This window comes from Harryflintia acetispora (assembly GCA_004340125.1).
GTDB lineage: Bacteria > Bacillota > Clostridia > Oscillospirales > Ruminococcaceae > Harryflintia > Harryflintia acetispora.
Genome location: SLUK01000006.1, coordinates 1 through 56,133, shown reverse-complemented (window position 1 = coordinate 56,133; position 56,133 = coordinate 1). Strand labels below are relative to the sequence as shown.

The 56,133-nt window shown below is 61.6% G+C and carries 51 protein-coding genes, 2 riboswitches and 1 other annotated feature (1 of these 54 only partly in view); of the genes, 17 read left to right on the top strand and 34 right to left on the bottom strand.

Annotated elements, in window-relative coordinates; translation table 11 throughout:
• Together EDD78_RS07870 and EDD78_RS07865 are read left to right on the top strand one after the other, a co-directional pair.
• Positions 1-211 carry the 3' portion of a helix-turn-helix domain-containing protein gene (locus EDD78_RS07870; RefSeq protein ID WP_132084568.1) on the top strand. The gene continues 188 nt to the left of window position 1, outside the view, so only the last 211 of its 399 coding nucleotides appear in the window; its start codon lies beyond the left edge, outside the window; its stop codon occupies positions 209-211.
• Positions 212-1,094: 883 nt separating this feature from the next.
• Positions 1,095-1,871: an SGNH/GDSL hydrolase family protein gene (locus EDD78_RS07865; protein ID WP_079698768.1), complete on the top strand. Its 777-nt coding sequence runs from the start codon at positions 1,095-1,097 to the stop codon at positions 1,869-1,871.
• A gap of 55 nt (positions 1,872-1,926) precedes the next feature.
• Here the strand turns inward: EDD78_RS07865 and EDD78_RS07860 are convergent, their stop codons facing one another.
• Together EDD78_RS07860 and EDD78_RS07855 are read right to left on the bottom strand one after the other, a co-directional pair.
• Complete coding sequence (locus EDD78_RS07860; protein ID WP_242942128.1) at positions 1,927-2,160, bottom strand: hypothetical protein; 234 nt, start codon at positions 2,158-2,160, stop codon at positions 1,927-1,929.
• Positions 2,161-2,162: 2 nt separating this feature from the next.
• Positions 2,163-3,527 carry a citrate/2-methylcitrate synthase gene (locus EDD78_RS07855; protein WP_079698767.1) on the bottom strand — a complete coding sequence of 455 codons (1,365 nt, stop codon included), beginning with the start codon at positions 3,525-3,527 and terminating at the stop codon, positions 2,163-2,165.
• Positions 3,528-3,646: 119 nt separating this feature from the next.
• On the opposite strand from EDD78_RS07855, the gene EDD78_RS07850 reads away from it, so the two are divergent.
• Positions 3,647-4,222, top strand: coding sequence for a thymidine kinase (locus tag EDD78_RS07850; RefSeq protein WP_159448945.1), 576 nt, complete (start codon positions 3,647-3,649; stop codon positions 4,220-4,222).
• A gap of 112 nt (positions 4,223-4,334) precedes the next feature.
• On the opposite strand, the gene EDD78_RS07845 is transcribed toward EDD78_RS07850, so the two are convergent.
• The gene (locus tag EDD78_RS07845) at positions 4,335-4,694 is read right to left on the bottom strand and encodes a helix-turn-helix domain-containing protein (protein ID WP_079698765.1); all 360 of its coding nucleotides are present in this window, start codon (positions 4,692-4,694) and stop codon (positions 4,335-4,337) included.
• 193 nt (positions 4,695-4,887) lie between these two features.
• Here EDD78_RS07845 and EDD78_RS07840 point away from each other — a divergent pair, with 193 nt between their 5' ends.
• Together EDD78_RS07840 and EDD78_RS07830 are read left to right on the top strand one after the other, a co-directional pair.
• The gene (locus EDD78_RS07840; protein WP_079698764.1) at positions 4,888-6,069 is read left to right on the top strand and encodes a MalY/PatB family protein; all 1,182 of its coding nucleotides are present in this window, start codon (positions 4,888-4,890) and stop codon (positions 6,067-6,069) included.
• Between the two features lie 443 nt (positions 6,070-6,512).
• A complete protein-coding gene (locus EDD78_RS07830; RefSeq protein WP_132084566.1) occupies positions 6,513-7,586 on the top strand; it encodes a tetratricopeptide repeat-containing glycosyltransferase family 2 protein in 1,074 nt (357 codons plus the stop codon).
• Between the two features lie 15 nt (positions 7,587-7,601).
• Here the strand turns inward: EDD78_RS07830 and EDD78_RS07825 are convergent, their stop codons facing one another.
• The 4 genes from EDD78_RS07825 to EDD78_RS07810 all read right to left on the bottom strand — a co-directional run bounded on the left by EDD78_RS07825 (position 7,602) and on the right by EDD78_RS07810 (position 10,761).
• The gene (locus EDD78_RS07825) at positions 7,602-7,877 is read right to left on the bottom strand and encodes a DUF3795 domain-containing protein (protein ID WP_079698762.1); all 276 of its coding nucleotides are present in this window, start codon (positions 7,875-7,877) and stop codon (positions 7,602-7,604) included.
• Positions 7,878-7,918: 41 nt separating this feature from the next.
• Complete coding sequence (locus EDD78_RS07820; RefSeq protein ID WP_132084565.1) at positions 7,919-8,764, bottom strand: helix-turn-helix domain-containing protein; 846 nt, start codon at positions 8,762-8,764, stop codon at positions 7,919-7,921.
• Between the two features lie 79 nt (positions 8,765-8,843).
• Positions 8,844-9,746 (bottom strand): PfkB family carbohydrate kinase, encoded by a 903-nt coding sequence (locus tag EDD78_RS07815; RefSeq protein ID WP_165873156.1) that lies wholly within the window; start codon positions 9,744-9,746, stop codon positions 8,844-8,846.
• Between the two features lie 13 nt (positions 9,747-9,759).
• The gene (locus EDD78_RS07810) at positions 9,760-10,761 is read right to left on the bottom strand and encodes an SIS domain-containing protein (protein ID WP_079698759.1); all 1,002 of its coding nucleotides are present in this window, start codon (positions 10,759-10,761) and stop codon (positions 9,760-9,762) included.
• A 159-nt stretch (positions 10,762-10,920) separates the two neighbouring features.
• On the opposite strand from EDD78_RS07810, the gene EDD78_RS07805 reads away from it, so the two are divergent.
• Positions 10,921-11,658, top strand: a complete 738-nt coding sequence (locus EDD78_RS07805) for a GntR family transcriptional regulator (RefSeq protein ID WP_165873155.1) — start codon at positions 10,921-10,923, stop codon at positions 11,656-11,658.
• Between the two features lie 66 nt (positions 11,659-11,724).
• Here EDD78_RS07805 and EDD78_RS07800 read toward each other — a convergent pair whose 3' ends face one another.
• Entirely contained in the window at positions 11,725-13,317 is a 1,593-nt protein-coding gene (locus EDD78_RS07800) for an MBL fold metallo-hydrolase RNA specificity domain-containing protein (RefSeq protein ID WP_132084562.1), read from the bottom strand.
• A gap of 165 nt (positions 13,318-13,482) precedes the next feature.
• Positions 13,483-13,749: a binding site (T-box leader), on the top strand.
• A gap of 68 nt (positions 13,750-13,817) precedes the next feature.
• Here EDD78_RS07800 and EDD78_RS07795 point away from each other — a divergent pair.
• The 3 genes from EDD78_RS07795 to EDD78_RS07785 all read left to right on the top strand — a co-directional run bounded on the left by EDD78_RS07795 (position 13,818) and on the right by EDD78_RS07785 (position 17,486).
• On the top strand, positions 13,818-15,335 hold the full coding sequence (locus tag EDD78_RS07795; protein ID WP_132084561.1) for a sodium:solute symporter family transporter: 1,518 nt from the start codon (positions 13,818-13,820) through the stop codon (positions 15,333-15,335).
• A 310-nt stretch (positions 15,336-15,645) separates the two neighbouring features.
• Positions 15,646-15,984, top strand: coding sequence for a hypothetical protein (locus EDD78_RS07790; RefSeq protein WP_132084560.1), 339 nt, complete (start codon positions 15,646-15,648; stop codon positions 15,982-15,984).
• Positions 15,981-17,486: an Ig-like domain-containing protein gene (locus tag EDD78_RS07785; RefSeq protein WP_132084559.1), complete on the top strand. Its 1,506-nt coding sequence runs from the start codon at positions 15,981-15,983 to the stop codon at positions 17,484-17,486. Before EDD78_RS07790 ends, EDD78_RS07785 begins: the two co-directional genes overlap by 4 nt.
• 66 nt (positions 17,487-17,552) lie before the next feature.
• Here the strand turns inward: EDD78_RS07785 and EDD78_RS07780 are convergent, their stop codons facing one another.
• The 4 genes from EDD78_RS07780 to EDD78_RS07765 all read right to left on the bottom strand — a co-directional run bounded on the left by EDD78_RS07780 (position 17,553) and on the right by EDD78_RS07765 (position 22,815).
• Positions 17,553-18,779 (bottom strand): GNAT family N-acetyltransferase, encoded by a 1,227-nt coding sequence (locus tag EDD78_RS07780; RefSeq protein WP_079698753.1) that lies wholly within the window; start codon positions 18,777-18,779, stop codon positions 17,553-17,555.
• A gap of 216 nt (positions 18,780-18,995) precedes the next feature.
• Entirely contained in the window at positions 18,996-19,868 is an 873-nt protein-coding gene (locus EDD78_RS07775) for a YitT family protein (RefSeq protein ID WP_117507827.1), read from the bottom strand.
• Between the two features lie 86 nt (positions 19,869-19,954).
• A complete protein-coding gene (locus EDD78_RS07770) occupies positions 19,955-21,175 on the bottom strand; it encodes a hypothetical protein (RefSeq protein WP_132084558.1) in 1,221 nt (406 codons plus the stop codon).
• 224 nt (positions 21,176-21,399) lie between these two features.
• Positions 21,400-22,815 carry an MATE family efflux transporter gene (locus EDD78_RS07765; protein WP_079698751.1) on the bottom strand — a complete coding sequence of 472 codons (1,416 nt, stop codon included), beginning with the start codon at positions 22,813-22,815 and terminating at the stop codon, positions 21,400-21,402.
• A 138-nt stretch (positions 22,816-22,953) separates the two neighbouring features.
• Here EDD78_RS07765 and EDD78_RS07760 point away from each other — a divergent pair, with 138 nt between their 5' ends.
• The gene (locus EDD78_RS07760) at positions 22,954-23,781 is read left to right on the top strand and encodes a MerR family transcriptional regulator (protein ID WP_165873154.1); all 828 of its coding nucleotides are present in this window, start codon (positions 22,954-22,956) and stop codon (positions 23,779-23,781) included.
• A gap of 38 nt (positions 23,782-23,819) precedes the next feature.
• On the opposite strand, the gene lpdA is transcribed toward EDD78_RS07760, so the two are convergent.
• The 8 genes from lpdA to EDD78_RS07720 form a co-directional block, all read right to left on the bottom strand.
• Positions 23,820-25,217, bottom strand: a complete 1,398-nt coding sequence (lpdA, locus tag EDD78_RS07755; protein ID WP_132084557.1) for a dihydrolipoyl dehydrogenase — start codon at positions 25,215-25,217, stop codon at positions 23,820-23,822.
• A 40-nt stretch (positions 25,218-25,257) separates the two neighbouring features.
• Positions 25,258-26,253, bottom strand: coding sequence for a lipoate--protein ligase (gene lplA / locus EDD78_RS07750; protein WP_132084556.1), 996 nt, complete (start codon positions 26,251-26,253; stop codon positions 25,258-25,260).
• The gene (gcvPB, locus tag EDD78_RS07745; protein ID WP_132084555.1) at positions 26,254-27,699 is read right to left on the bottom strand and encodes an aminomethyl-transferring glycine dehydrogenase subunit GcvPB; all 1,446 of its coding nucleotides are present in this window, start codon (positions 27,697-27,699) and stop codon (positions 26,254-26,256) included.
• Positions 27,696-29,033, bottom strand: coding sequence for an aminomethyl-transferring glycine dehydrogenase subunit GcvPA (gene gcvPA, locus EDD78_RS07740; RefSeq protein ID WP_132084554.1), 1,338 nt, complete (start codon positions 29,031-29,033; stop codon positions 27,696-27,698). Before gcvPA (EDD78_RS07740) ends, gcvPB (EDD78_RS07745) begins: the two co-directional genes overlap by 4 nt.
• A gap of 16 nt (positions 29,034-29,049) precedes the next feature.
• Positions 29,050-29,433 carry a glycine cleavage system protein GcvH gene (gene gcvH, locus EDD78_RS07735; RefSeq protein ID WP_079698745.1) on the bottom strand — a complete coding sequence of 128 codons (384 nt, stop codon included), beginning with the start codon at positions 29,431-29,433 and terminating at the stop codon, positions 29,050-29,052.
• A gap of 18 nt (positions 29,434-29,451) precedes the next feature.
• The gene (gene gcvT, locus EDD78_RS07730; protein ID WP_132084553.1) at positions 29,452-30,537 is read right to left on the bottom strand and encodes a glycine cleavage system aminomethyltransferase GcvT; all 1,086 of its coding nucleotides are present in this window, start codon (positions 30,535-30,537) and stop codon (positions 29,452-29,454) included.
• Positions 30,538-30,607: 70 nt separating this feature from the next.
• Positions 30,608-30,700: riboswitch (glycine riboswitch) on the bottom strand.
• Positions 30,701-30,703: 3 nt separating this feature from the next.
• Positions 30,704-30,788, bottom strand: a riboswitch (glycine riboswitch).
• An 85-nt stretch (positions 30,789-30,873) separates the two neighbouring features.
• Positions 30,874-31,857 (bottom strand): AmmeMemoRadiSam system protein B, encoded by a 984-nt coding sequence (gene amrB / locus EDD78_RS07725; RefSeq protein WP_165873153.1) that lies wholly within the window; start codon positions 31,855-31,857, stop codon positions 30,874-30,876.
• On the bottom strand, positions 31,850-36,928 hold the full coding sequence (locus EDD78_RS07720; protein WP_165873152.1) for an Ig-like domain-containing protein: 5,079 nt from the start codon (positions 36,926-36,928) through the stop codon (positions 31,850-31,852). Before EDD78_RS07720 ends, amrB begins: the two co-directional genes overlap by 8 nt.
• 260 nt (positions 36,929-37,188) lie before the next feature.
• Here EDD78_RS07720 and EDD78_RS07715 point away from each other — a divergent pair, with 260 nt between their 5' ends.
• Entirely contained in the window at positions 37,189-37,749 is a 561-nt protein-coding gene (locus EDD78_RS07715; protein WP_132084550.1) for a YdeI/OmpD-associated family protein, read from the top strand.
• Between the two features lie 159 nt (positions 37,750-37,908).
• On the opposite strand, the gene gcvPB (EDD78_RS07710) is transcribed toward EDD78_RS07715, so the two are convergent.
• The 5 genes from gcvPB (EDD78_RS07710) to EDD78_RS07690 all read right to left on the bottom strand — a co-directional run bounded on the left by gcvPB (EDD78_RS07710) (position 37,909) and on the right by EDD78_RS07690 (position 43,068).
• Positions 37,909-39,468 (bottom strand): aminomethyl-transferring glycine dehydrogenase subunit GcvPB, encoded by a 1,560-nt coding sequence (gene gcvPB, locus EDD78_RS07710; protein WP_079698740.1) that lies wholly within the window; start codon positions 39,466-39,468, stop codon positions 37,909-37,911.
• 1 nt (position 39,469) lies between these two features.
• Complete coding sequence (gene gcvPA / locus EDD78_RS07705; RefSeq protein WP_132084549.1) at positions 39,470-40,876, bottom strand: aminomethyl-transferring glycine dehydrogenase subunit GcvPA; 1,407 nt, start codon at positions 40,874-40,876, stop codon at positions 39,470-39,472.
• A 32-nt stretch (positions 40,877-40,908) separates the two neighbouring features.
• Positions 40,909-41,682: an SDR family NAD(P)-dependent oxidoreductase gene (locus EDD78_RS07700; protein WP_079698738.1), complete on the bottom strand. Its 774-nt coding sequence runs from the start codon at positions 41,680-41,682 to the stop codon at positions 40,909-40,911.
• A gap of 276 nt (positions 41,683-41,958) precedes the next feature.
• Positions 41,959-42,321: a hypothetical protein gene (locus EDD78_RS07695; RefSeq protein ID WP_132084548.1), complete on the bottom strand. Its 363-nt coding sequence runs from the start codon at positions 42,319-42,321 to the stop codon at positions 41,959-41,961.
• A 60-nt stretch (positions 42,322-42,381) separates the two neighbouring features.
• Positions 42,382-43,068 (bottom strand): Crp/Fnr family transcriptional regulator, encoded by a 687-nt coding sequence (locus EDD78_RS07690; RefSeq protein ID WP_286170795.1) that lies wholly within the window; start codon positions 43,066-43,068, stop codon positions 42,382-42,384.
• A gap of 120 nt (positions 43,069-43,188) precedes the next feature.
• On the opposite strand from EDD78_RS07690, the gene EDD78_RS07685 reads away from it, so the two are divergent.
• Together EDD78_RS07685 and EDD78_RS07680 are read left to right on the top strand one after the other, a co-directional pair.
• Positions 43,189-43,740, top strand: a complete 552-nt coding sequence (locus EDD78_RS07685) for a ferritin-like domain-containing protein (RefSeq protein ID WP_159448940.1) — start codon at positions 43,189-43,191, stop codon at positions 43,738-43,740.
• 63 nt (positions 43,741-43,803) lie between these two features.
• Complete coding sequence (locus EDD78_RS07680) at positions 43,804-45,231, top strand: spore germination protein (RefSeq protein ID WP_079698734.1); 1,428 nt, start codon at positions 43,804-43,806, stop codon at positions 45,229-45,231.
• Between the two features lie 43 nt (positions 45,232-45,274).
• Here the strand turns inward: EDD78_RS07680 and EDD78_RS07675 are convergent, their stop codons facing one another.
• The 3 genes from EDD78_RS07675 to EDD78_RS07665 form a co-directional block, all read right to left on the bottom strand.
• Positions 45,275-45,442 (bottom strand): LLM class flavin-dependent oxidoreductase, encoded by a 168-nt coding sequence (locus EDD78_RS07675; protein ID WP_341455979.1) that lies wholly within the window; start codon positions 45,440-45,442, stop codon positions 45,275-45,277.
• A 402-nt stretch (positions 45,443-45,844) separates the two neighbouring features.
• Positions 45,845-46,423, bottom strand: coding sequence for a tRNA 5-(aminomethyl)-2-thiouridylate-methyltransferase MnmM (gene mnmM, locus EDD78_RS07670; RefSeq protein ID WP_079698732.1), 579 nt, complete (start codon positions 46,421-46,423; stop codon positions 45,845-45,847).
• The gene (locus EDD78_RS07665) at positions 46,420-46,863 is read right to left on the bottom strand and encodes a GatB/YqeY domain-containing protein (RefSeq protein ID WP_079698731.1); all 444 of its coding nucleotides are present in this window, start codon (positions 46,861-46,863) and stop codon (positions 46,420-46,422) included. Before EDD78_RS07665 ends, mnmM begins: the two co-directional genes overlap by 4 nt.
• Positions 46,864-47,021: 158 nt before the next feature.
• Here EDD78_RS07665 and EDD78_RS07660 point away from each other — a divergent pair, with 158 nt between their 5' ends.
• Both EDD78_RS07660 and EDD78_RS07655 read left to right on the top strand, forming a co-directional pair.
• Complete coding sequence (locus EDD78_RS07660; RefSeq protein WP_079698730.1) at positions 47,022-47,252, top strand: hypothetical protein; 231 nt, start codon at positions 47,022-47,024, stop codon at positions 47,250-47,252.
• Positions 47,253-47,355: 103 nt separating this feature from the next.
• Complete coding sequence (locus EDD78_RS07655; protein ID WP_132084545.1) at positions 47,356-47,880, top strand: GNAT family N-acetyltransferase; 525 nt, start codon at positions 47,356-47,358, stop codon at positions 47,878-47,880.
• Positions 47,881-47,936: 56 nt separating this feature from the next.
• Here the strand turns inward: EDD78_RS07655 and rpoN are convergent, their stop codons facing one another.
• The 5 genes from rpoN to EDD78_RS07630 all read right to left on the bottom strand — a co-directional run bounded on the left by rpoN (position 47,937) and on the right by EDD78_RS07630 (position 53,136).
• Positions 47,937-49,295 carry an RNA polymerase factor sigma-54 gene (gene rpoN, locus EDD78_RS07650; protein ID WP_165873151.1) on the bottom strand — a complete coding sequence of 453 codons (1,359 nt, stop codon included), beginning with the start codon at positions 49,293-49,295 and terminating at the stop codon, positions 47,937-47,939.
• A gap of 61 nt (positions 49,296-49,356) precedes the next feature.
• Entirely contained in the window at positions 49,357-49,827 is a 471-nt protein-coding gene (locus EDD78_RS07645) for a GNAT family N-acetyltransferase (RefSeq protein ID WP_132084543.1), read from the bottom strand.
• A gap of 28 nt (positions 49,828-49,855) precedes the next feature.
• Complete coding sequence (locus EDD78_RS07640; RefSeq protein ID WP_079698726.1) at positions 49,856-51,340, bottom strand: DUF1846 domain-containing protein; 1,485 nt, start codon at positions 51,338-51,340, stop codon at positions 49,856-49,858.
• 225 nt (positions 51,341-51,565) lie between these two features.
• Complete coding sequence (locus EDD78_RS07635) at positions 51,566-52,315, bottom strand: peptidylprolyl isomerase (RefSeq protein WP_079698725.1); 750 nt, start codon at positions 52,313-52,315, stop codon at positions 51,566-51,568.
• A gap of 104 nt (positions 52,316-52,419) precedes the next feature.
• Positions 52,420-53,136: a peptidylprolyl isomerase gene (locus EDD78_RS07630; RefSeq protein ID WP_159448938.1), complete on the bottom strand. Its 717-nt coding sequence runs from the start codon at positions 53,134-53,136 to the stop codon at positions 52,420-52,422.
• A 227-nt stretch (positions 53,137-53,363) separates the two neighbouring features.
• Here EDD78_RS07630 and EDD78_RS07625 point away from each other — a divergent pair, with 227 nt between their 5' ends.
• Entirely contained in the window at positions 53,364-53,852 is a 489-nt protein-coding gene (locus tag EDD78_RS07625) for a methylglyoxal synthase (RefSeq protein ID WP_079698723.1), read from the top strand.
• 96 nt (positions 53,853-53,948) lie between these two features.
• Entirely contained in the window at positions 53,949-54,350 is a 402-nt protein-coding gene (locus EDD78_RS07620) for a putative ABC transporter permease (protein ID WP_242942126.1), read from the top strand.
• A 107-nt stretch (positions 54,351-54,457) separates the two neighbouring features.
• Here the strand turns inward: EDD78_RS07620 and EDD78_RS07615 are convergent.
• Positions 54,458-56,133 (bottom strand): Ig-like domain-containing protein (locus EDD78_RS07615; protein ID WP_132084542.1); only part of this gene is annotated, 1,676 nt, incomplete at its 5' end.

The window sequence follows — 56,133 nt, the reverse complement described above, 5'->3', positions numbered from 1 at the left end:
AGAGAATATAATCTCTACCCCCTCTCTTTCTGATGGAGATCAAGAAGTACTCAAACTTATCGAGAATCTTTCTGAAAAGGATAAATATAAAATAGCTGGCGCTCTCCAGGTCATGATCAGGCAAATGCCGTCGGCAGGCATTGCGCCACTATTTGTCCGCGACATGCGGACACAGGAGGCTTTCAGCGATGTTACGACGAAGAAAGAATAGCAGGCTGCAAGGCTAAATACATACTCTGCATACAAGACTACAATAGTGGCAATGACACGATATTGTACTTCTTTTCCTCTGACATCTAGGGGCCTTGTAGCGTAGACATGGGCGCGCAGAAATCAGCCAAGATAGGGCTGTTTTATTTAGGGTATTTTCGATTGCTTTTGACATCAAAAAACAGCTGCACTTTGTCACTTTGCTATGATAAACTATACAAATATAGTATAAGCCTCAAACCCGCATAATCATGCCAATGTGACATTAATTGTTTCCAAAGTGTGAACAACCCTTGTTTTTTCCAGTATTTCGACCTATTTTCACCCCGAAAATAGCGGTTTTGCACGGGGTCGTGCGCACGCGTGCAAAGTCTTAATCATGCGGTTTGTAGCCTCTTAAAATTTCGTTTTGCACGCCTTGCACGGGGTCGTGCGCACGCGTGCAGGATTTCCAGACCTAAAACTTTCCATTTCTGGATATTTTTATTATATTAAATCTACATCAAACCCGCATGAATACTATGTTTCATTAAATTTTTATATGGAAAAACGGCGTCGGAAAAACGCCGTTTTTTGCAGTCAGCATATTTGTCAATTCAAAATTTTCCCATCCCGTTCAAACCCGCATAAATACTAGCTTTTCCCGACTTCTCCCATCGTTTCCCGGCCTATCCCGTTTTGACAAATATCCTGCCTCCTTACAATTTTTATCAATCCAACCCGGCAATTGGGCTTGCGCTTAGACAGGCAGTGTGTTCCCATCCTCCTCACAGCCGTGCCGAACCATCCGTACGGGGGGCCATGTAAAGAAAAAAACTTTGCAACAAGCGCTTAAAATGGTATAGTAGTCTGTACCGGAATTTTAGACAAAGGATGGACCCAACGTGGCAAAATCAAAATCGCGCTTTCCGATTAAACTTTTTTTGATTCTTGGGCTGCTGGCCGTGCTCCTGGCAGGCACATGGGCCTTCCTCAACCAGGAACAGCTTGCCGGGAATCTGTTTTTGTGGCTCTCGCCGCAGAAGAGCGAGAGTACCGGGGAGGACGTTCTCCTAAGGGAGACCCCGCCGGCGGGCGAGGATTACCTGCGCGCCACCGTCTTCATCGGGGACAGCCGTACCGAGGGCCTGGTGCGCTACGGGCTGCTCGAGCAGTCCCAGGTCTTCGCGGAGGATGGGATGAACCATAAAAACGCCCGCGTAAAGCCGGTTGTGGAGTACGAAGGCGGGCTGCTGACCATCGCGCAGGCGGTGGAGCGGGCACAGCCCGAGCGGATGATCGTGGACTTTGGGATCAACGGCTTCTCCTTCATGAGCGAAGAGGAATTCATGGAGGAATACGAGGGGCTGATTGACGAGCTGCACGCCGCCTCACCCGACAGCGCGATCATCATCCAGTCCATCTTCCCGGTCTCATCGCTCAAGGAGCAGCTCGACCCGAGCTTTGCAAACAAGAAGCTCGAACGGCTCAATTCCCTGCTCTATCAGCTCGCCGAGGAGAAGGGCTGCTACTTCCTGGATACCGCCGAGGCGCTCACCGGCAGCGACGGAGGGCTATTGGACGAATATAACGCCGGGGACGGGATCCACCTCAACGCCGACGCCTATGAGGTTATTTTAGACTATACCCTCACCCATGCGCTGGACAAGCAGGAAGAATAAAAGCAGGGCTTCCCGCGGCATATGCCGCGGGAAGCCCTGCTTTTAAGATGCAGCATTATTTTTTCTTTGCCCAAAACAGGCCGCAGAGGGCGCAGACGCAAACCCCGAGGAGCAGCGCGAGCCGCGCCCAGTCGAGCAGCAGCCATCCCTCCCCGCCGCAGACCTGTGCAGGCGTGAGGCCGAATTCGTCCACGAAGACGCCCATGTTATAGAAAAGCCCCAGCGAAATGAGCAGCGCCATGCCGCCCATCAGCAGGATAAGCGCCCAGACGGGCTTTTGTCCCCGCACGCTCAGCGCTCCCCGATGGGGGTATAGTCCCGGCGCTCGCTCACGCTCTTATAGGCAGGGCGGATGATCTTGCCGGCGTTGATCAGCTCCTCGATCCGGTGGGCGCTCCAGCCTGCGATCCGCGAAATCGCAAAGATCGGGGTGTACAGCTCGATGGGAAGGTCGAGCATGCTGTAAACAAAGCCGCTGTAAAAGTCCACGTTGGCGCTGACGCCCTTGTAGATCTTGCGCTCGGCCGAGATGACCTGCGGGGCGAGGCGTTCGATGAGGGAATAGAGCTTAAATTCCTCGCCCCTCCCCTTCTCCTCGGACAGGCTGCTCACAAAGGCCTTGAAAATATTGGCGCGCGGGTCGGACAGCGAATAGACCGCGTGGCCCATGCCGTAGATCAGCCCCGCATGGTCGAACGCCTCCTTGTGCAGCAGCTTCTTGAGGTAGCAGGCGACCTCGTCCTCATCCTCCCAATCCCTGACGTTCTGCTTGAGGTCGTCGATCATGCGCACCACCTTGATGTTGGCGCCGCCGTGCTTTGGGCCCTTGAGCGAGCCGAGCGAGGCCGCCACCGCCGAATAGGTGTCGGTCCCCGAGGAGGTGACCACATGGGTGGTGAAGGTGGAGTTGTTGCCGCCGCCGTGCTCGGCGTGCAGCACCAGCGCCACGTCCAGCACCCGCGCCTCGAGTGCGGTATAGCCGCTGTCCGGGCGCAGGATGCGCAGGATGTTTTCCGCCGTCGAGAGCTCGGGCAAGGGGGAATGGATATAGAGGCTCTGCCCCTCGTGGTAGTGGTTGTAGGCCTGGTAGCCGTAGACCGACAGCAGCGGGAAGAGCGCGATCAGCTGCAGGCACTGGCGCAGGACGTTGGGCACCGAAACGTCGTCGGCGCGCTCGTCGTAGGAATAGAGGGTGAGCACGCTGCGCGCGAGGGTGTTCATCATGTCCTTGCTCGGCGCCTTCATGATGATGTCCCGCACAAAGCTGGTGGGCAGGGTCCTATACTGCGCGAGCAGCGCGGTAAACTTGTCGAGCGTTTTGCGGTCGGGCAGCTCGCCGAACAGCAGCAGATATGCGGTCTCCTCAAACCCGAAGCGGTTCTCGCGGATGAAGCCGCCCACGATCTTTTCCACGTCCACGCCGCGGTAATAGAGCTTTCCTTCGCAGGGGACGCTCTCGCCGTCCACCAGCTTGGTGGAGCAGACCTCGGAAATTTCGGTCAATCCGGTTAGCACGCCCTTGCCGTTCAGGTCGCGCAGCCCGCGCTTGACGTCGAATTTGCCGTAGAGCTCCGGGGCGATCGACCCGTTTTTCACGCAGAGCTCACTGAGGTTTAAGATATCGGGCGTGATTTCGCTGAATTTGTTTGCCATCATGCTCTCCTCCTTCTTTTCAAACGTTCTTTTCATTTATGTATTTCTATTTATTATATCATATCCCGGAGGTGTATTTGTGTATTTTCCGTTACAAAATAAGGGAGGAAAGGGGCGAAACCATGCCGAAACTGACCTTCTTCTACGGCGTTATGAACAGCTCGAAGAGCGCACGCGCGCTGATCCAGAAGTTTTCCTTCGAGGAGAAGGGGTTTTCGGTCGGGCTTTTAAAGCCCGCCGTCGACACCCGCGACGGCGGGGAATGGGTGCGCTCGCGGATCGGGCTCTGCTCGCCGGCCCACCCGGTCGCGCCGGACGAGGACCTTAACCGCTGGTATCTTCACCATCCCTTCGACGTACTGGTGGTGGACGAAGCCCAGTTTTTAAGCGGGCGGCAGGTCGAGGCGCTCTATGAGGTCGCCTGCGCGAGCGCGCCGGTCTTCTGCTACGGGCTCGCCAGCGACTTTCGCACCCGGCTCTTCCCCGGCAGCCGGCGGCTCTTCGAGCTGGCCGACGAGCTGGTCCGGATCGAGGCCCTCTGCGCCTGCGGGCGGGTGGCGCAGGTGAACGCAAGGATCGAAAACGGCAAAATCCTGCGCGAAGGCAGTCGGGTGGAAATCGGCGGGAACGAACGCTACCAGAGCATGTGCTACCGCTGTTACCGGCGGGGGCTTTCGGGGCAGACACACGGCGGCTGAATAGAACCCTTCCTTTACGCCTCTTCGCCCTAATGCGGTAAGCGGGCGGCAGATGTAATCTGTCGCCCGCTTACCGCCCTTATCCATGACTCCCGAAAAAGGGATTTTTCATCTATTCCTCGGTCCAGCCGACCCCGATGTCGAGCAGCATTTTAAGCAGCCCCACAAACTCCCGTTGCCGTTCGGGCGTGAGCTGGTCGAATTGAGACTGATACATACTGAGCTGTATTCCAGGCGCCCCCCTGCCGGTGCGCCGGTCGAACTGCAGCAGCCGCGCGGGCTCGATCGACAGCCCGTCCGCGATCTTTTGAAGGGTAACTAGGGTCGTATTGTTTACCCCGCGTTCGATCTGCCCCAGGTAGGAGGTCGTGATTCCCGCCAGATGCGCCAGCTCCTCCTGGCTCATATTGCGCGTGGTGCGGTATTTCCTGATGTTCTGTCCAACTTCCTTAACGATGTCACATACCAGCATGAAGCAATTCTCACCTCCCGTCCATCATACGCCAAACCAATTCATCACGCAAAGCGATATACCAATGTTACTATATCGACTTTTCGAGACGGCTCGAAATTTAGCGTTGACGCAGCGGCGGCCAAGTGTTATGCTGAAATCCAAGGCCCCGGACGGGCCGAAAAAGACATTGAACACGGGAGGAAAACTGATCATGACCTACGATTTTGAAACCCTGGTTTCCCGTAAGAATATGGGCTCAAGCAAGTGGATGCGCATGCTGGAGGCCAACCCCAACGTGGCGGACGACGTGGTGCCGCTGACCATGGCCGACATGGAGCTTAAAAACCCGCCCGAGCTCATCGAAGGGCTCAAGGCATACCTGGACGAGGCGATCCTCGGCTATTCCCGCCCCACCGCAGGGTATCTCGACGCGGTGCAAAGCTGGATGAAGCGCCGCCACGGCTGGGAGATCAAAAAGGAGTGGATCGCCCCCTCCCCCGGCGTGGTCCCGGCGGTCTACCAGGCAATTTTAGCCTACACCGAGCCCGGCGAAGGGATCATCACCATGACCCCGGCCTACCACTGCTTCTTCGACGCCATCCGTATGAACGGGCGCAAGCTGGCGGCCAGCCCCCTGAAGCTGGAGGGCACGCGCTACGAGATGGACTACGAGGGTCTCGAGCGGCTGGCCGCCGACCCCAACAACAAGGTTATGCTGCTGTGCAGCCCCTACAATCCCTGTTCCCGGGTCTGGAGCCGGGAGGAACTGCTGCGGCTCTGCGACATCTGCCTGCGCCACGACCTGCTCATCATCTCGGATGAAATCCATCACGACCTGATCATGCCGGGTTACCGGCATATTCCCACCGCCTCCCTCTCGCATGAGATTTCCCTGCGCACCGTCACCTGCACCGCGCCCAGCAAGACCTTTAACCTGGCGGGCATGCAGGTCTCGAACATCATCATCGAGGACCCGGCGCTGCGCAAAAAATTTGAAGATACCCTGCTGAGCACCGGAATCGACTCGCTGACCATTCTGGGCTACAAGTCCTGCGAGCTGGCTTATGAGCGCTGTGAGGAATGGCTCGAGCAGCTGCTGGCGCATGTGCACCGCAACAGCGAGCTGCTGATCGAATACCTCTCGCGCGAGCTGCCGCAGGTGAAGATCATCCCGCTGGAGGGCACCTATCTGCAGTGGCTGGATTGCCGGGCGCTGGGGCTGTCCTACAAGGAGCTCGAGCGCACCCTGCGCCAGGAGGGCCAGGTCTTCTTCGACGAGGGTTACATAGACGGCGAGGACGGCCAGGGCTTTGAGCGGGTCAACCTCGCCTGTCCCCAAAGAGTACTGATGGAGACGCTCGAGAGGTTTGTGGGCTGCTTCAAAAAGCAGTAAATATCCGGCGGCGAGAAGATTTTTTCCATATGAAAACATTTCAGAATATCCCACACGAACAAAAGCGATGGATGCAATATCCAAATACTGTATACTCCCACATCACAACAAAAACAGGAGGCCCGGGACCAAGGTCCCGGGCCGTATTATTCCCGCTCCCCCGGTAATGCCGAGGGAGTTTTTCTCTTTTTGCTTTGATTTCTTTGGCAGGCGGGCGGATACTTCCCCTCCCGCTCATGCCGCTCCCTGCAGAGCGCGCAGTTCCCATGCCGGGGGCAGCTGCGGCGGCAGGGGCAATCGGTGCGAATTTCCATCCTGATGGGTTTCCTTTCCTGGGATTTTACTTTTTTCATCCTTTTCTCTTTTAGAACGTATTCCCCCTAAAAACCATATACTGTACCATGACATTTTCTGATCACACCCCAAAACAGGGAGGATACCGGATGAAAACCATCAGCCTGTGTATGATCGTCAAAAATGAGGAGGACGTCCTCGCGCGCTGCCTGCAAAGCGTGCAGGGTCTGGTCGACGAGATCGTCATCGTGGATACCGGGTCAAACGACCGCACCAAGGAGATCGCCGCCCAGTTTACCGACAAAATCTTTGACTTTACGTGGATCGACGACTTCGCCGCCGCGCGCAACTTCTCCTTTTCCAAGGCAAGCGGCGACTACCTGCTCTGGCTGGACGCCGACGACGTGATCCTAAAGGAGGACAGCGAACGCTTCCTCGCGCTTAAGGCCGAGCTCGACGGCTCGCAGCACATGATCATGATGAAGTACAACATCGCCTTTGACGAAGGGGGAAACCCCACCTTCTCCTACTACCGCGAACGGCTCATGCTGCGCGCGGACCAGCCGCGCTGGATGGGCGCGATCCACGAGGTGATCCCGCCCATCGGGAACGCCATCCACAGCGAGATCGCCATCACCCATAAAAAGCTCCATCCCGGCGACCCGCACCGCAACCTGCGCATCTTTGAAAAGCTGATCGCGAAGGGCGAGCGCCTCGACCCGAGACAGCAGTTTTACTATGCGCGCGAGCTCTATTACCACGAACGCTACGGCGACGCCATCGAGCGCTTCCTCGAATTCCTCGACGGGGGCCAGGGGTGGGTGGAAAACTGTATAGACGCCTGCCACCTGCTCGCGCTGTGCTATGAGCGCACTGGCCGGCCGCGCGAGGCGCTCGCCTCCCTGCTGCGCAGTCTGGAGTACGGCGAGCCGCGCGGGGAGATCTGCTGCGAGCTCGGGCGCTCCTTCCTCGAGCGCCAGCGTTACAAGACGGCGATCTTCTGGTATTCCCTCGCGCTTGCGCTCACCCCCGACGAGCGCTCCGGCGCCTTCATCCAGCCCGACTGCTACGGCTACCTGCCCTGTCTCCAGCTCTGCGTCTGCTACGACCGGCTGGGGGACCATAAAAAGGCGAGGGAGTACAACGAGCAGGCCGCCGCCTACAAGCCGGACTCCCCCGCCGTCCTTTACAACCGCAGATATTTCGGAAGCCTTCCCGAATAAAGGCGGCCGCTTCGATCAGTGCGCCGGGGCGGGCTCCTTCGCCCAGCACTGGCACTGCCAGAGGCGCTTCCCGCCGTCGCCCTGCTCCTTGTCATAGGAGAAGTCGAGCAGCAGCGCGCAGGGAAACCCTGGGCACTCCCCACAGTGCAGCAGCTCCCTGCCCTCGCAGCAGGACTTGACGGGGCAGCTCTCCCCCCAAAACGGCTTTTCAATCTGCAGGCAGCCCCTGCAGTTCATGGACTCGCGGTATTCGCACTCCTGGCAGCGCAGGCCGCAGCGTGACTGAACCATGATCCTTCCTCCTTTTGGAATTGGTGTAAAACCAGTATCCCTCAAAACTTGTAGGTTTCATTGTAAAAAACGGACTGGTTTTTGCGGTATTCCCCGGGAGGCACCCCGCAGACGGACTTGAAATCGTTGATGAAATGGGCCTGGTCGTAAAAGCCGAATTCCTGCGCGAGCTCGGTCAGGGAGAACGCGTTTGGCCCTTCGAGACGCTTGAGCAGGAGATTGATCCGGATCAGGCGGGAGAATTCCTTGGCCCCCATCCCGATGTGCTGGCGGAACAGGCGCCCCAAATGCCGCTCGCTGTAATGCCCGAGGGCGCCCAGCTGGCGCACCGGCAGCATCCCGCCGCTGCACTGCAGGGCGGCCATCGCCTCGCGCAAGGGCGCCGGGAGGCCGATCTCCCTTTGGGAGAGCAGGATTTCATCCATCCTTGCAATCAGTCCCGAGAGGTCCCGGCTGCTTTCCAGCGCCTCAAACAGCGCGCGCTCCAGGCCGGGAGAGACCTGCCAAAGGGGCAGGCGCCGGTCGGCAAGCTCCGCTTGCGCCCAGCCGGTCAGGGCGCTCATCCCACCGGGCAGGAACTCGATGAAAAAGCGAAGCGGACCGCTGCAAAGGTCGTTTTCCACCCGGGCCATCTTGGTGGTGGGGCCCCAGAGGCGGGAGGAAAGGCGGCCTCCGTCGTTTTCCAATACCACACAGCCGCTCGCGTCCGGTACCAATTCGAGGTAGGCGGGCGGCCGGGGGCCCTCATCCCTCGGCGCGCAGATGCGCGGGGAGCACAGGGTGTAATGCGCCACATAGGGGCGCAGCAGGGGATGGGGCGTCAGATAAAGATGGGTGGGCCCCTGCCCCAGCACCGGACAGCGCCCGGTGTCCAGATATTCCAACAAAAAGCTCCCCCCTTCCCTATAATACCCGAATCGTATTATAGCATGGAAGGGGGGAGCGCGTCATCCCCGGATTGGCACCTTAGCCTTGGTAAGGTATGGCAAGGCCGAAGGCGCCGTTCTCCTGGCAGCAGCGCGCCGCAAAGAGGGAGGCCTGTGCGAGGCTGTGTCGGATCAGCTTTTCCTCGCAGGAATAGAGCGCTTCCTCGCTCGGCCCGCCCTGCGGGAAGGCGCGAAGCAGCTCTTTCATTTCCTTTTTGCCCGCGGTATAGCAGAGCAGGAAACGGGTTAAAAAGGCGTCCCCCGCGCCGAGGGTATCCACCGTTTGGCAGGGGAAGGCCTCCTGGAAAAAGAGGGTATGCCCGTCAAAGAGCCAGGAGCCCTCCATCCCGCGGGTGCCCGCCGCGAGCTTCACGCCGTACTCCCCCACCAGCCTTTGCAGCAACTCTCCGGTCTCCCGCTCACCGAGATGGCTGCAGGAGAGGAAGACATAGTCGAGATAGGGGCAGCGCCCGCGCAGGATATCGTCCGTCCACTCGGAGGTGAAGTCGAACGAGACGGGCGTCTCCCCCTCCCCGAACTGCTCGAAGGCCCCGGGTGCGAAGAAGGAGTACTGGCTCGAATGGATCAGATCGTACCGCCCGTCCTGCAGGGCGGCGATCTCTGCGGCCTCAATGGGATGGCGCTCGTTGATCGCGACATTTGCCTCGCCGAAGATGCGGTCCCCGTCGATCAGGTCTATACTGCCCCAGGCGGTGGGCTCGTCGTACCGGCGCACGCCGGAAAGGTCCACGCCAAGGCTTTGCAGGGAATTATACTGCAAATCCCCCAGCCGGTCGTTGCCGAACCGCCCCACATAGGCCGAAGGCTGCCCGCTCTTGGCCCAGAAGGCCGCCACGTTCGGGCAGTCCCCGCCCGGATAGACCAGGTTCAGGTTTCGGTAGACGTCCACGTTGTTGTCCCCGATGCTCGCCAAGCGAACCATATGTATGCTCCTCTCAGTACTCGACCTTGCCCATGTAGCGGCGCATGAAGAGCGGGTGCTCCTTGGCCTCGGCCAGGCCCTTGGCATACTCCAGCGCCGCGATCCAAATCAGGATCGCCCCGTAATACCCGGTCACATGACCGTCCATGGTGTTGACCCCCAGCTCCTTGGCGTCGATGACGGTGATCTTCTTGCCGTAGCGCTGCAAAAACTTGAGCGCGCGCTCGTCCAGCGGGCGGGTGGGGCCGTCGCCAAGCATCATCACAAAGGGGGTGTCCTGGTCGGTGACCTCGAAGGGGCCGTGGAAAAACTCCCCGCTGTGGATCGAGCTGGAATGGACCCACTCCATTTCCATGAACATGCAGATGCACTCCATATAGGCGGCATAGCTGGCCGGGCCGCTGGTCATGGTGTAGATCACCGGCTCGTCCTTGTGCTCGACCCCGAAGCGCTTGGCGCGCGCGGCGACCAGCTTCACGACCCGCTCGCACAGGCCGGGCAGCTTTTTATAGCCGTCCACCGCCTGGTCGTAGAACTCGTAGCCCTCCTGCAGGCGCAGAAACTCGAAGCCGAAGCGCAGCAGCAGCGCCTGGTTGATCGCCTCGAAGCCCAGCGTGCTCTCGTCCGAATAGACCACATGGTGGTCCCCGATCTTGGCGATGGCCGCGTCGGGGGTAATGCTCAGCGTCACCACGGTGGCCCCGTGCTCCTTGGCGACCCTGGCCGCGTCCATCGTCTCCTTGGTCGAGCCGCCCATCGACATGGCGAAGGCCACGCTCTGCCCGTCCAGCCCCTTGGGGGTGTCATAGACAAACTCGTTGGCCGAATAGGACTGCGCAAAGATGGTCTTCGACTCGGTTTGCAGGAAGTTTTCCAGCAGATAGCAGCTCGCCTTCGAGCCACCGCAGGCCAGGCAGTAGACCCGTTTAATGCCGCCCTTGCCCTTTAGCTTTTGATAGATCTCCTCCGCGATTTTCGCGACCTCTTCGCCGGTGGTGGTTTTGACTGTTGCCATTTTGTATACGCCCCTTTCAATTCTATGCCGCACTTACTACCTGTTATATTATATGACATCATATGATAAGTCAAGAGGCAAATTAAAAAAATTATTCCCGCTTGTTTTCAAGGTTGTCTTATGTTATTATATTCTATAATGACTTTAGGAGGTGTCTGGATGGACGAGCCGATTTCCACCCTTTCGGTGACCCCGCTGTACCGCCAGCTCAAGCAGTCGCTGGTACAGGAACTCGAACGGGGCCGCTGGCGGCCGGACGAGAAAATCCCTTCCGAGAAGGAGCTGAGCGTCCTTTACGGGGTGAGCCGGATCACGGTGCGCGCCGCGCTCGACGAGCTGTGCGAGGAGGGGCGGCTGCTGCGCATCCAGGGCAAGGGCACCTTCGTCACCCGGGTGAAAACGAAAAAGTTCATGATGATCGACAACCTCTCCTTCGCCGACTTCTGCCGGCGCAACGGCTTCACGCCGGGACGGCGGGTGTTGCAGCAATGCATGAGCGAGGCGGACGAGGACGACATCGCCCAGCTCGGGCTGCAAAAGGGCGAGCAGGTGGTCAAGATTGTGCGGGTGCTCAGCGCCGATGGGGTTCCCTTCGTGCTCTCGGAGGACCGCTTCGCCCCCGGCTACGCCTTTTTGGAGCATGCGGAGGTGGAGAACGCCTCGCTCTACGAGACCATCGTCAGTCACTGCGGGCCGCAGTCCTTCTCCTCGATCCGGCGCACCTTCGAGTGCGCCCTGGCCGACGGCGCACAGGCCGCGGCGCTCTCGGTCCCGAAAGGCAGCCCCATGCTGCTGGTGCGGGACATCGTGGCCGACCGCGAGGGCAGGCTGGTGCGCCGCTCGAAGGAGCTGCTGGCGGGCGACAAGATCCGCCTGGCCACCGTGTGGAAGGAATAGCATTTTAACAGAAAAGCAGGCCGCCGAATCACCGGCGGCCTGCTTTTGCCTCTTATCCTGTTTTCTTCACCGGTCCCATTTATCGCACAGGGCGTCGATCTGGTCGGCAAACCTGCCCAGATCCTTGTTCGTCCCGCCCTCGTTGCGGCCGATCACCGCCATCAGGCGGCGGCCCGCCGCCTGCAGCCGCAGGAATACATCGGACACCCGGCGCGCGGGCTCCCTATGCTGCACCCGCGGGGTCCCTGCCTCCAGGCAGGCGTTGGCGGCCAGGTCGTACTTCGCCCCGGTGTAGGGTGCGTCGGCGTTATAGCCAAGCTCACGCAGCGCCGCGCAGAACTGCCCGCAGCTCTCGCTGGCCCCGTGCATCACCAGCACCCTCTTGGGCTTCTCCTTAAAATGCTGCAGCCAGCACAGCAGCCCCTCGCGGTCGGCATGCCCGCTGATCCCGTCGAGCCGGCGGATTTCGGCGTGCACCTCGATCTCCTCACCGAAGAGACGCACCTTCTTCGCCCCGTCGAGGATGGCCCGCCCGAGTGATCCCACGGCCTGGTAGCCCACGAACAGGACGGTGCTCTCACGCCGCCAGAGGTTGTGCTTGAGGTGGTGCTTGATCCGCCCCGCGTCGCACATCCCGCTCGCCGAAAGGATGACCTTGGGCTCCTCGTCCGAGTTGATCGCGCGCGACTCCTCGGTCGAGACCGACACGCGCAGCCCGGGGAAGCTGATCGGGTTGATCCCCTGGCGCACCAGCGAAAGGGCCTCGGCGTCATAATACTCCATCTCGTTCTCGTTAAAGATGTTGGTGGCCTCCACCGCCAGCGGGCTATCGACGTAGACCGGGAAATCCCCGTGCCCCTTCACCAGGTGATCCGCCTTGATCCTGCGCAGGAAGTAGAGCATCTCCTGGGTGCGCCCCACCGCAAAGGAGGGGATCACCACGTTCCCGCCCCGGTCAAAGGTGTTCTGGATGATGGCGCTCAGCTGCCCGACATAGTCCGGGCGCTCGCCGTGGCTGCGGGTGCCGTAGGTCGATTCCATCACCACGTAGTCGGCCTCATCGATGTAGCCCGGGTCCCGGATCAGCGGCTGGTCGGTGTTCCCGATGTCCCCCGAGAAGACCAGCTTCTTGCGGACATTATTTTCCTCCACCCACACCTCGACGCTCGCCGAGCCCAGCAGATGCCCCACATCCACGAAACGGAAGCTGATCCCGCCGCACAGCCCGATCTGCTCGCCGTAATGATGGGGGACGAAGCACCCGAGGACACCGATCGCGTCGTCCATGTCGTAGAGCGGTATGTATTCTTCCTTCCCGGCGCGCTTGCCCTTGCGGTTGCGCCATTCGGCCTCGAACATCTGGATGTGCGCGCTGTCGCGCAGCATGATGTCGCACAGGTCCGCCGTGGCCCCGGTGGTGTGGACCTGGCCGCGAAAGCCGTATTGATAGAGCAGCGGCAGCTTGCCCGAGTGGTCGATATGCGCGTGGGTGAGCAGCACATAGTCGATCTCGGCCGGGGTAAAATCGAGCTGCCGGTTCTCGTATTCGTCCGGCCCCTGCTGCAGCCCGCAGTCGACCAGGATCTTCTTCCCGCAGGCCTCCAGGCAAAAGCAGCTGCCCGTGACCTCGTGGGCGGCGCCATAGATTGTCAGTTTCACAGTCAGACCCCCTTTTTCTTATTGTAGCACACCCCTCCCGCCCGGGCAATCTTGGGGAGCGCAGGAGAGGTAAAGAAATTGTAAACGTTGCGCCCCGCAAAAATTTTGAAAAACTTCTTGACAGGAATGCTTTAAACTGATAAAATACAAATCAACATCAAAGCATAAAAGGCATTGACCGGAAACAAGTAGGGCCGTTTGCTTCCCAAAGAGAGCTGCCGGCTGGTGAGAGGCGCGGAGTCAAGCGCCGGCCCGAATACCTTCCGAGAGCCGTCCGCCCAAAGGGGGTATCCCCTCAGTAGGTGGGACCGGGGTCGCGTCCGTTATCATTGCGGGAGTATCATCCCGGCTTCGGGATTGTACTTGTCAAGGTCGCGCGCCGTGAGGCCGCGATGAACAGAGGTGGTACCACGGGATTTCCCCGTCCTCCGTATTTTTCGGAGGACGGGTTTTTTGTTTCCTCCTCCACAGTAAAAAGATATTGGGAAGGAATGGTAAACATGTTGGAAAAAGTCGTAATCCTGATCCTGTTTTTCGCACTGACCGTCGGGATCGGGGTCTACTGCCGGAAACATGCCGCGAGCGTGGGGGACTTCGTCCTCGGCGGGCGCAACGTCGGGGCGTGGGTGACCGCCTTCGCCTACGGCACCTCGTATTTCTCGGCGGTGGTCTTTATCGGCTACGCCGGGCAGTTCGGCTGGAGCTTCGGGGTGAGCGCCACCTGGATCGGGATCGGCAACGCCCTGATCGGCTCGCTGCTGGCCTGGGTGCTGCTCGGGCGGCGCACGAGGATCATGACCAAGCACTACGAATCGGCCACCATGCCCGACTTCTTCGCCAAGCGCTACGAGTCCTCGGCGCTCAAGGTGGTCGCCTCGGTCATCATCTTTATCTTCCTCGTGCCCTACTCCGCCTCGGTCTACAAGGGGCTCAGCGGCCTGTTCTCGATGGCCTTCGGGATCGACTTCACCTGGTGTATCTTGGGCATGGCCCTGCTGACGGGGATCTATGTCATCGTGGGCGGATACATGGCCGCCGCGCTCAACGACCTGGTGCAGGGGATCATCATGCTCGGCGGGATCGTGGCGGTGGTGCTCGCGATTTTAAATACCCAGGGCGGTTTTATCGCGGCCATCGAAAAGCTCTCGGGCATCCCCTGCGAGAGCGCGCCGGCCCTTTCGGGAGCCTACGCCTCCTTCTTCGGCCCCGACCCGGTGGGGCTTTTGGGGGTGGTCATCCTCACCAGCCTCGGCACCTGGGGCCTGCCCCAGATGGTCCACAAATTCTACACCATCAAGAACGAAAAGGCGATCAAGGCCGGCACCGTGATTTCCACCCTCTTTGCGCTGGTCATCGCGGGGGGCAGCTACTTCATGGGCGCCTTCGGGCGGCTGTTCTACGCGGCCCCCGACGGCAAGGTGCAGTACGACAGTATAGTCCCCACCATGCTCGCCGAGAGCCTGCCGGACATCCTGATCGGGGTGGTCATCATCCTGGTGCTCTCCGCCTCGATGTCCACCCTCTCCTCGCTGGTCATCGCCTCGAGCTCGACCTTCACTCTCGACTTTTTAAAGGGCTTCCTGCTCAAGGACCTGCGCCAGTCGGCCCAGGTCGGGGTGATCAAGTTCCTGTGCGGCTTCTTCATCCTCCTCTCGGTGCTCATCGCGCTCAACCCCAACTCCCTGATCACCACCCTGATGTCCCTCTCCTGGGGTGCGCTGGCCGGCAGCTTCCTCGGTCCCTTCCTCTATGGGCTCTTCTGGCGGGGGACCACCCGGCTGTCGGTCTGGGCGTCGTTCGCCACCGGGATCGGGATCAATGTTTTAAACCTCGTGCACCCCTTCACCGCGCCCACCACCGCCGGGGCGATCTCGATCGTCGCCTCGCTGATCGTGGTGCCGCTCGTCAGCCTCATCACCCCCAGGCTGCCAAGGGAGCATGTCGACCACGCCTTCTCCTGCTACGACGAGAAGGTCGCCGTCTCCCACAAGCTAGCCCTCGAAGAGGTCAGCGAATAATCGGTATCGCCTCCCAAGCGAGCGGGCCCGCCGGAAGATTTCCGGCGGGCCCGCTTTTATGTGTTTTGAAGGGGCCTGTTCTCCAATTAAAATTGACCGCTAGCAACCCTTTCTAGCGGTCAACATTTTCCCTCTTTTTCGCATTTTAGGAGAAACGGCTTCCATTTCTCCCCATCGTTTCCCTAATTATAACCTGTTCTGGAATCCTTTTCAAGGGAATCCGGCAAATTTTCTCCCCTCCCGCCTCGGCACATGACCGCTAGAAAGGGTTACTACTGGTCTTATTTTCTCGTTCGGGGAGGGTATGATTATGAGAAAATCCGTTAAATTATCCGTCCTGGCGGGCGCGCTGATCCTTACCGCCGCGCTGGGCTGCGCGGCGGCGGGGCAGCCCTCGCCGCGCGAGCGGTACGAGGCGCTGCTCGGGGAGGGAGTCATTACTGAGGCAGAGTTTGAGAAGCTGGAACGCTTCGACTTCGAGCTGCCCGAGAGCGAACGGCAACCGATCGACGACTTCCTGGTGGGCAGCATTTCTGCGGAAATGCAATTGCCGGCTGACGCCGGCGGCCCACCTCATGGGGGGAATCATCCCCCCATGGACCCCCTAACTCTCCGAGGGGGAGCAACCGAGGGTGAAATTTCTAAATGAAAATTCGCAAATTGTTTTCTTTCTCGCTCGCTTTGTCGCTCTGCATAGGCCTGCTGTTGCCGGCCTCGGCCGCACAGGAGGGGATCCCCATCCGGGTGACCCGCCCGGACGCGCGCATCGGCAGCTTCGAGGTCTGGGCCGAGGAGTGCGACGAGGGCGGCAACCCGACCGGCGGCGCCCGGTACGAATCGAGCAGTACCCCGGCCCCCGGCGGGACGATGGATTATTACATCTCCGTTCCCTTCCCCACCCACCGGCAGGACTACCTGGTACATGTCAAATCGGTGCCGGACGAGCGGTACAAGGGCTTCTTTACCGGCAGCGAAAGGACGATGATCTGGACCTACCACTTCGTCACCGGGCTGACCCTCGACCCCGCGTCCCTCTATCTGCAAAACAGCCTGTCTTATACGATCGTCCCGGTGTTCGAGCCTGCGGGGGCCAGCGCCGCTCTCATCTGGCGCAGCAGCGACGAGGCGGTGGCCACGGTGGACCAAAGCGGGACGGTGACGGCCCTTTCCGAAGGGAGAGCCATCATCACCGCCTCGGTGGAAAACACCGGCGTGAGCGCGCGCTGCGAGGTGGCGGTGACCTATTATGACCCGCCCACCGAGGAGGCCACCTGCGGCCACACCGGCGGCTTCCACGGCGGGAGCGGCACTGCCACCGACCCCTACCGCATTTACACCACCGCGGAGCTTTTGCACATCGCCAGCCACAACAGCGGCGCCTGTTTTAAGCAGATGCTGGACCTCGACTTTCAAAATGCCGTCATCGATTCCGTTGGCAGCCTTACCAACTGCACCTATGACGGCGGTTATCACATCCTTAAAAACCTGAAATTGGAGGGCGAAGCGGTCAACTGGTGGGGCATCTTTTCAAAAATCGACGGCAGCACCATTCAGTGCTTGGGGGTGGAAAATGCAAAGTTAGCCGGCGATCCCTACGCCGCCGTACTGGTTGGCCTTCTCAAAACCGGAACTTTGCGGGAGTGCTACTCCCTGGACTGCTCCATCGACACCTCCACCGTTAGCGGCGGGCTGGTGGGACAGATCATGGACAAGTCCACCGTCGAGCGTTGTTATTCGCTGGGCGCCAACATCCGGGGCAGCGGTTCGTCAGCCGTTCATGCCGGCGGTCTGATCGGGGTGATGGCCTCCGCTTCCTCCACTGTTGCCGATTGCTATTCCATTCCCTATTCTGTCAACGCCAACGGCGACGAAACCGTAAGATGCGGTGCGCTCGTGGGAGGCGGCACCTCAAAGTTCTCCTTTGCCAAGCAAAACTACTTTTATCCCTTCGGCGGGCTCCCCGGCTACGGCGGAGGCTCCATCCCCACCGGGCTCGACCTGCTGATCCCGCTGAGCCCGATGTCCGAGTTTTCCAACCCGGACAACTTCGCCTTCTCTTCCGACGACTGGGTCTGGCGCACCGTCAAATTCAAGGGGGCCGAGGAGGGGTTGCGCGTCCCCACCCTCAAGGGCTTCGCGCACCAAGGCTGACTGGTCCCTTTCCTTCCCGCAAAAGAAAAAGCCCTCCGCAGAAATCTGCGGAGGGCTTTCTTTCGATCAAAAGTAGTCGGAGTAATAGGGCTGCTCGAGCGGGATCAATGTTTCGAGCAGCTGGATGGTCGCCGGGTCGGCGCGAAGGCGCTCGATCCGGTGCAGGTAGGAGGGCCGCCGATAGCTGAGCAGCATGGTGGTCAGGGTCTGGATGTTGCACTCGACCCGGTTTTCGTCGCTCTCCCCGGCCTTGAATTTGGTGCGGCCCCGCTCATCCCAGGTCAGGGTGAAGGCCCCGCAGTTCCACTTTGCCATCGGGTCGTCGATCACCAGGCAGAGGCTGTTCTTCTTATCCCGCACCGAGAAGGGGTACTGCCTGATGAAGCCCCGCAAATCCACAATCCGCGCCATGAAGAACGGGCAGATCGTCTCTGTGATCTCGCTGTCCTCCAGCAGGAAGGCCAGCGATTCGTTGGTGAAGTTGTTGCCCTGCACCTCGGTAATCATCGAGAAGTGGGCCGAAATATAGTTCCAGACGCCGTGGCGCGCCTCCTGGTTAAGGTAGACGATCTCCTTGATATGGAAAATCTCGTTCTCGATCCAGTAGAGCACGAACCCCATCGGGTCGTGATCCTCGCTGTAGTAGACGGCGGCGATCATCTCCTCCGGCTCCCACCGCCAGTACTCCTCCCAGGCGAGCTCGTCGCGCTGCAGGGTGCCGTGGCGCTTCGCCGAAAAACGGTCGTAGACCTTTTTGATGTCCTCGTGCTCGATGCTCACCCGGTCCATCATGCCGGGCACCTCGACCTGGTGCGGCAGCTGGGTGTCCTTGATGGTGAAGGTCATCTTATCCGAGATGATCTCCCACCCCTTGCGCCGGTAGTAGGGGATGGAATAGGGAAACAGGAAGGACACGGTCTGCCCCCGCCTGCGCATCTCGATGAGGCTGCGCTTGATCAGGGTGTGCATGAGGCCCATATTGGCGTATTCGGGATAGGTCGCCACCCCGGTGACGCCGCCCATCTCGTAAATTTCGCCGTGGATGTTGACCTTCATGGGGTAGACGGCGATCTGGGAGGCGAGCTTGTCGCCGTCGAACCAGCCAATCACGTCCGCCTTTTCGAGCACCGGGCTCTTGGACTGCTTGATCTCATCCTCTTCCCATCCGACGTCCAACAGCTCGCGGTTGGTCACCTGGAAGGCGTAGCGCAGCAGGTTGTTGAACTGGGACAGGTGCTCTTCCTTGTTCATCTCTTTGATGACAAGGCGATTTTTGATCTTGCTTGTTGACATGGTATTCCCCCATAAAATTTGTTTGATTTAGGCCGTCCTCCCCGAAAAGCCAATATCGGGGCACTCCGCGGCCAGGCCTGCGACTGGCTTTATAACTATATTATAACACATCCGGGGGCCGAAAAAAAAGCGCGCCGAGACGAGAAAAAGGCGGAGTTTCGGGCCAAAAACGCCCGAAATCCGCCTTCTGCGCAAAGGAACGCCAAGTTTAATAGGTTACTTGTGATGTTTGCTCAAAGTAAAACCCCGACCCTTCACTTCGTTGGCCGGCGTGACGATGATAAACGCCTGCTCGTCCACGCCGAGCACCAGCTCCTTGAGCTGGGGGAGCTGGCGGTGGGTCACCACGGTCAGGATGGTCTCACAGCGCTCGCCGAGATGGCCGGTCACCGAATTGAGCAGCGTGCTCCCCCGGTCCAGGTCCTTCTGGATGAGCCCGTTGATCTCCTCATATTTCGGGCTCACGATCATCACCTGGGTCTGGGTCTGGCCGATGATCATCACCCGGTCCATCACAATGCTCGTCAGGATGACCACCAGAATGCCGTAAAGCACCTGCTCGGTGCTGGAGAAGAACACCTGGAAGAGCAGGATCACCGTGTCGAAGGCGTACATCAGCACCGGCACCGAAAGTCCGAACTTTTTGTTGATGATCAGCGGCGGGATATCCATCCCGCCGGTGGAGGAGCCCACCCGGATGACCATCCCGATCCCGACGCCCATGAGCAGCCCCGCATAGATGGCCGCGAGCAGCGGGTCGCTTGTCAGATTTTCCAGGATCGGCAGGCGGATGAAGAAGGCCAGAAAGGCCGGATAGAGGAAGGTGCTCAGCAGTGTGGTCAGCGCAAACTTCCACCCCAGTACGATCGCCCCGGCGATAAAGAGCACGACGTTGGCCGCCGCCACGCCAACGTCGACATTGACCTCGAAAAAGTGGCGCACGATCAGCCCGATCCCGGCCACGCCCCCGGATATCAGCCCGCCCGGCAGGATGAACGCCGCGACGGCGAAGGTGAGGATCGCGTTGCCCAGCACCACGCTGACGAGGGTGGCCGCCATCTGCGAGATAGCTTGTTTCTTTAGCTGCATTGCCCTGTCTCCTTTATGTTGATATGAAAGCCAGGACATAGTATAGACAAAAAAGAGGCAATTGTCAATCACGCGTTAAAGCGTGATCAATCAATTGAAGCGACCTGCTCGTTCCCGTAGCACTCGCCGGTATTGAGCGTGTAGGGGCCGCCCAAGCGGTCCGGCTGCCCCACCGCATGGGTCGGATCGGTCCAACGGCAGTTTTGCATCACCAGAGGGGAATGAAAGCCGCTGAGGACCCCGACAATCCCACCCACGCTGACCTCGTCGATCGTGCTGGAGGTGATGGCGACGGAGGAACGGCATTCGATATAGGTGGATTCGACGTTTTCCCCCACGATCCCGCCCGAATATTCCGCCGTGAGGGACTCCACTTGTAGCGACCCGCTCGCGCGGCAGCGGACAAAGCGGGCGTTGTCCGCCCAGCCCGAAATCCCGCCCGAAATGGCACAAGCCCGCTCGGTGGTATGGGAGTAGAGATCGGCGTTCTCGACGCTGCAGTCAACGATCTGCGCGCCCGCCTGCACAACGGCCGCGACCGCCCCCGAAAGCACCAGGCGGGCGCCGTCCGGGATCACCTCGGCATCAACGTAGGTGGTCTCCACCTTGGGGGCGTGCAGGGTGAGGTTCCGCACCGCCGCGCCGCTGCCGCTGACGGTGTAAAAGAGCCCGCCGTCCCGGGCGTTAAGCCCGCTGACCGTGTGCCTGTTTCCGTCGAGCACCCCGGTGAAGGGCACCGACTGGCTGCCTACCGGGGTCCAGCTCCCGGCGAGAGCCAGGTCGCTTTCCAGCTTGAACGCGGCGGCAAGGTGCTTGCTCATGTGAGAGAGCTGCTCTTGGCTGCCGATCCGGTAGGGGGAGGCCGCCGTCCCGCTCCCCACATAGTAAGCTCCCGGCGTACCCGCAGCGCATCCGCAGGTGGGTGCTTCAGCCACCGTGAAGGTGCGGGTCAGCAGGGCCGCCCCATCCAGGCCCGTCCGGACCGGATCGACGCTGGACGTCACCTTCAGCGTCCATTCGCCCGGGCCGGTGACGTCGTAGCGCAGCGGCAGGGACACCGTCACCGGGCCGCCGGTGTTTACCGTCACGGCGGCGGTGACCTCGGGGGTCCCGGTGGCCGCGCCGCCGCTGTAAAGCGCGAAGGTATAGCTGTCCGTGCGCCCCGATCGGGTAAAGGGCACCTTTATCCCCCAGTCCGAGGTATAGCCATCCTGTACCGCCACGCTCACCTCCCCGGCCGCCGCCGAAGCGGGCAGGCCGAACAGCACGCACAGCGCCAAAGCCGCGCAAAGAGCCTTCCTTTTCATTGCACTCTCTCCTCAAAGCTGACCTATAGCATAGGCAGCTTGGGGCCGCTTTTCGCAGGGGAATCCAGCAAAAAGGACGGTTCCCCTTGAAAACCGCCCCAAAACCGGATATAATTGGAATGAAAATGAAGTTTTTGGAAGAATATACGGCTTAAGCCGTCTGATTCCCAAGAAAAACGACCGTTAGCTGCCTATGCTAACGGTCATTTTGATGGCAGGATCGTTTAAGCCCTCGCTTCCTCCCGGCAGAGGGGCCGCTCGAAAACCAGCCCGCGCTTGTAGCCGCCGCTGCGGTAGCGCCAGAACATCACGATGCATTTCACGATCACGTCCGCGACCATGCAGACCCAGACCGCATTAAGGCCCATCCCCAGGAAATTGACGCAGATGTGGGTGAACAAGATCCGGATTCCCCAGGTGGTAAGTGTGGCGATCACAAAGGGGGCCTTGGTATCCCCCACCCCGTTAAAGACGCCCTCCAGCACGAAGGTCGCGCCCAGGAAGGGTTCGGAAACCGAGACGATCCGCAGTACGCTCGTGCCCTGCGCAATCACCTGCGGGTCGATGGTGAAGAGCGCCATCATCACGTTGGGGAAAATAAAGAGCAGCAGCCCGGTCACCGTGCTGATCGCCACGATGATCTTCACCGCCAGATGGATCAAATCGTCGAGCTTGCGTTCGTTCCCCTCGCCGAGCGTCTGCCCCGAGAGGGTGGTCGCCGCCGCCTGGAAGCCCAGCGCCGGCACGAAGAAGGCTTCCTCGGCCGTCAGCGCGATGGTGTGCGCCGCCACCGCGATGGTGCCCAGGCGCGCCACCAGCATGGTAAAAACGATCTGCCCCAGGTTGACGGTGGCGCGCTCCATGGCGTTGGGCAGGCCGATCCGCACACAGGTCGCCATGATCGGCCTGTCAATCCGGATCCTCTCCCCGGCCGGCGAGACGCCCCGCTGGCTGCGCCAGAGGGCGAGCGTCATCACCACGCCGCCGATCACGAAGGAAATCGCCGTGGCGATCGCCGCGCCGGCAACGCCCAGCCCGGCACCCCAGGCGGTGAAGCTGAAACCGAAGAGGGAGACGGGGCGGGTCTCATAGATAAACAGATAGTTTAGCACAATGTTGATCCCGTTCATGCCGGCGTTGACCAGCATGGGGGTGCGCATATCGCCCGTCGCGCGCAGCACCGAGCCGAAGATGATGACCGCCGCGCGAAAGAGCATGGGCAGAAAAGCAATGAAGAAATAGGCCGAGGCGTCCTTCTGGATGTCCGGCTCGGCGCCCAGCCATCCCGGCAGCGGGCCGCTGACCGCCATCGCCACCAGCCCCACCGAAACGCCCAGGATCAGCGTGAGGATCACCGACTGCACCGAGGCAACCTTCGCCGTCCTTTCATCCCCCGCGCCGACGGCTCTGGAGATGCACGCCAGGCACCCGACGCCCGCCGCAAAAAAGATCGCGTTGAGGAGCCACCCCACCGTGGCGGTGATCCCCACCGCCGCCGAGGCCTCGGCGCTGATCCGCCCGACCATCGCCGAGTCCACGTACATGACCACCGTCTGCAGCGCCTGCTCGATGATGGTGGGCCAGGCGAGCATCAAAATGGTGCCGGCAAGCGCCCGGTCAAAATTTTTCTTTCTTACCATGTCTCAACTCTCCCTTCCCGCGCGCCAAAAACAGCGTGTTAAATTCTTGTAAAGATTCATCCTAAAGATTATAATAAGGTATATAGCGACTATATAGTCAAGAGGCCAATAGAAAATTTTCGGAAGGGCGGGATGAAGATGGAGGACAAGATGTACCTGACCGCCGGGGAGCTTAGCGACATGCTGGGCATCTCCAAGCAGACGGTGCTTTATTACGACCGGATCGGCCTGTTTTCCCCCGCCGGGCGGGATGAAAAGGGATACCGCTATTACACCATCCCGCAGGTGGACGAGCTGGATACGGTGCTCTCGTTCCGCAACATGGGGGTGCCGCTCGGGGAGCTGCGCGACTACCTGCGCGAGAAGAGCCCGCAGCGCTGCCTGGACCTGCTGGGCGAGCATCTCGGGCGGATCGACGCCGAGCTGCAGCGTCTTTCGACCATCCGCAAGAAAGTATCGGGGAAGATCCGCCAGGTGGAAAACGCGCTGGCCATCACCGACCACAACGCTGTGCGCTTCGAGGAGCGGGAGGAGCTGCCCTACCTCTACCAGCCCTGCGACGCCACCGACCAGCGGCGCTTCATGGTCAGCTTTCTCGCCCTGTGCGAGCAGAGGAAGCATTACCAGATCGACTTTTACAACCCCATCTGCCGGCTGGTGGAGCTCTCTGACCTCAAAGCCGGAAACTTTTCTCAAATCTCCTTTCTCGGCGCGCCGGTCCAAAAGCCCGACCCCGGGGAAAAGCTGCTCTATCAGCCCGCCGGGACCTATGCCTCGACCTATCAGTGCGGCAGCTACGGCGACACCGCGGAAACCTACCGGCGGCTGCTGGGGAAGATCGACGAGATGGGGTACGAGGTCTGCGGGCGCGCCTATGAAAGCGACGTGTTGAGCATCCTTACCAACCCCGACGGGGACTACACCATCCATATCGCGGTACAGGTAAAAAGGCGCGAGCCCGCATAAGCTGCGGGTTCGCGCCTTTTTTACCGGTTCCCTGCCGGTTACCTCCTTTTGGGCGGGGTGTGGATCGAACGGCCCCACAGATCCTCGACCGCCTCGGTGATCCCCTCGCAGAAGGTCGGGTGCGGGCGGACCGTCCGCGCGAGCTGGCGGGCCGTCAGGCGGTTCGCCAGCGCGTCGCAAAGCTCCCCGACCATATCGGTCGCCCGCGCGCACATCAGCTGCGCGCCGAGGAGCACTTCGCTCCCCTCCTCGAACACCAGCTTGACAAAGCCGCGCTCCTGTAAGGAGAGCATGGACTTCCCATTGCCGCTCATCAGGTATTTGGTGCACCGATAAGCGATTCCGCGCTCCTTGCACTCGTCCGCGGTGAGGCCCACCGAGGCGATCTCCGGGTCGGTGTAGACGCAGGAGGGGATGGCCGAAAGGCAGACGGACGGTTCCTTCCCCGCCATGCGCTCGACAGCGTAAATCCCCTGCGCGCTCGCGGCATGGGCGAGCTGGATCCCTCCGAGCGCATCCCCGATGGCGTAAAGCCCCTCGACGTCGGTGCGAAAATCATCGTCCACCCGGACCGCGCCCCGCTCCATTTTCGGCTCGGCGCCGGGGGCGAAGAGGCCCGCGGTGTTCGGACGGCGCCCGGTGGCAATCAGCACGTTTTTGCAGGAAAGGGTGCGCTCCTCCCCTTTTTCTTCATAGGTGCAAAGGAGCTCCCCGTCCCTTTCGATGCGCCGCACCAGCGCGCCGGTGTGGATATCGACCCCGCGCTTTTTGAGGATCATCGCAAGGTTCTGGGAAATCTCCCGGTCCATCCCGGGCAGCAGCCGGGGCGCGGCCTCCAGGATGGTCACCTTGCACCCGAAGGAGCTCAGCACCGTGCTAAACTCCACCCCGATCACCCCGCCGCCGATCAGGCATAGGCTCTGCGGCAGACGCTCGCAGGAAAGCAGCATATCGCTGTCCATCACGCCCGGGAGATCCGCCCCCCCGATGAGCGGGACGGCGGGCAGGGAACCGGCCGCAATCAGGATGCGCTTCCCCGTAAGACGGCGCTCCTCCCCGCCCGAAACCGCCACCTGATGGGGGCCGGTAATGAGTGCGCCGCCGTGAACGAGGGTGATCCCGTTGGCGCGGATCAGCCCCTCCACCCCGGCGCGCAGTCGTTCGACCATCCCATTTTTATACGCGGACACCTTCTGATAATCGAACCCGGCGCCCTCCACCGAGAGCCCAAGCTCGGGGAAATGCTGCAGCGCGCGCCAGCTTTCGGCCGCGTGCAGCAGGGCCTTGGTCGGGATGCATCCGCGGTTGAGGCAGGTGCCTCCCACCTCGCCGCGCTCAATGAGGGCCGTCTTCATCCCGAGCTGGGAGGCGCGGATCGCCGCTTCATACCCGCCCGGCCCCGCGCCGACTATCACCAGGTCAAACTGCTCTGACATCGTAACCTCCGTTTCCCGCCGGGCAGGCCCGGCAGATGCGTCAAAAATTTTCGCGCCGCAACAGCGACAAGACATTCGCGCGCATCTCAGCGCGCTCCCCGCAAAGGGCGAGGCCCGCGACCCTTTCGCTGAGCTCCTCCCAGGAGAAGCGGCAGCCGCAGAGCGCTGTGCGGAGCAGGTCGATAAAGGGCGCGTCCATCGCGTCGGAGTAGATTTCCGCCTCGATGACCTCCCCCGCGCGCACCGCCAGGCGGATATCGATCTCGCCCCAGGCAAAGCGGTGGGAGAACTCATACTGGAAGGGGATGTCCCGCCCGAAGCGCCACTCCCAGGAGGCGTAGCGCTCCCGCAGCGCGGCGATCCGCTCCCCGTCCAGCCTCTCCTCTTTCAGAGGCTTCGGCACGCCGCCATAGACCCTCGCGAACGCCCCGAGCATGGCCTCCTTCATCCGCCCGACGGTCAGTCCCCCGCACAGCGCGCGAAGATTTACCACCCGCGCGCGCACCGAGTCCACCCCCTTGGATTGCAGCTTATCCTGTGAGACGCACAGGTAGCGCGAGAGGTTCTCCATGTCCACGTCAACCAGCAGGGTGCCATGGTGGTAGCAGCCCCGCTCGCCGAGGTAAAAGGCGTTGCCGGAAAACTTGCGTCCCGCGGCCAGCACGTCGTTTCTCCCCGAGCGCTGTGCCTCGATCCCGAGGCTCCTTGCCGCTTCCTCGATCACCCTCAGCTGCCGCTCCAGGTCGTAGTCCTCCCGCCGCAGCAGGAAGGTGAAATTGAGGTTGCCCAGATCGTGAAAGACCGCCCCGCCGCCCGAGAGGCGGCGGGCCAGAAAGCCGCCGTCACGCTCCAGCTCCTTCAGCCTGCATTCCTTCCAGGCGTTCTGGTTCTTGCCGATGACCACCGTGTGGCGGTTCTGCCAGAGATAGAGGATACACTCCCCTTCCTCCACCTGCGAGAGAAGATATTCCTCCAGCGCGAGGTTGTGGTACGGCTCGGTCTCATCGCACAGCACACAGGAGAGTTTCGTAATCATCTATTCTTCCCCGAAGCGGTGGCGCAGCACGGGGCTGCGCGCCGCCTTCACCTCGTCCGGGCGGCCGACGGGGGTGGTGATTGGAGCCTCATGCAGCTTCTGCGGGTTCTCCTTCGCCTCCTCATAGAGGGCGAGGAAGGCGTCGATCGCCTCGTTTAGAGTCTCCCTGCTCTCGGTCTCGGTCGGCTCGACCATCAGCGCCTCGTGCACGATCAGCGGGAAGTACATGGTCGGCGGGTGGATCCCGCGGTCCAAAAGCCCCTTGGCAATATCCATCGCACTGACCGAGCAGTCATCCTTTAAGGATTGCAGGCTCATCACAAACTCGTGCATACAGGGTCCCGGATAGGGTATGTCATAGGTGGACGAGAGCTTTTTCATCATATAGTTGGCGTTTAAGACCGCACCCTGCGCCGCCGCCGGGATTCCCTCGCATCCGAGCATGAGCAGGTAGCAAAGCGCCCGCACCACCACCAGGAAGTTGCCGTAAAACGACTTGACCCGGCCGATGGAGCATTCCCCGGGGGCCGCGAAGCGGTAGCCTTCCCCCGTCTTTTCCACCTGCCCGGCGGGCAGGAAGGGGGTAAGCAGCTCCTTGCAGCCGACCGCGCCCGAGCCCGGGCCGCCGCCGCCGTGGGGGGTGGAAAAGGTCTTGTGGAGGTTTAAGTGCACCACGTCGAACCCCATGTCGCCCGGGCGGGCGATCCCCATCACGGCGTTGAGGTTGGCCCCGTCGTAGTAGCAGAGCCCCCCGGCGTCGTGGACGATTTTGGTGATCTCCAGAATGTTCCTGTCAAAGAGTCCCACCGTGTTGGGGTTGGTGAGCATGATCCCCGCCGTATCGGGGCCGGCCGCCGCGCGCAGCGCGTCCAAATCGACGCAGCCGTCCGGGGCCGAGGGGATGCTTACCACCGCGTATCCGGCCATGGTGGCCGAGGCAGGGTTGGTCCCGTGCGCTGAGTCGGGCACGATGATCTTGTTGCGGTGGTCCTCCCCGCGGTGATGGTGATAGGCCTTGATCAGCAACAGCCCGGTGTATTCCCCGTGCGCGCCCGCCGCCGGCTGGAAGGTGACCGCGTCCATCCCGGTGATCTTGCATAGGTACCGCTCGGCGGTATCGAGCACCTCTAGGCAGCCCTGCACGGCGTACGCCGGCTGGTAGGGGTGCACCTCGGTGAAGCCCTCGAGCGAGGCGGCAACCTCGTTCACCTTGGGATTATACTTCATGGTGCAGGAGCCCAGCGGATAGAACCCGCAGTTGACCCCGAACGAGCGCTGCGCCAGGGAGGTATAGTGGCGGCAGAGGTCGTTTTCAGTGATCTGCGGCAGGCGGGGCGCCTTCCCGCGGCAGAGCCTTGCCGGCAGCTCGGTGCGCTCGAAGGGACTTTCGGGCAGCAGGGAGCAGCCCCGCCCCTCGACGCTGCGCTCAAAAATCAGCTTGCTCATTTCGCGTTCCCCCTCTCGAGCTCCTTAAGAACATCGACCAGCCGGTCGATCTCCTGCGGGGTGTTCATCTCGGTGACGCACCAGAGGACCTCCCCCTCGTGTGCCCCGCCGAGGGGCAGCCCGCCGAGAATCCCCGCCTCCTCCAGCCTTTTTGTAAGCACCTGGGGCGGGACGGGACAGGAGGTGACGAACTCGTGGAAGAATTCGCCCTCGTTTTTCACCTGGAAGCCCGGGAGCGCAGAAAGCCTCTTTGCCAGGTAATGCGCGCCCGAGAGGCAGGTTTCGGCCACCTGCCGCAGCCCCCCCGGGCCCATCGCGGACAGGTAGACCGCCGCGCGCATGGCGCACAGCGCCTGGTTCGAGCAGATGTTGCTGCTCGCCTTCTCGCGCCGGATGTGCTGCTCGCGCGCCTGCAGGGTGAGCACGAAGGCCCGCTCTCCCTTCCCGTCGGTCGTCTCGCCGACGATCCGTCCGGGCAGGCGGCGCATGAGCTTGCCGGTGCAGGCCATGAACCCGAGGTACGGCCCGCCGAAGGAGAGGGGAATCCCCAGCGGCTGCCCCTCCCCCACCGCGATGTCCGCGCCGCATTCGGCGGGGGTGCGAAGCAGCCCCAGCGCGATGGGGTTGCAGCCCAGAATCAGCTTGGCCCCCGCCGCGTGGGCGAGGTTCGCCGCCTCTTCGGCGTCCTCGATCGAGCCGAAGAAGCTCGGCTGCTGCAGATAGACGCAGGCGACGTCCGCGCCCAGCAGCCCGCCCAGCGCCCTAAGGTCGGTGCGCCCGCCCCGCTCCGGGATCAGCGTGAGCTCCATCCCGCAGCCGAAGCAGTAGGTGCGCATCGTTTCGATCACCTCGGGGTGGGCGGCGGATGATACCAGCACCCGCCCCCGCCCGCGCTCGCGGCACATGGCCGCGGCCTCGGCCGCGGCGGTGGCCCCGTCGTAGACCGAGGCGTTGGAGACCTCCATCCCGGTCAGCTCACAGATCATCGTCTGATACTCGAAGATGGATTGCAGCACCCCCTGGCTGATCTCGGCCTGATAGGGGGTATAGGCGGTCAGGAATTCCTCCTTGCCCGTCACGCTGCCCACCACCGCGGGGATGTAGTGCCGGTAGGCCCCGGCCCCGCGGAAGATGGTGTCGAACACTTTATTCTTTTTCGCCATGGCGCGCAGGGCCCGCTGCGCCTGAAGCTCGCTCATCCCCTGCGGGATATCGAGCCCCTTTAGGCGCACTTCCTGCGGGATGGGCGAAAAGAGCTCGTCGATCGAGCCGCAGCCGATCTCGCGGAGCATCTCCGCGCGCTCGGACGCACCGGCCGGCAGAAAACCTCCCATCGCTCCTCGCTCCTTTCTACTCCGCGCTCTCGGCGAGGAATTTCTCATATTCTGCTGCGTCCATCAGCTCTTCCTTCCCGCTGATGTCTTTGATCTCGGCCAGCCAGGCGCCATAGGGGTCCTCGTTGATCTTCTGCGGCGAATCGAGCAGCTCCTCGTTGACGGCGCTCACCTCCCCGGCGAGGGGGCTGTAGACGTCCGAGACCGCCTTGACCGACTCCACGTCCGCGAAGGAATCGCCGACCGAAACCAAGTCCCCCTCCTGCGGCAGGTTGACGAATACAATGTCGCTCATCTCGCTCTGCGCATAGTCGGACAGGCCGACGCGCGCGGTGCTCTCACTGAGAAACTGGACCCACTCGTGGGACTTGGTGTAAAAATAATCCTTCTGTACGTTCATCTTCGGTTCCTCCATCAATTATTTATTTTTATAAAACGGCAGCGGCACTGCCTTGGCTTCGATTCTCCGGCCCCGGACGTCGATCTCGCAGCACGCCCCCTGCGGCAGGCTCCCCTTATCCACCAGCGCCATCGCCACGGCCTCCCCCAGATAGGGGCAGTGGGTGCCCGAGGTGGTGCGCCCGATTTTGCGCTCTCCTATGTACACATCCTCCGAGCCCCTGGCGATCCCGCGCCCGGTGACTTGCAGCCCGACGCGCTCGATTGCGGGCTCGCCCCGCCTAAGGATGGCGCTCTTGCCGATGAAGTCCTCCTTGCCCAGCTTGACGGCGAAACTGAGCCCTGTCTCGAGCGGGGAAATTTCGTCGTCCATCTCATGCCCGTAGAGCGGCATGGCCGCCTCCAGGCGCAGGGTATCCCGCGCGCCCAGGCCGCAGGGGATCAGCCCCTCGTCCTTCCCGGCCCCGAGCAGCAGGTCCCAAAGTTTCCCGGCATCCTGCGGCGCGCAATAGAGCTCGTAGCCGTGCTCGCCGGTGTAGCCGGTCTGGGAGACGAGGCACTCGATCCCGCCCACCTTCGCGCGTTCGGTGAAGGTGTAGTATTTTTCCGGGATCAGCCCCTCATCCATGACTTTTTTCAGGATGTCCCGCGCGCGCGGGCCCTGGAGCGCCAGCTGCGCCACCCCGTCCGAGATGTCCGAAAGCTGCACGTCGCCGCAGAGGTGTTCTTTCATCCACTGAACGTCCTTGTGGCGGTTGGCGGCGTTGACCACCACCAGGTACTTGCCTTCATCCAGCATATAGACGATCAGGTCGTCCACCACCCCGCCGCGCCCGTTGCACATCGGGGAGTAACGCACCCGCCCCGGGCGCATGTTGGTAAAGTCGTTGGTCAGCAGGTTTTGCAGGTTTTTCAGCGCGTCGGGCCCTTTCAAGATGACCTCGCCCATATGGGACACGTCGAACAGGCCGCAGCGCTCGCGCACCGCCATGTGCTCGGCGATTACCCCGGTGGGGTACTGCACCGGCAGCAGGTAGCCCGCAAACGGCACGATCTTGCCTTTGGCAGCCTCATGGCGCTCATAAAGCGGAGTTTTTTGTTCCATCTCGCTCCTTCTTTCTGACTATTTTTTGACAATATAAAAGGAGACGCGCAGACGGTTTCCCGTTACGCGTCTCCGTCATTGACCTGAAAGATTCTCCCCGCGGGGGATTGCTTCTTCGGTGCCGCATGGCAGTACAAGGATTCCCGCCAAGGGCTTTCCAGAGTTTCGTCCAGACCCGGTCTTTTTGCCTGAGAGTTTCTCGCGTCTCTCCCCTTCGGCGCCGCATGGGCGGTCTCTCCCGGGTCCTTCAATCGATATTCTGCTGTCAAAGCTATTATACTGGATAACCTGCCCAGTGTCAACGCAAATCTTGGGATAAAAATTGTGCGGTTTTTGTCAACCGGGCACCCCGCCCAGGATAAAATAGGTGGTCACTCCCTCCCGGTAGGCCGGGTCCCCCGGCGGCAGGCCGAGGATCCTGTCGGCGCTGGAATGATCGAAAAAACGCACCTCGCCGGCCCCCCGCCCCTGCAGGTAACGCAGGAAAACGGTGATCGACTGCGGGGAATCCATGTTGCTGTCGTCGAACCCCGCGATGGTCTGATAGTCGAAGGCCGCCAGCGCCGCGCGGGTGCGCTCGTCGTGCAGCGCGGCGCGCTCGGGAGTGAGATAGTGCGAGAAGTCCACCGAGCAGACCAACAGAATTTTCTTTTCCTGCGAGAGGGCCAGCAGCCGCTTTGCCAGCGCTTCGACCCGCTCGGGCTCCAGCCGGTTTTGCAGCAGCACCGCCGACACCTTCGCCCCCGGCAGATAGTATTTCACATAGGGGATCAGCCCGCTGACGGCGTGGTCGAGCTGCATATTGTCCTCGTCCGCCCTGGCCGCGAGCGTCCCGCCCATCAGCGCCTCGGTGATCATCCGGTCGTTCTCCACCACCCCGAAGGGGGTCTGCCAACCGCTGAGGTTGGTGACGGCCCGCTGTGCGGTGGGATAGTGGCTGGGCGCGACGAAAACCACGCTTTCGTACTCCGCCCCGCTCTCTACCGCCGTGGCGAAGAAGGAGGCGATCAGCCGTCCCGCCAGCAGGTGGTGGGGCACCACCCCGGCGATCAGCGCGCCATCCGCCTCATAGGGCTGCGCCTCCCGCACCGAGCGAAGAAAGGACTCCTCGCTATAGTAGTCGCAGGTGAGCAGCCGTCCGCCCGCGGCGCCGGACTCCCCGAGGGTGACCTGCTCCCCGAGGGAGGCCCCCGCCCCGGCAGGCGCTTCCTGCTTTGAAGGGGCGGGAGCATCCTGCGCCGGATTGCCGCCGGCGCAGGATGCTCCCAGCAGGGCCCAAAGCAGGGCGGCCCATGCAAGGAAGGGAGCGCGTCTACTCATCAATCTGCACATTCGTGCGCTCGCTCATCCCCCACATCATCGCCGAGGGGGAGCTGGCGTAGGCGCCGTCCACCACATACGCGCCCGGGGTGGCGCAGCGCGCATAGTAGGTGAGCGGTTTAATTTCAGGATAGGTCTGCTCGCCCGGGACGGGCTCCTCGGGGAAACCGCCCTCCATCTCGCCGTAGTAGTTGAGGCCGTCCTCCCAGTCGAAGTAGCAAAAGCTGACGCGCTGCTCCTCGCGGGAGATGAGGTTCCAGTAGTGGTTATACTTCTCGTCATACTCGCCCGCGGCGCTGCCCATGCCGAGATAGCGCATCCCCGACGGGATGTAGTCATCGACGGTCAGGTTGCTCGGGTCGATCTTGTTGTTGGGCAGGACGGGCGTGAGGGTGATCCTGACGATCGACCCTGGCTTCATCGGGCCGCCGTCGGTCGTCTCGATGGTCTTTTTCAGGGTGATTTGATTGTTCTCCTGCTCACTCGCCTCGGCGGCGCTGCCCAGATAATAGGCGCTTACCAGCACGTTGCCGCTCTCGAGCTTGAGGTCGGCCTTCCCGAACTGGTCAGCCGTCAGATTCAGGAAGGTCATGCCGGTTTTGTCGAGCTCAACCTTCTCGCGCTTGCCGTCCTTCTGGTAGGAGAAGGCGGCCGCGCTTGTCCCCTGCGGCTCGTTGTAGCGCAGGTAGACGACCTGCTCGAGCAGGTAATTGTCCAGCGTCGAGCGGTTGCTCATCAGGTACCTTACCATCCCCTGCGCGTCGGGCAGGCGCAGGATGGAGGCGCTTATGGACGCCAGCGCGGTCAGGCGCAGGTTCTCTTCGACGTCCCCGGCGCTCTCCCCGAGGGTGAGGGTGGCGATCCCCGCCCCCGTCTCGCCCTCCTTCAGGTTGGGCGCGACGATCTCATCGTAATACCCCTTGGCGGCGTCCCCATCCCCGATGGCGGCCAGCGCCGCCAGCAGCCAGAGCTGCTGCTCGAGGGTGTAGCCCTCGCGCTGCTCCAGCAGCGCGCGCAGCTGTCCGAGCACCGGCGCGCGGTGGGTCGCAAGCCCCAGGTAGGCCGCTGCCGCGGTGGTGAGGTCCGCTTCGCTGTCCCCCATCTGCCGGGAGCCGATGGCGTTGTAGAAGCCGGCGGTCATATCCCCGCCCACGAGGTACTCGGGCGCCGCGAGATGGACCTTGGCGGCGAGCGGGATGCTGTCGCTGTCATAGGGGTAGAGCCGCACATAGCTGCCGTCGATCACGTCGCTCAAATCGTCCTGCATGCCGGGGAAGAGCTCCTCCTCCCCGCTGAGCGCACGCAGTTTGTCGTTGGCGTACTGCCGCGCGAGCCGCTCGTCCGCGCGCGAACCCCCGGCGCGCGCGAGGCTTCCCAGCACCTCGTCATAGAAGGCGTAGTCCTCGTCGTAGAAGCCCAGCACCACCGGGAAGCGGGTGGGCTCGATCTGCACCCCGTCCGCCAGTGAAAACTTGCTCGTGAGGGTGGCTTCCACCCCGCTGCCGATCACCTGCAGCGGCTTTTGCACCGCATCCTGGTACTCCCCGAATTTGGCCTGCATGGTGACGGTGTACTCGCCCTTTTGCAGCTTTCCGATCGGCAGCACGGTCTGCTCGCCCGCTTTGCCTGTGGCTTTCTGCTCGAGCTTCTGGCCGTTCCCTTCCACCGACACGGTGTAGTCCACCGTGTCGCTGCTCTTCACCGCGTCGCCGTAGGCGCGCAGCGAGAGGGTCGCGTCGTCCCCCTCGAGGAGGGTCTTCGACATGACCTCATTGAGGAAGAAGTCGCCCGTCACGATCACGCCCGGGCGCGCCGCCCCGGCGCGCAGGTCGGTGGTGACCGCCTGCGCGGTCGCCCGCCAGGAGGTGATGTTGTCCGGCAGCGCGACCTCGAAGCTGCAATTGCCCTGCTCGTCGGTGGTGCCGCCGAGGAAGGCCGCGGTATCCTGGAAATCGGTGCGGATCCCGCCGTCGCCACCGCCGCCGCCCTTCTCGGCGGCCATATCCCCGAGGAAGTTGTACTCCCGGTAGGAGGCGTAGGAGCCCATATTCGGCTGGTAGGCGTCCTCATAGAGCCCACTCAGCGGGTCCGCCTCCTGGGGCATGATGGCGAAGACCGCCTCGTCCACCAGGCTCAGCGAGACCGCGGCGCCCGCCGCCGGCTTTCCGTCGGGATAGGCGGCGCTCACCGTTATTTTTGCGCTCTCCCCGGGCGCGTACCGCTCCTTGTCGGTCTGCACGCTGACGCCGAGCTCCCGCGCGCCGGGATCAAAAGACATCTGCTGGTTTTCAATGTTATAGACGTGCTTGCCGTCGAACCAGGCGCCGGCGATATAGTAGTTGGGCACCAGGCTCTCGTCAAAAGCGAGCCGCGCCTTGGCGCCGTCCTGCACAGCATAGCTGCTGACCCCGGTCTGGGCCACCGCCTGCAGCAGCTTGCCGCCCTCGAGCAGCTCGCCGCTGTCCATCACGTCGAAGACGACGTCCTCGCCGTCCTTAAAGTGGTAGCTGCGCTGGTAGTCTTCCCCGGCACCCGACTTCTGGAAGCTGAGCCGGCGGCGGCCCTGCTGGTAGCGATAGGAGTCGCTGCCAATCCAGACCTTCTCCTCGATCCGTTTCCCTGCGGAGTCCTCGGCGGAAAGGAGGACGTAGTAGCTGTCCTCGCCGCTGGAAACGGGCAGGTCGCGCAGCTCGTAGCGCCCGCCGGCGGTGCGGTAGCGCTCGGTGGAAACCACCTCGTCCTGCCGCTCGTATTCGTAATAGGTGACGTTTTCCTTTTTGACGAAGTCGTAGTAGCTGCCGGCCTCGGTCTTGGTATAGAAGACGCGGTGGACCTCGGCGGTCACGTCGGCGTCCACCGGCGCGCCAAGCAGGTTCTCGTCGTCATAAACGTCGTCCTGCTCCTGGATTTTGGAGGTATCGATCCGGTTGGTGAGGATGGTCAGCGCCTGCTGCTCCCCCTCGCCCGAGAGCTCGCCGCGCAGGGCCATGTCCCGGTAAAGCACATTGAGCTCGCCGCTGAGCGAAAAGTTCTCGTTCTCGCCCGAGGCGTTTTCCACGTAGTAATAAAGCTGGTCCGGCCGCCAGTCGTAAGGCTGGTACGCCTCCGGATCGCGGTCCTGCGGAAGCTTAAGGGTCTGCACCGCGCTGCCCGCCTCGTCGGTGACGAAGGTATAGTTCTGATCGCTCAGGTTGCCGCAGCTCAGGGTGGCCGAGAAGTTGTGCGCCGGGGTGCCGTCGAAGAAGCTGGCGTTAAAGGTCATGACGGCGTTCTCGCCCGCGCGGTAGATCACCTTGTCGGACGAGATCGAGGGGTAATAGGCGGGCTTCTGGTAGTCCCCCACCTCGACCCCCACCGTGCTCAGCACGTCCTCCTCGCCGCACATGAGCTGCACCCGCTCGTAGGAAATCTGCTTCCCGGCCAGCTTCTCATAGGAGAGTTCGGCGAGGAAGGTTCCGTCCGGCGCGAGGGTGATCGGCACCTCATAGAGCTCCTCGTCATAGCCGCCCAGGGTCACCCGCAGATTCTGCGGGGCCGGGGCGTTCCCCCGCGGGCGCACCAGCCCCCAAAGGCGGATGGTGTCGCTGGACATGTAGATCGGCCGGTCGGTATAGAGGTAGGAGACGTACTGTTCCTTGCCCGTGGGCGGGCTGTCCTGCTGGAGCGAAAAGAGGTCGAGATAGGGCCGCTCGCCGTGCTCGATCTCGAGCAGCGCCGTGCTCTGGCGGCTGTCCTCTTTCGTCCCGGCCGCAATAAGGGCCGTTCCGTCGGCGGCGCTCGAGCCCGTGGCGTCAATCTCCCCGCCCGAAAGGGTGATCTTTACATTCCCCAGGGCCTCCCCGCTCTGCGAATCGTTGAGCCAGAAGAGATTGTCCCCGTCCGCCTGCACGCTGTAGACCGACAGGTCGCTGACCTGGATGAACTTCTGGAGGGAGAATTCCTCCCCGTTTTTGGGGCTTTTGATCTTCACGTCGAAGTAGTACCAGCCGTAGTCGTACTCGCCCGGCAGAATCAGATAGCTCGGCCCCCAGTAGGAGCGGTTCCCGGTGCTCTGCGGGGTGGTAAGCGCCACCTGGAAGGTGCCGAGGTTATCCAGAGCCGCGGTGTCCACCTCGGGGCGCACCGAACTTGGGAAGCTGGTTTCGTTGCGGGCGTCCATGAGCGTTTGCAGGGCGCTCTTATAGTCCTGCGCGCCCTTAAAGCGGTAGACCGAGACGCTCGCCTCGGGGCTTGCCTGCTGGAAGCTGTCGTCGCAGTTGACCGCGATGAGCGGCGCCTCTCCGGGCAGGAAGTTTTCCGAAATGGGCGATGCGTTTTCAAAATAACCGCCCGAGCGGTAGCCCTCGCCCTCGATCTCGGAGGTTTTGAAGCTAAAGCTCGTTTCCTTCCCGAGCAGCTCGCCGTCCCCTGCGGGCAGCTGCGCGTCCAGGGTGGCGGTGTAGATGGTCAGCGGCTGAAGCCCCTCCTTGGGCACGAAGGCGATACGGTCGGCCGCTTTTTTGACAGTGCCCTCGACAGGGGTGCCGTCCTCCTCCTTTTTGAGGGTAAAGTGGCTGAGAAAGTCTTCCTCGCTCACCGTGGCCCGCGAGAAAACGAACTCGATCCCGCTCACAGTGGGGACATAGTCGGTCCCGTCCCGCGGGGTGGTTTCGAGCACCGCGAAGCCCGCGCTCGTCTGGAAGGCCCAGGAGCGCAGCACCACTCCGCGCTTATCAAGCAGGCGCAGGTTAACGACGGTATTTTCCCCAAAGGGCTGCGCCGGGGTGAGGGTAAAGCCCTGGCCCTCCTTTTTAAGGGTAAACTCCTGCTGCGGCTCGAGCTGCAGCAGGCCCTTCAGGGCGTCGGCCGAAAGGCTCTCCTTCCCGCCATACTGGATGGTGAAGGCCGCGTCGGCGGCGATCAGCCCATCCTTTTCCCCGGCGCTCACCGAGAAGGCGGAGACATCGAGCTCACCGGCGTCGACCGTCTTTTTTTGGCAGCCCGCAAACAGCCCCAGTGTGAGCCCGAGTGCGAGCAGCACGCTGATCAGGCGGCAGGCGGGACGTTGGGTAAATCGGTTGGCAGAATACATGCGCTTCCCCTCCATTGTGTTTATTCTGGTTTCATTCTGTCACATTTTTTGCTTCTATAAAAGTAGTGGCAGAAATCCTTCCTTTTCCTGCATCGAAATGATTAAACCGTACCAACTGTATTATTTGCATTAGTACAGCATCAGATTATCATATCCCGGTGAGGATGTCAACGGCCGCATTGCGGTTGACATTTTACGCCGGAACCCTTATGCTTTGGATAACCGTCAGAACCCGACCGGACAAAGCAAAGGAGGCTTTTATGAGCGAGCTATTGGAGTTTTCCAGCAGGGGCGGCTTTAGAGACTGGCTGCAGGAGCACTGTTTATCGGGCGCCGGCGTCTGGCTGCTGTTCGGAAAGCCCGGCGGGCCGAAGACGCTCACTGCGAGCGAAGCGCTGCAGGAGGCCCTCTGCTTCGGCTGGATCGACGGGCAGATGCAAAGCCTGGACGATAAATCCTACAAAAAGTATTTTTCCCAGCGCCGGGAAAACAGCAAGTGGTCGGAGAAAAACAAGGCCCTGGCAGAAGAGCTCGAGCGGCAGGGGATCATGACCGACCACGGCAGAGCGAAAATCATGGAGGCCAAGCAAAACGGCCAGTGGAACGCCCCGAAGGCCGGCACAGTCACCGAGGAGCAGACCGCCAGCCTGACCGCAATCCTCAGGGGATACGAGCCCGCCTGCAGCAATTTCCTGGCGATGTCCCCGTCGGTCAAAAAAACGTATACCCGGGCCTATTTTGATGCGAAAACGGATGCCGGGCGTGAAAAGCGCCTGGCGTGGATGGTGGACCGCCTCAACCAAAATTTGAAGCCCATGTGATGTTACAAGCCGTCACCGAAACGCCGTCCAAGGGGCGCGCCTCTCTCTTTCAAAGCGAAGGCCGACGCTGCGCCCCCTATAAATGCACAGGCAGCAGATTTTATCTGCTGCCTGTGCATTTTATTATGCGTGCTCCCGGTAAGGAGCGGCTTTTGCATTTTAGTCCTCGAATTTCTTCTGATAAGAGCGCCAGGAAATAGCCCACTGCTTCGGATCGTCGAAGGGGGATTCGTCGTTGCGGTGCGCGCTGGAATTGTGCGGCGCGCTCTTGACGATTTCGGGATTCGTATAGGCCTCCTCCACGATCTGCGCGATGGCGTCGGCGTACTCGTCGATGTCCTCCTTGGAGGTGAACTCGGTCGGCTCAAGGGTGAAGGGCTGGGGCACCACATAGGGGTGGTGGCTGGTCCAGTAGTGCAGGCCGAAGTCGCACATCCGCCGCTGCACGTCCTCGGTGGAAACGCCGGTCTCGTCAAAGAGCTTCTGGAAGCTGTAGCGCGCCTGCTCGACCCGCTGCTCCCCGCTGTCGAAGGGCACCGAGGTGCCGCGCAGCTCCAAAATCCGCTTGTAAAGATAGTTGTTGTTGAGCGAGGCGATCTTGGCCACCTCGTAGAGCCCCTCGGCCCCCAGCGCGCGCATCCAGGCATAAGCCTTGAGCACCACCTGCGGGGTGCCCTGGTAGACGCGCACCTTGCCGATCGAATGCGGCAGCTCGTCGTTCAGGAAATACTTCTCCCCGTCAAAATCCACGACCGGCGCGGGCAAAAAGTCGGCGAAGTCCTTCGAGACGCCCACCGCGCCGGTGCCGGGGCCGCCGCAGCCGTGCGGGGTGGAAAAGCTCTTGTGCAGGTTAAAGAAGCACATGTCGAAGCCCGCGTCCCTGGCCCTGGTGATCCCGAACAGGCCGTTGGCGTTCGCCTGGTCGTAGGCGCAGTAGCCGCCGACCGAATGGACCAGCTCGGTGAATTTTTTGATCTCGCCGTTATAGAGCCCGGTGTCCTCGGGATTGGCGCAGATAAAGCCGGCAGTACGCTCGTTGACCAGGGCTTTGAGCTGCTCGAAGTCGGGATAGCCGTCCTCGCGCGGGCCGACGGTACGCACCTTGAAGCCCTTGACGATGGCGCTCGCCGCCGCCGAGGGGTGGGAGAAGAGGGTGGTGATGATCTCGTCCTTCTGCTCACCCTTGCCGTCGTGCTCGACCTTGGCACGGATCAGCGAAGCCATGGTCATCAGCGCCTGGGAGCCGGACTGCGGCTGGAAGGAGACCCGATCCATCCCGCAGATTTCACGTAGCAGCAGGTCGGTCTTGTACATGATTTCCAGAATCCCCTGCACGCTTCTCTCGTCCTGCAGCGGGTGCAGCTCGCTCATCTTGGGCGAACGCGCGAGGCGCTCGTTGATCTTGGGGGAGTACTTCATGGTGCAGGTCCCCTGCCCGATTTCGACGTTGAGATCGGCCCCGATCACCTCCTGGGTGATCCGCAAAAAGTGGCGCAGCACCCGCGCCTGGGAAACGCAGGGCAGCGCGGGGGCCTTTTGGCGGCGCATCCCCTGCGGGATGGTGGCATAGACGTCCCCAGCCTCTTTTTTCAGCGCCTCGCTTGCCAGCGGAACCTCGATCCCGCGGTGGCCTGGATTGTGCAGCTCGAAGATGATCGGCTCGTTCCACTTCGCCTGGTGGAAGTCGCGCACCTTAAAATCACGGTTAATTTTTTTCATACTATTTTCCCTCCTTGCCAAGGATCTCGCAAAGAGCGCCGGCCAGCGCATCGATGTCGTCCTTCGTATGGACCTCGGTCACGCAGAAGAGGGCGCAGCCCTCCATCCCCGGGAAGAGCCCCCCGAGGTCCCGCCCGCCGAAGATTTGGCGGGAGAGGAGCTGGTCGTTAATCTCCCCTACGCTCTTGCCGGTTTTCGAGAAGTCCACGACGAACTCGCTGACAAAGCACTGATCCAGATACTTGACCGATACGCCCCCGACACAGGAGAGCTTCTTCGCCGCATACCGGGCGTTGTAGAGCATGGTCTCACCCAGCTCCTGCATCCCCTGCGGGCCCATCAGCGAGAGGTAGACCCCCGCCGTGATCCCCCAGAGCGCCGCCTGGGTGCCGACGTATTCCTTGCCGTGCTCGCGGTCGGCGAAGGAGGTGCGGTCATAGTAGACGTCGCCGAAGCCGTATTCGCCCTCGACCTCGGTGCGGGTGATCCCGAAGAGGCGCGAGGGGTATTCCCGCACCAGGCGCTCGTCGTCCATGGTGGCGATGAAGCCGCCCTGGCCGCCGCCGTAGTTCATGTGCATGCCCAGCGGCTGCACATCGCCGCAGACGATGTCCGCGCCGAGATTGACCGGCGCCTCGAGCACGCCCAGCACGGCCGGGTCGGTGCCGATGATACACAGCGCCCCGCACGCATGGCAAAGCTCGGCCGCCTCGCGGGCGTTCCCCGCCACCGTGCCGAGGAAGGAGGGGGTCTCAAAGTACAGTGCGGCGACGTCCTCGCCGAGCAGCTTTTTGAGGCTATCAAGATCGAACTGGCCGCTCTCCCGCTCGAAGGGCAGCACCACGATCTCCATCGCCGGGGTACAGTAGTTGCGGATCACCGCCAGCTTGTCGGGCAGGATGTTTTCGCACACGACCGCCTTTTTGCGGCCGGTGGCGCGCTCGGCCATCCGGATCGCGGTGGCCGCCGCCTGCGCCCCGTCGATGGCCGGGACGTTGACCACCTCCATGTCGAGCAGCTCGGCCATCAAGGACTGGTACTCGAACAGGAGCTGGAAGCGCCCGTGGTCCTCGTAGGGCTCGCCGGCATAGGCGCTGAGGATCTCGGCGCGGGAATTGATCTCGTCGCAGATGGCCGGAACGTAGTGCTGGTAGCAGCCCGAGCCGAGGAAGTTTATGTTCTCCTCGCAGGTCTCGTTCTTTTGCAGCATGCCGGACACGGTGCGGTAGAGCTCATACTCCGAGCGGATGGCCTTTGGCATGTCGAGGCTCCGGTGCAGCCTCAGCTCGTCGGGCACGTCGCGGTGCAGCTCCTCGACCGAGGAGATGCCGACAAAGTCGCACATCTCCCGCTTGATCGCCTCATCCGAGTTCGGGATGTAGGGGTGATGGGAAAATTTATGATCCATATTCCTTGCTTCCTTTCATGAAAAAGCTTCGTTTAGGCGATGCCGCCGCCATCCACCACCAGCGCCGCGCCGGTGACCCAGGTGGACAGCTCGCTCGCAAAGAAGAGCACCGCGTTGGCGATGTCCCGGGGCTCCCCGATCCGCGCCAGCGGCCGCCCGTAGGAGGAGGATTTGAGGAATTCGTTCTCCTCAACCTTGAGCTGCCGCCCCTCGTCGCGCAGCAGCGGGGTGTCGGTGTCGCCCGGGCAGACGCAATTGACCCGGATGTTCTGTGCGCCGTGGTCGATGGCCATCGCGCGGGTCATATTGACGATCCCGCCCTTGGCCGCGCAGTAGGCGACCGCCTGGTCGCCGCCCTTGATCCCCCAGCCCGAGCCGGTGTTGATAATACTTCCGCCGCCGCCCTTAGCCATGATGGGCACCACGTATTTGGACATCAGGTAGGCGCCTTTCAGCGTCGCGTCGAGCACCAGGTCCCAATCCTTTTCCTCGAGGTCCACCACCGTTTTGCGGCGGACCACGCCGGCGTTGTTATGTAAAATATCAATCCTGCCGTACTTGCGCTCGATCCCGGCGACCGTCGCCCTCACCTGCTCCTGGTCGGTCACGTCGCAGCGGTAGAACCCGGCCTCGCCGCCCTGCTGGCAGATGGCCTCGGCCTCACGCTGGCCCGCGCCCTCGTTGAGGTCCACCATGCAGACGGCGGCCCCATGCTGCGCGAGCAGCTGCGCCGTGGCGAGCCCGATTCCCGAGGCTCCGCCCGTGATCACCGCTACCTTGCCGCTCAGGCATAATTCGTCTTTCATATTACGCTCCTTTCCTATGCGCCTTACATTCTTTCCCCGCCCCGCTTCGCGCAAAAAGGGGACGGGACCCGCCGCGGCACGCAGATCTGCACAGCGCCTGTTCCGGGCCATACGCCCGTCCATGGCTTTTGCAGCCGGAAATTTGCGCGCCGGTGAGGGAAAACCGGGAGTGTTCCCGGCTTGACAACCATTAAAAAATTCGGTTTCCCAAGGACTAAGTCCTTGGGCGGGTGCGGGCAGAGCCCGCGACCTTTTTCGGGCTGTTGACACTCGCGGTTAGAGTAGCCCCCAAAGATCAGGAAGGGGAGCCTTGGCGCACGCATTTTTGGCGCCTGACCAAAAATGCAGGCCCGCTTCGCGGGCGGTGCGCCTCACGGGCGGAAAACGAGCCGTTTTCCCCCGTGTTCCCCCTTTCGGGGCAGTTGGCATTATAAAATCCTCCCAATGATCAGGAAAGGGAGTGACGACGTTCCAGTGGAACGTTGGCACGTGGGGAAACCCTATCAAGGGGTTTCCCGTGTCCATTTTTATTGCTTCGCTACGCTCAACAATAAAAAAATACCCGCCGTGCGCCTTCGCGCGGCGGAAGCCTTTCATTCCTTCCTCTTTCAGGATAACATCTGCGGTAAATTTTTTCAACTTCCCGCGGCGGATTCATCAAAAGTTTACAATCACACGATCATTTTTTCTACTTTTACTTTATCCCGCCAAGGCGCGCAGCCGCCCCTCGTCGACAATTTCTATCATCCCGCGGGAGAGCCTGACCATCCCTTCGCTCTGGAAATACTTGAGCATGCGGGTGACCACCTCCCGCGCGGTGCCCAGATGGTTGGCGATCATGTCGTGGGTCAGCTCCAGCTGCCCGCTGCCCTCGATGGCCTGCTGCTCGAGCAAAAAGAGGGCCAGGCGCTTGTCAAAGCTCATGAAGAGCACCTGCTCCATCACCCACATCACATCCGAAAAGCGGGAGGCGATGAGGTGGTTGACGGTGTCCGCCACCGCGATGTTCTGCTGCGAGAGCTCGCCGAAGAGGGCGGTCGGGATGAGGATGACCTCGCTGCCGCGCTCGGCCTCGATCCAGACCTCGAAGTTGATGTCCCGGAAGATGCACGCCGCCGAAAACAGGCAGATGTCCCACTCGAGCAGCCGGTAGAGGGTGATCTCCCGCCCGGACTGGGAGAGGATATACACCCGCAGCCGCCCGCTTCGCACCAGCATAAGCCCCGCGCAGTCCTGCGAGCCGCGGTGCAGCTTGTCGCCCTGCCGGTAGGACAGGCGGGCGCATTCCTGCCGCAGCCGTGCCTGCTGCGCCGGCTCCAGCTGCGTATAAAACGGCAGCCCCTCCTGTAAAAACTGGAAGTCCTCCTTATCCAGTATGGGGACCACCTCCTTTCCTTCTCCCCTTATCTTACCACACCCACGCGCAATTACAAGGCCCGTCTGCGTGCTAAGCCGGACGGCGGGCGGCATATAGATAGATACACTTCTTATGGAGGTATCGCCATCGTGAATATACGTTTCCCCTCCTCTCCCCCGCCGGCCGAGGTGCCGGTGAGCGCCCCCGGACCCCATCCCGCGCTCCAGGTCGGCGCACCCAACCGCTATTACGCCCAGCTGCTCTCCCAGGACATCGCCTACACCAAGGGGGAGATGAGCGCCATCTATCAATATCTCTACCAGCAGTGGCGCACAAATGAGCAGTATCCCGAGTTCGCCGGCACCCTGCTTCGGATCGCCAAGGTGGAGATGGAGCACCTCGAAATGCTCGGGAAGCTCATCGTCCTGCTCGGCGGGGACCCGCGCTGCCAGACGCAGCTTGGCAACCGCTTCACCTTCTGGAACGGGAACATGGTTTTTTACGGCCGGCCGCTGAGCCGCATGCTGCAAAACGACATCCGAAGCGAGCGGGACGCCCGGGACCTCTATCTCTCCCAGGCGCGCTTTGTCAAGGACGAGGAGCTCTCGGCCGTGCTGGCGCGCATCGCGGCGGACGAGGAGGTGCATTTAGCACTCTTCCAGTCCTTCCTGGCGCGCTTCGAGGCGGGCAAGCTCAGCTGACGGCTCATATTCTCCCCGTTTTTCGGGAATACTAGCCCCAAATACAGGAAATGGGGGCGGCGCATGAAACAGGGAGAGCGCTTGACGCCGGACTATGCCGGAAACCTTCGCACACTGGACGGGCTGCTGCGCATAAATGAGAGCTTCGACATCGTGGGAAGGGAGTTCACCACCGGAAGCAGGCGGGCAAAGCTCTATTTTATCGACGGCTTTGCCAAGGACGAGGTGATGGAAAAAATCCTCGAATATCTGATGGGCCTGTCCCCCGGGGACACCGAGCCGGCCGAGGACGCTTCGCAGTACTGCGAGCGGTTCATCACCTACGTCGAGGCGGACCTCAGCGATCAGTGCGGCGACATCGTCACCGGGGTGCTCAGCGGCACGCTCGCGCTGCTGATCGAAGGGTATGCGCAGGCGATCATGATCGACGCGCGCACCTATCCGGCGCGCAGTGTGGCGGAGCCGGACGACGACCGGGTGCTGCGCGGCTCGCGGGACGGCTTCGTCGAGACCCTGGTGCACAATACCGCCCTGATCCGCCGCCGGGTGCGCGACCCGGCGCTGACCATGGAAATCCTCACCGTCGGACAAAAGTCCAAGACCGACGTGGTGCTCTGCTACATGAAGGGCGCGGCCGACGAAAAGTTTCTCTCCACCATCCGCAAAAAAATAGGGGATATCACCATCGGGGCGCTGACCATGAGCCAGGAGAGCCTGGCGGAATGCCTGGTGCGCCCGCGCTGGTACAACCCCTTCCCGCGGGTGCGCTACACCGAGCGCCCCGACGCGGCCACCGCCAGCGTCTTTGAGGGGAGCATACTGGTGCTGGTGGACAACTCCCCCTCGGTGATGATCCTGCCGGCCTCCCTCTTCGACTTTGTACAGGACACCAACGACTACTACTTCCCGCCCCTGGTGGGCACCTACCTGCGCCTGGTGCGCATCGCGGTCTTCCTGCTGACGCTCCTGCTTACCCCGGTGTGGTACCTGCTGGTGAAAAACCCGCAGCTCATCCCCGGCTGGCTGGAGTTCATCCAGGTGCAGGAGCCAAACGGCGTGCCGCTGATCGTCCAGCTGCTGATCATCGAGTTCATCATCGACGGGCTCAAGCTCGCCTCGCTCAACACCCCGAGCGTGCTGAGCAACTCGTTCAGCGTGGTGGGGGCTCTGATCCTGGGGGACTTCGCCGTCAAGGCGCGTTGGTTCGTGCCCGAGGTGGTGCTCTACATGGCCTTCGTGGCCATCGCCAACTTCACCCAGCCCAGCTTCGAGCTGGGGTACGCCCTCAAGCTCTACCGGGTGCTGATCCTGATCTTGACCGCGCTGTTTAACTATTGGGGCTTCGCCGCCGGGGTGCTGATCATGCTGCTGACCGCCGCCGGGACCAAGACCGCCACCGGGCGCGGCTATCTCTATCCGCTGATCCCCTTCCATCCAAAGGCACTGCTCTCGCTGCTGGTGCGCCAGCCGATCAGCCACAGGAACAGCTGAACAAACGGGCTGCCGGATATTCCGGCAGCCCGTTTGCTTAGGTTTACTCTTGCTCGTCCTTCCTGACCCATTCGATCCGGTACCCGATAACCTCCGCGATCTCTTGTGCCTCCCGGTATTTTAAGGTCCCGCGTGTGAGCTTATTGCTCAAATTGGCCACGCTGTCCTGCCGGCCATATTGCTCGTTGATACGGCGTACCACCTCGCTCATGGTACATCCTGAGCGGACAATGGCGGATTTAATCTCTTCTTTTAGCCCCATTGGAATCACCTCATATTTTCATTATACCGTATAGAAAACATATTTTCATCAGCTTTCCCAGTAGAGCAGCTTTTTTTCTTTCCTGCAGTCAGAGGCGCAAAATCATTTTTTTCGCAACCCATTACATCCTTTTGTCGAAGACAAATGGTCAGAGATTACCCTCGAATGCGAGTGCATGTTGACCGAAAGTGAACTGGAATTTGTACAAGAATGCTTCGATACCATTGAAGACATTAATCAACGGGAACGAACCTTTCTATACCGGCAGGGCTTTCAGGACTGTATCCGCCTGCTCAAAGACATTGGTATACTCTGCTGACCCAGTATTCGGAGTATTGCTGCGGGCACTCTTCATGTCTCCTTCAAAATAAACACCGGAATCGGTGGGTCGCCCGGCCGGTTATAAAACGGGGCGAGCAGCACGGTATATTCCCTGCTGTCGATGGTGCGCAGGTATTGCAGCAGCGCATCCCGCTCCTCATAGCCGGTGTCGCCCCCGTGATAGATGCAAAGGCTCATTACCCCGCCGGGACGCAGCAGGCGCAGCCCCGCTTCGATGGCGGCTATGCTTGAGGGCGGCCTTGTATAGATGGAGTGGTCGCCCCCCGGCAGGTAGCCGAAGTTGAAAACAACCGCATCCACCCTGCCCGCCTGGGCGTATTTCTCCATATGCTCGTGTGAATCGAGGAGCACCCGGGCGCGGGCGGAAAATCCCTTTTCCTTCAGCAGGGCGCGCGTACTTTCCACCGCCTCGGGCTGGATGTCGAAGGCCAGCACCCGCCCGCTCTCCCCCACCAGCGAGCAGAGAAAGGCGGTGTCCTTCCCCCGCCCGGCGGTGGCGTCGATGCAAAACATCCCCTCCCGGATATGCCCGGCGAGGAAGCGGTGCGACAGTCCCAGGGTATTGAGCGGATACTCCCTGCCGCTCATTGCAGGTACTCGCCCACCAGGCGGTTGACAAGCGCGCCGTCCGCTTTGCCGCCGACCCTTGGCATGAGCGCGCGCATGACCTTTCCCTTGTCGTGCGCCGTGGGCCGGGGGAGCCCCAGCTCACCCAGCACCTGCTTGATCGCCTGGCGGATCTCGTTTTCCTCCATCTGTTTGGGCGCATAGGCCGCGTAAAGCTCCAGGCGCAGCTTACATTCGTCCTCGATGTCCCGGCGGCCCTTCGCGCTCTCCATTGTCTCCCTGACCTGCTTGAGCTCGCGCTGGACAATGGCGTTTTCCTCCTCCCCGCTCAGAGGGGCGCGCTTGTCCTTCTCCTTGGCTTTGAGCGCTGAAAGCAGCAGCGAGAGCGCCTCCTTGCGCGGGGCGTCCTTGGCCTTGAGCGCCGCCATCATATCCGAGCGGATCTGCTCGATCTTACTCATATCCATCTTCCTTTCGCAGTAACGGTTCTGTTTTTATCATACCACCGCAAGGCCGGATTGTTAAGCGGCGGGGAAAATTTTTGCCGCCTCCTTCCCCTGCCGCCGAAAGCGCGATATAATAAAGGAAAAGCATGGCACCGGAAAGGAGTCCTTCACCGATGGAAGAAAAACATTTTGTTTCCCGCAAACGGCTCGCGCAGGCCGCGGCGCTGGCGGGGGCAGCGGGAACGCTGCTGGCCCTGCTGCTGAGCGCACTGAGCGGCGCGCTGGCCGTGCGCCTTTTCCGCTATCTCGGGCAGGCGCGGCGCACCATGGTCACCCTCGAGGAGGCCGCAAAGCTCTACCTCGAGGAGCACGAAAAAGAGGCGCCCGGCCAGAAGAAAAAGTAAAACGGCGGATTGTATCGGCCGCCCGCCATAACGGTGACGCCGGTACCGGACAGACGGGCGGGAGAGTGGAATACTTACAAAAAGCTTTCGGGAGGGCTGCCGGATGGAAAGGCTGATCCTGGTGCGTCCGGGCGAAGAGCATGAGGCCGCGGTGATGGACTACCGCCGCCGCTTCCTCTGCGCGGGCGAGGTACTGCACGGCTGCGCCGGGCTCGAGCGCTTCGAGCGCTACGGCGGCTGGCTGCAAATGATGCGGGACAACTGCCGTGAGGAGACGGTGCACGCCCCGCTGGTGCCCGCCACCACCTTTCTCGCCCTGCGCGAGGAGGACGGGCAGCTCGCCGGGGTGATCGACGTGCGCCACCGGCTAAACGACTACCTGCTCGCACAGGGCGGGCACATCGGCTACAGCGTGCACCCTGACCTGCGCCGCCGGGGATACGCCAAGCAGATGCTTTCCCTGGCGCTGGAGGAATGCCGCAAAATGGGGATGCGGCGGGTGCTCGTCACCTGCGATAAGGAAAACGCCGCCTCGGCCAGAACCATCCGCGCAAACGGCGGGGTGCTGGAAAACGAGGTCGAAGCGGGCGGCCGGACCACCCAGCGCTATTGGATCGCGCTCCCATAACCCTTTTGCATTCAAATGCAAAAAGAGCCTTTGGCGTTTCCCGCCAAAGGCTCTTTTTATCGCGTCGCCCGCTGCTGCGCGCTGGGAATCCCCAGCTGATCGCGGTACTTCGCCACGGTGCGCCGCGCGACCGAAAAGCCCTCGCCCTGCAGCAGTGCGCAAAGCCGGCTGTCGCTCAGCGGCTCCCCCGGGTCCTCCGCTCTCACCAGCTCGGCAAGGCGGCGGCGCAGCGCGTCGCTGCCGGGCGCCTCCCGGCCCTCCCCGGCGTTTGTCCCTTTGAGGGTGGCCCCCCGCGCGCAGAAGAAATATTTCAGCGGGAAGGTCCCGCGCCGGCAGCACAGATACTTCCCCGCGACCGCCCGGCTGACGGTCGAGGGGTGGAGCGAAAGCTCGCTTGCGACCATCCCGAGCGTCAGCGGGCGCAACGCCCCCAACGGCTCCTCAAAGAAGGGGCGCTGCCGCGAGAGGATCACCCGGCAAACCGCCTCGATGGTGTGCTGCCGGCGTTCGATCGCCTCCATCACCCAGCGTGCCTGGGCGAGCTTTTCCCGAAGATACTCCTTCGCCTCGCCCTGCCGCAGCAGCTCGCGGTACTCGCCGCCAATCGACAGCGCCGGTATGCGCCCTTTGCAGGGCCGGATGCGCAAATTTTCGCCCTCCCGTTCGACCACGACATCCGGCAGGATGTACGGCGCCTCTTCCCGCCCGAACGAGGCGCCGGGGTGCGGGTCGAGCTTCCGCAGCCTGGCATAGCACGCCCGCACCCGGGCGGCCGGCACGTCCAGCTGCCGCGCCGCCTTGGAGAAGTGCCCCTTTGCAAGCTCGCACAGATACCCGTGCGCCAGGGCGCAGGTCAACTCGTCGTCCTCCCCCCGGCGCTCCAGCTGCAGGCACAGGCAGTCGCCGAGGTCATATGCCCCCACCCCCGCCGGGTCGAGGGTGCGCAGATAATCCACCGCCTCCCGCACCGCCCCAGGGTCCACCCCGGCGAGACGGCCGAGCTCCCCGGTCCCACAGGTGAGATAGCCGTTTTGATCCAGCGCGCCGAGCACCACCTCGAGCAGCCCCTCCTCGATCCCGCCGAGGCTCACGTCGAACTGGCTTTTGAGATAGTCGTAAAGGCTGCCCGGCCCGGCCAGAGCCTCCTTCCCCCCGCGCCAATCGACGGGCAGGTCGTCCCGCCCGCCGCTCCCGGCAGCCGGCAGGTCTTCGTAATCCGTCCCAGGATCGGGGAGCTCCTCCGGCGGTTCGGGCGGCTCGAGCTGGAGCACGGGGTTTTCCAGCTGGAGCGCTTCGAGATATTCCCGCAGCCCGGCGCTGTCCAGCGCCAGCAGCCGCAGGTACTGCAGCTGCCGCTGGGACAGGGCTTGGCGCTGGGAGAGGGACTGTTCCAGCCCCGGCGCCTGTTGTGCCATATATCCCCCTCCTTTCGTCCGCTTTTTAAAAGGAGCCCGGGAGGCTCCCGGGCTCCTGATTTTACCGGAGCATTCCCTTATAGATCCCCGGCACGCTGTCCGGGATGGGCACCGCGCCGCAGTACCGCTCATAGAACTCGAGCGGGCCCGCGTCCCCGATGATGGCGTAGGCGTAGCCCCGGGCCTTCAAGTCCTCCAGCGCGATGTCCAGCAGCGCCTTGCCCAGCCCCTGCCGCCGCAGGTCGGGACGCACTCCGGTCGGCCCGAAGAAGTCCCTGCAGGTGGCCTCGCAGCAGGAGAAGCCCGCGAGCCCGTCCTCCTGCAGCGCGATGAAGCAGGTCGAGGGCTGGCGCGCAAAGGCCACGGCGCACTCGTCCGCCCACTCCTTGCCGAACTCCTCGGCCACCCAGCGCAGCACGGTGCTGCGCTCGGGCGGCAGCGCGCGGCGCACCGTGAAGCCCTTCGACTCGAGCTTCCTGCGAAGGTTCAGGTCCGGCGCGAATTCATACAGCTTGACCAGCATGTCCGCCATGGAAAGCCCCCCTTTTTATGGACAAACGTCACTTGTGATACAGCTTCTTGGTCTGATACTGCGGCTCGCAGGTCAGGTTCATCCCCAGCTTGCGGAAGGTCGAGTCGTCCACATGCGAGAGGATGACCGACGAGTGCGCCTCGCACCCGCGCAGCTTGTGCAGCTGCTTCATGGCGAGCTCGGCCGTCGGGTTGGTCGCCGCGCAGATCGAGAGCGCGACCAGGATTTCATCGGTGTGCAGCCGGGGATTGTGGTTGCCCAGGTGCTTGGTCTTCAGGTTCTGGATCGGCTCGATGATGATGGGCGAGATCAGGTGGATGTCGTGCTGGATTCCGCCGAGCACCTTGAGGGCGTTTAAGAGCACCGCCGCGCTCGCCCCGAGCAGGGGGGACGTCTTGCCGGTGATGATCCGCCCGTCGCAAAGCTCGATGGCGGCCGCCGGCATGCCGGTGCTCTGCGCGCGCTCGAGCGCCGCGGCGATCACCCGCCTGTCCGAGGGCGTCACCTCCGCCTTGTTCATCAGCAGCTCGACCTTGTAGACCGTTTCGGCGTCCACCCGCCCCTGCCGCTGGTCGCACAGCGCCTGGTAGTACCTGCGCACGATCTCCTGGCGGGAGGCCGCGCAGACCGCGTCCTCGTCGGTTACACAGTACCCGGCCATGTTGACCCCCATGTCGGTCGGGGACTTGTAGGGACACTTCCCGGTGATCTTCTCGAACATGGCGCTGAGCACCGGGAAGATCTCCACGTCGCGGTTGTAGTTGACGGTGGTCTCGCCGTAGGCCTCGAGGTGGAAGGGGTCGATCATATTGACATCGTTGAGGTCGGCGGTGGCCGCCTCATACGCGAGGTTGACCGGGTGCTTTAAGGGCAGGTTCCAGATCGGGAAGGTCTCGAACTTGGCATACCCCGCCTTGACCCCCCGCTTATACTCGTGGTAGAGCTGGGAGAGGCAGGTGGCCATCTTGCCGCTGCCGGGGCCGGGCGCCGTCACCACCACCAGCGGACGGGTGGTCTCGATATACTCGTTCTTGCCGTAGCCCTCGTCGCTGACGATCAGCGGGATGTTGGCGGGATACCCCGGGATGGGGTAATGGATATAGGTGCGCACCCCCAGTGCCTCCATCCGCTTTTTGAAGGCGTCGGCCGCCGGCTGGGAGGCGTACTGGGAGATGACGACGCTGCCCACATAGAGCCCGATCCCCCGAAACGCGTCGATCAGGCGCAGCACGTCCAAATCATAGGTGATCCCCAAGTCCCCGCGCACCTTGTTCTTTTCGATGTCCGAGGCGTTGATCACGATCACGATCTCGGCCTCGTCGCGCAGCTCGAGGAGCATCTTCACCTTGCTGTCCGGCGCAAAGCCCGGCAGTACCCGCGAGGCGTGAAAGTCATCGAACAGCTTGCCTCCGAATTCGAGATAGAGCTTGTTGTCAAATTGACCGATCCGCTCTTCGATCCGTTCGGACTGCATACGCACATATTTTTCGTTGTCAAAGCCGACCGCTTTCATAGCACCAGACCTTCCCCTCACATTTTGCCAAAATCACCATACTCCTTCATTATAAAAAATTTTTCAAACTTTTACAACCGGATTTGCCCTCTTTTTTATGGCTGAGCGCAGCGAAGTAAGAAAAACAGTAGCCGCGCGCCTATTTTCATCTTTTCCGTCCGCCGCCGGTATTTGCGCAAAAAAGCCGCCCGGCGCCAGAAGCGCCGGGCGGCTGATCGCTCGGATTTACTTATTGAAGGTGATCTCTTCGATGATCACACTCTCGACGGGCTTGTCGTTCTCGTCGACCTCGACGTTCGCAATCTTATCCACCGTGTCCATACCGGAATAGATATAGCCGAAGACGGTGTGCTTGTGGTCGAGCCAAGGGGTCCCGCCGACCTCCTTGTACTTCTCGATCACGTTCTCGGGGAAGCCGGCCTCTTTCATCTGGTCGAGCATCTCCTCGGGGACCTCCTTGGCCTGCACGATGAAGAACTGGCTGCCGTTGGTGTTCTCGCCCGAGTTGGCCATCGAAAGCGCGCCGTAGAAGTTCCACAGATCGAAGGTGAATTCATCCTCGAACGGCTCGCCCCAGATGCTCTCGCCGCCGGTGCCGTCACCCTTCGGATCGCCGCTCTGGACCATGAAGTCCTTGATCACGCGGTGGAAGGTCAACCCATTGTAGTAGCCGTTCTCAGCGTGGGTCTTGAAGTTCTCGACCGCCTTGGGCGCATACTCGGGATAGAGCACCGCCCGGAATTCGCCCATGCTGGTCTTGATGGTAGCGATCACGCTGTCCTCACCCGGCTCCTCGAACTGCACGAGGGTCGCTTCCTGGCTCCCGTCTTCGCCGTTTTCCCCTTCGGAGGAACCCTCCTGGGAGGTCTCGGACGAGTTGCCTTCGGCGCCTTCCTCCCTGGATTTCCCGCAGCCGGAGAGCACTGAGGCCGATAAAACAGTAATCGCACAAAGCAAAATCAGAATTTTTTTCACGAATTGTCACCTCAAAAGTTCTTGTTATTCCATGTACCCGTTTATTCTATCATAAAAAGAGAAAAAATCAAACAATATTTTGAAAATTCCCTTTTCCAAACTTCTCACGGATCGGCCGTATCCCCGTCGGGGTCGTAGGAGATGATCTCCACCGTGTTGATGGTGAGGCCCTTCCCGCCGGTCTGCAGGCTCTCGATCATCCCGTCCACCACCTCCTGGCCCTGCACCACCTGGGCGAAAACGGAGTATTCCAGCGAATATTCCGGCAGCCCGCCGTAGGTGCGGTAGGCCTCGATCACGTTTTGTGGATAGCAGGCCGCCTCGATTTCATCGAGCTGCCACTCGGGTACCGGACGGCTGCCTGCGATGAAAAAGCGGCTGTCCCCCTTGTCCGTGTCGTCGAGCACTGAAACGGCGCCGGTAATCTGCCACAGGTTCGCGGATATTTCCTGCTTGAAGGGCTTGCCGCCGACCCGGCTGACCCCTTTCTTCCCGCTATCGTCGCTGCTGCCCGAGATCAGCACCGGCAGGCTGCTCGCGAGCAGCCCCCGCGGCCCGATCACCGCGCGGTCGTTGAAAAAGCCCTCCCGCGCCAGGGTGACGAAGTTGTTCACCGCGTTGGGCGCTTCACTGGGGAAGAAGCGCATGCGGATCTCCCCGAAATCGGTGCTGATCACCGCGATGTCCTCCCCCTCGATCAGCGGGGCGAGCTGTAAAAGCGTGACCCGCGACCCGTCGAAGGGCAAAAGTTCGTCCTGCGTCATGCAGCCGCTCAAAGACAGCATGACCGAACAGGCTGTCAGCAACGATACTGCACGCATAGTTTTCGCCTCCCACATTAGCCTGATGTTCTTCCATTATACCCTGCCGGCAGGCAAGCTGAATTAACAAATTGTGAATGATTCTTAAAAAATAGCCGATCGGCCATTTTTTCGCACATCCGCCCCGCGAAAGGCTTGCAGCCACATAAAGCTAAATGATATAATGGAAAAAATACGACAAGGCCTTCGGCAAAGGCGCCGTCGGCACGCCCAAGGAGGCTAACACGATGGAATTCGAGAAGGACTATACCCTTGTCAAAATGGAAAAACAAAAGCACATCGCCCTGATCGCGCACGACAACCGCAAGCGCGACCTCATCGAGTGGGTCAAGCAGAACCGCGAAGCGCTCAGCCACCATTTCCTGTGCGGCACCGGGACCACCGCGACCATCGTCGCGCACGAGACCCAGCTGCCGGTCACCGCCTTCAACAGCGGCCCGATGGGAGGCGACCAGCAGGTCGGTTCGCGGATCGCGGAGGGCAAAATTGATTTCATGATCTTCTTCTGGGATCCGCTCGCCGCCCAGCCGCACGATCCGGACGTCAAGGCGCTGCTGCGCATTTCGGTGCTCTACGACATCCCGGTGGCCTCGAACAAATCCACGGCGGACTTCCTGCTCTCCTCCCCTTTGATGGAGGCTCAGTATGAGCGTACCATCATTGACTACGCCAAGCGCATCCGCTCGCGTTCCCAGGAATACAGCGACGCCAAATAAAACCGCGCTGTTTTCCTAAATATTGCAAGGCATATTTTTCACGCTCAGGGTCATCCTGATAAGGTAGCAAACCTAATGCTTGGAGCGTGAAAAACTTTGCTGACCCGTATTGTGAAAAAAACATTGGTCTTCACCTTCGGGGGGACCGGTTACTGCCTGATCGAACTGCTGTGGCGGGGCCACACCCATTGGACCATGTATCTGACCGGCGGACTGTGCTTTTTTCTGATCGAAAACCTCAACCGCACCGTACTGCTGGGGAAAAACCTTGCTGCAAAGTGCGCGGCCGGCGCGGCCGTCATTACGGCGGTGGAGTTCTGCTCGGGATGTATCGTCAACCTTTGGCTGGGGATGAATGTTTGGGATTACCGCACCCTGCCGATGAACCTGCTCGGGCAGATCAGCCTGATGTATTCCTCCCTTTGGTACATGCTCTCCGCCCCGATCATGGGGGTGGCAAAGCTGCTGGACAGCCGGCTGAAAATCGAAGAAGCATAAAGGACGCGCCTCTTGCCTTCAAGGCGGGAATTGGCGTTGCGCCCTCTGGGTAGTACCAGAACAACGGCCCCGCGAAGGAGATTCCTTCGCGGGGCCGTCTTTTGCTATTAGGGGTTGAGGATGACGGCGGGGCGGACCTGATCGGATGAACTCAAATAATCTGTACTCAATGTGCCTGCTGCCGCAACATCGACTCCCACACTGCTGTTTTTCGAATTTGGAGAACGCAGCCAACTTATACTTCCGCCATAAATGCTTTTTACCAGATTATAATTGGCTGAAGTTACACTATTTTTAGAGAGATAACTAAACTGCCTGGGAATTTCATAAAGATCACCCGCCCAGCCTACATTATTTTTGCTGCTGCCATAAATTTCATAGGCACTGGGCAGCCAGGCATAGTCTCCCACATATTTGTGCGGTGACAGCTTTCCTCTTTGGGCAGCGGTCAAACCGTTATAGAAATTGCTGCAGTGCGCACGTACCGTGCTGCCGCTGTATGTATTGTTGCCGCCGAATATGCTGCTTGTGTAGTTAAAGTTCGCCAGCAGGACGACGGAATTTGTTTTGCCGCCGTACTGGCTGCCGCCGGCGTCGATGACCCACCAGCTGCGTCCCGCCCAAGTGATCGTTTGTCCGAGCCTGGAGGAGGTGATATTGTTTCCACTGTCATCCTTCGGGTAAGCCGGCTGCACTGTCACGGTACAGGAGGCGCTGCAGTTGGTGTTTCCTGCGGCAGTGGCGGTGATGGTGGCGCTTCCCGCCGCCACGCCGGTAATGGTGACGTTTGCCCCGCTGGCGGTGCTGGCAGGGCTGACGGTGGCGACGGCGGGATTGCTGCTCTTCCATGCCACGTTGGTGTTGAAGGCGTTTGCCGGGGTCACCGTGGCACTCAGTGCAGTGGTTTTCCCCACCGTGACCGTTGCGGCGGCGGCGCTGATTGTAATCCCGGTCGGGCCCTGGTCGGTGACCGTCACGGTGTAGGGGGTGCTCGTCACGCCGTCGGCGGTGGCGGTGAAGGTGGCACTGCCCGCCGCGGTCGCGGTCACCAGCCCGGAGGTGCTGATGTTGATATTGGCGCTGCCGCCGGTCTTCGCCCAGGTCACCGCCGGGAGGGTCGCGTTCGAGGGATTGACCGTCGCAGACAGCTGGGAGGTCACGGTGGTCTTGTCGCTGGTGCGCACCAAACTATTGGTACCGCTGACCGTTACCGAAGTCACGGGAATCTTGTCCTTGACCGTGATGGTGCTGCTCCCGCTCTTGCCGCCCACCGTGGCGGTGACGGTCGTGCTCCCCGGCGCGACCGCTGTCACCAGCCCGGTCTGGTTGACCGTCGCGGCGGCCGGGTTGCTGCTGCTCCAGACCGGGGCGGCGTTGGGCGTAACGGTTGCGGCAAGCTGCACCGTTCTCGGCTCCCCCAGAGTGTAAATCGTATAGCTATTCGGGCTGACGCTCACGCTTCCAATGGTCACCACCGTGACGGTGCAGCTCGCCTTGTACTGTGCCGTGTCCGGTGCACCCTTGATGTGGGCGGTGATCGTCGTGCTGCCCACCGTCTTGCCGCTGGCGTCGATGGTGGCGCTGCGCCCGTCCGCCGCGACTGTCATCGCGGCGGCGCCGGGATCGCTGTTCGTCCATTCCAGCTCGTCGCTGGATACCCCGCCCGTCAGGGCGGCCGAGAGGGTGAACTGCGTCTCGGCCGCCGTGCCGCCGGTGAAGAGGGTATAGGCGGTGTGGCTCAGCGACACCCCCGTCACCGCCGAGACGTTGACCGTGCAGGTGG

What these genes read in the sequence shown, in the direction of transcription:
- EDD78_RS07855 (WP_079698767.1), bottom strand. Translation starts at nt 3,527, where the DNA reads ATGATGGCAAACAAATTCAGCGAAATCACGCCCGATATCTTAAACCTC.
- EDD78_RS07850 (WP_159448945.1), top strand. Translation starts at nt 3,647, where the DNA reads ATGCCGAAACTGACCTTCTTCTACGGCGTTATGAACAGCTCGAAGAGC.
- EDD78_RS07845 (WP_079698765.1), bottom strand. Translation starts at nt 4,694, where the DNA reads ATGCTGGTATGTGACATCGTTAAGGAAGTTGGACAGAACATCAGGAAA.
- EDD78_RS07840 (WP_079698764.1), top strand. Translation starts at nt 4,888, where the DNA reads ATGACCTACGATTTTGAAACCCTGGTTTCCCGTAAGAATATGGGCTCA.
- EDD78_RS07830 (WP_132084566.1), top strand. Translation starts at nt 6,513, where the DNA reads ATGAAAACCATCAGCCTGTGTATGATCGTCAAAAATGAGGAGGACGTC.
- EDD78_RS07825 (WP_079698762.1), bottom strand. Translation starts at nt 7,877, where the DNA reads ATGGTTCAGTCACGCTGCGGCCTGCGCTGCCAGGAGTGCGAATACCGC.
- EDD78_RS07815 (WP_165873156.1), bottom strand. Translation starts at nt 9,746, where the DNA reads ATGGTTCGCTTGGCGAGCATCGGGGACAACAACGTGGACGTCTACCGA.
- EDD78_RS07810 (WP_079698759.1), bottom strand. Translation starts at nt 10,761, where the DNA reads ATGGCAACAGTCAAAACCACCACCGGCGAAGAGGTCGCGAAAATCGCG.
- EDD78_RS07805 (WP_165873155.1), top strand. Translation starts at nt 10,921, where the DNA reads ATGGACGAGCCGATTTCCACCCTTTCGGTGACCCCGCTGTACCGCCAG.
- EDD78_RS07795 (WP_132084561.1), top strand. Translation starts at nt 13,818, where the DNA reads ATGTTGGAAAAAGTCGTAATCCTGATCCTGTTTTTCGCACTGACCGTC.
- EDD78_RS07790 (WP_132084560.1), top strand. Translation starts at nt 15,646, where the DNA reads ATGAGAAAATCCGTTAAATTATCCGTCCTGGCGGGCGCGCTGATCCTT.
- EDD78_RS07785 (WP_132084559.1), top strand. Translation starts at nt 15,981, where the DNA reads ATGAAAATTCGCAAATTGTTTTCTTTCTCGCTCGCTTTGTCGCTCTGC.
- EDD78_RS07780 (WP_079698753.1), bottom strand. Translation starts at nt 18,779, where the DNA reads ATGTCAACAAGCAAGATCAAAAATCGCCTTGTCATCAAAGAGATGAAC.
- EDD78_RS07775 (WP_117507827.1), bottom strand. Translation starts at nt 19,868, where the DNA reads ATGCAGCTAAAGAAACAAGCTATCTCGCAGATGGCGGCCACCCTCGTC.
- EDD78_RS07770 (WP_132084558.1), bottom strand. Translation starts at nt 21,175, where the DNA reads ATGAAAAGGAAGGCTCTTTGCGCGGCTTTGGCGCTGTGCGTGCTGTTC.
- EDD78_RS07765 (WP_079698751.1), bottom strand. Translation starts at nt 22,815, where the DNA reads ATGGTAAGAAAGAAAAATTTTGACCGGGCGCTTGCCGGCACCATTTTG.
- EDD78_RS07760 (WP_165873154.1), top strand. Translation starts at nt 22,954, where the DNA reads ATGGAGGACAAGATGTACCTGACCGCCGGGGAGCTTAGCGACATGCTG.
- lpdA (WP_132084557.1), bottom strand. Translation starts at nt 25,217, where the DNA reads ATGTCAGAGCAGTTTGACCTGGTGATAGTCGGCGCGGGGCCGGGCGGG.
- lplA (WP_132084556.1), bottom strand. Translation starts at nt 26,253, where the DNA reads ATGATTACGAAACTCTCCTGTGTGCTGTGCGATGAGACCGAGCCGTAC.
- gcvPB (WP_132084555.1), bottom strand. Translation starts at nt 27,699, where the DNA reads ATGAGCAAGCTGATTTTTGAGCGCAGCGTCGAGGGGCGGGGCTGCTCC.
- gcvPA (WP_132084554.1), bottom strand. Translation starts at nt 29,033, where the DNA reads ATGGGAGGTTTTCTGCCGGCCGGTGCGTCCGAGCGCGCGGAGATGCTC.
- gcvH (WP_079698745.1), bottom strand. Translation starts at nt 29,433, where the DNA reads ATGAACGTACAGAAGGATTATTTTTACACCAAGTCCCACGAGTGGGTC.
- gcvT (WP_132084553.1), bottom strand. Translation starts at nt 30,537, where the DNA reads ATGGAACAAAAAACTCCGCTTTATGAGCGCCATGAGGCTGCCAAAGGC.
- amrB (WP_165873153.1), bottom strand. Translation starts at nt 31,857, where the DNA reads ATGAGTAGACGCGCTCCCTTCCTTGCATGGGCCGCCCTGCTTTGGGCC.
- EDD78_RS07720 (WP_165873152.1), bottom strand. Translation starts at nt 36,928, where the DNA reads ATGTATTCTGCCAACCGATTTACCCAACGTCCCGCCTGCCGCCTGATC.
- EDD78_RS07715 (WP_132084550.1), top strand. Translation starts at nt 37,189, where the DNA reads ATGAGCGAGCTATTGGAGTTTTCCAGCAGGGGCGGCTTTAGAGACTGG.
- gcvPB (WP_079698740.1), bottom strand. Translation starts at nt 39,468, where the DNA reads ATGAAAAAAATTAACCGTGATTTTAAGGTGCGCGACTTCCACCAGGCG.
- gcvPA (WP_132084549.1), bottom strand. Translation starts at nt 40,876, where the DNA reads ATGGATCATAAATTTTCCCATCACCCCTACATCCCGAACTCGGATGAG.
- EDD78_RS07700 (WP_079698738.1), bottom strand. Translation starts at nt 41,682, where the DNA reads ATGAAAGACGAATTATGCCTGAGCGGCAAGGTAGCGGTGATCACGGGC.
- EDD78_RS07680 (WP_079698734.1), top strand. Translation starts at nt 43,804, where the DNA reads ATGAAACAGGGAGAGCGCTTGACGCCGGACTATGCCGGAAACCTTCGC.
- EDD78_RS07675 (WP_341455979.1), bottom strand. Translation starts at nt 45,442, where the DNA reads ATGAGCGAGGTGGTACGCCGTATCAACGAGCAATATGGCCGGCAGGAC.
- mnmM (WP_079698732.1), bottom strand. Translation starts at nt 46,423, where the DNA reads ATGAGCGGCAGGGAGTATCCGCTCAATACCCTGGGACTGTCGCACCGC.
- EDD78_RS07665 (WP_079698731.1), bottom strand. Translation starts at nt 46,863, where the DNA reads ATGAGTAAGATCGAGCAGATCCGCTCGGATATGATGGCGGCGCTCAAG.
- EDD78_RS07660 (WP_079698730.1), top strand. Translation starts at nt 47,022, where the DNA reads ATGGAAGAAAAACATTTTGTTTCCCGCAAACGGCTCGCGCAGGCCGCG.
- EDD78_RS07655 (WP_132084545.1), top strand. Translation starts at nt 47,356, where the DNA reads ATGGAAAGGCTGATCCTGGTGCGTCCGGGCGAAGAGCATGAGGCCGCG.
- rpoN (WP_165873151.1), bottom strand. Translation starts at nt 49,295, where the DNA reads ATGGCACAACAGGCGCCGGGGCTGGAACAGTCCCTCTCCCAGCGCCAA.
- EDD78_RS07645 (WP_132084543.1), bottom strand. Translation starts at nt 49,827, where the DNA reads ATGGCGGACATGCTGGTCAAGCTGTATGAATTCGCGCCGGACCTGAAC.
- EDD78_RS07640 (WP_079698726.1), bottom strand. Translation starts at nt 51,340, where the DNA reads ATGAAAGCGGTCGGCTTTGACAACGAAAAATATGTGCGTATGCAGTCC.
- EDD78_RS07630 (WP_159448938.1), bottom strand. Translation starts at nt 53,136, where the DNA reads ATGCGTGCAGTATCGTTGCTGACAGCCTGTTCGGTCATGCTGTCTTTG.
- EDD78_RS07625 (WP_079698723.1), top strand. Translation starts at nt 53,364, where the DNA reads ATGGAATTCGAGAAGGACTATACCCTTGTCAAAATGGAAAAACAAAAG.